The organism is Nocardioides caricicola (assembly GCF_039541135.1).
GTDB classification, from domain to species: Bacteria; Actinomycetota; Actinomycetes; order Propionibacteriales; family Nocardioidaceae; genus Nocardioides; species Nocardioides caricicola.
Genome location: NZ_BAABFQ010000005.1, coordinates 115,344 through 173,014 on the forward strand (window position 1 = coordinate 115,344; position 57,671 = coordinate 173,014).

The window sequence follows — 57,671 nt, forward strand, 5'->3', positions numbered from 1 at the left end:
CTTCGCCGGGCCGATGTTCCACTCGGCGCAGTGGCGCCACGACGTCGACCTGAGCGGCAAGCGGGTCGCGGTGGTCGGGACCGGTGCGAGCGCGATCCAGTTCGTCCCCGGCATCGCGGATCGGGTGGCGTCGATGACGGTGTTCCAGCGCTCTGCGCCGTACGTGCTGCCGAAGCCGGACACCGGCTACACCGAGCGCCACCACCGCCTGTTCGCGAAGTACCCGTCGGTGCCCGCGGGCGAGCGGCGGCTGACGTACTGGATCACCGAGCAGTTCAACGGCGCCCTGGAGGGCACCTCCTCCATCGCCAAGCCCCTGATGGCCGCGCTGCGCGCGACGTGGAGGCTGCAGCTGCGCCGGCAGGTCCGCGACCCGGAGCTGCGCCGCAAGCTCGTGCCGGACTACGAGATGGGGTGCAAGCGGGTCCTGTTCTCCAACGACTGGTACCGCACGCTCGACCGCGACCACGTCGACCTGACGACGGAACCGGTCACCGCCGTCGAGCCGGGCGGGGTCCGCACCGGCGACGGCACGCTGCACGAGGCGGACGTGCTGATCTGGGGCACCGGCTTCGCCGCGACGGAGTTCCTCGGCGGACTCGACGTGCGCGGCGCCGACGGCAGCTCGCTCAAGGAGCTCTGGGCCGATGGCGCCCGCGCCCACCTCGGCATCGCGATGCCGGGCTTCCCGAACCTCTTCGTGGTCTACGGCCCGAACACCAACCTCGGCGGCAGCTCGATCATCGGCATGCTCGAGGCGCAGGCCGGTTGGATCGCCCAGGTCGCGCGCCGGGTCGACGCCGGCCAGGCGCACCGACTGGCGGTCCGTCCCGAGGTCTGGCAGGCCTACGACGCCGAGATGCAGCGCCGCCTCGGCGACAGCATCTGGGCCGGGTGCGACAGCTGGTACCGCGACGGGCAGCGGATCACGACGAACTGGCCCGGCCTGGTCGCGGAGTACAAGCGGCGCACCGCGACCGTCGACTGGTCCGAGCTCGAGGAGCTCGCACCCCGCTAGGCCGCCGGGGAGCCGGCGATGTTCACCATCCACTCGACGCCGAACTTGTCGGTGAACATCCCGAACGAGTCGCCCCAGGGTGCCTTCTCGAGCGGCACGCCGAGGGTCCCGCCGGCGCTGAGGCCCTCGAACCAGCCGCGCAGCGTGGCCTCGTCGTCGCCGCTCAGCGAGATCGAGCCGTTCGCGATGTCGCCTCCGGTGTCCATGTGGCTCGGGACATCGGCGCCCATCAGCTGCACGGCGTCCGAGACCACCAGCTGGGAGTGCATCACCAGGTCCTGCTCGGCGTCCGGCACGCCCATCCCGCCCTGGTCGGCGAACGTCATCACGGTCAGCTCGCCGCCGAGCACGGACTGGTAGAAGCCCATCGCCTCACGGGCCTGGGCGCGGAAGTTGAGGTAGGGGTTGAGCACGGTGGCCATCGGGTCTCCTCGGATCGGGTCGGGTCGGGTCGATGCGTTGACCGCCGTCGCGGTCGGAACTCATCGCACCGTAGAACCGGCCACCGACAGCGCCTCGTCGACCGCGTCGAGCAGGTCACGCGGGTAGGCGTACACGGCGGCGGCGCCGGCGTCCATCAGCTCCTGACGTCCGAAGCCGCCGGACAGCAACCCGATCGTCGGGTCCCCGCGGCGCTCGGCGGCCTGCACGTCCCACACCGCGTCGCCGATCATGACCGCGCGACCGCCGCCGACCTTCGCCAGCGCCTCGTCGAGGAGCTCGGGGTCGGGCTTGGACTCCTCGGCGTCCTCGCTGGTGGTCCACGCGTCCGCGAGCTCCTCGGCGCCCAGCAGCTCGAGCGCGTGCTCCGCGTGCTTCGGGATGCTGGAGCTGGCGAGCACGACCTTGAGGCCCGCCTCGCGCAGGCCGCGCAGCAGGTCGGTCGCGCCGTCGAAGAGCCGCGTCTCGCCGATCATGGCGTCGTACTCCCGCTCCCACCGCTCGCGGATCTCGTCACCGTGGTCCCGCTCGACGTCGTCGCCACCGACCGCGGCGACCAGCCGGTCCCCACCGAGGCCGATCGCGCGGTGGAGGGCCACCAGCGGGACGTGCCTCTCCAGCACCTGCTCGAAGGCCCGCGACCAGGCCAGCGCGTGGTGGTAGTTCGAGTCCAGCAGGGTGCCGTCGATGTCGAGGACGGCCACGTCGAAGTCAGCCATGCGGTCGCGGTGCCCGACCCCGGCGGTGGCTACACCTGTGCCTACACCTGTGCCTGGGCCTTCGCCCAGCGGTAGTCGGCCTTGCCCGAGGGCGAGCGCTCCACGCGCGGCACCCGCACGATCGCCTTCGGCAGCTTGTACCCCGCGATGTGCCGGCGGGCCTCGTCGAGCAGCTCCTCGTCGGTGGCCGTGCTGCCCTCGTCGAGCTGGACGACCGCGACCACCTCGCTCCCCCAGCGCTCCGACGGCCGGCCGACCACGACCACGTCGCGGACCGCCGGGTGGGCGACGAAGGCCCGCTCGACCTCCTCGACGAACACCTTCTCCCCGCCGGTGTTGATCGTGACGCCGTCCCGGCCGAGCAGCTGGATCCGGCCGTCCTCGAGCAGGTTCGCCCGGTCGCCGGGGATCGAGAACCGCTCGCCGCCGATCACCGGGAACGTCCGGGCCGTCTTCTCCGCGTCGCCGAGGTAGCCCAGCGGCACCCGACCGCGCTGGGCCAGCCACCCGCCACCCTCGCCCGGTTCGAGCACCCGGCTGAACAGGTCGTCGACGACGGTGGTCGCGGTGACGGGCGTGAACGTCGCGGTGTCCGCCTCCATGCCCTTCAGCGACATCGAGCTCATCTGCAGCCCGGTCTCGGACGCGCCGGCTGCGTCCATCACGATGATGTGCGGGAGCGCGGTCAGCAGCCGCTCGCGCACCGTCGGCGTCAGGGCGGCGCTGCCGTTGTTGACCGCGGCGAGCCCGGACAGGTCGTAGCTCCCGCGCTCGATCTCCTCGACCAGGGGCAGCGCGACCGCGTCGCCGACGACCGGGATGCTCACCGCCCGCTCGCGCTCGGCGACCCGGAGGACGTCGGCGGGGTCGAAGCGGCGCACGTCGTCGGGCAGCACGATCTTGCCGCCGCCGCTGATGGTGTGGAACGTCGACCACTGGGCCGCGCCGTGCATGAACGGCGGCACCATCATCAGGCACATGCCGCCGCCCCCGGCGACGGCCGCCTCCGCGACCTCGTCGTACGACGTCCGTGGCACGTCGGTGCCGAACGGCGTGCCGCCCATCGACGTCACGTAGATGTCGTCGTTGCGCCACAGCACGCCCTTCGGCATGCCCGTGGTCCCCCCGGTGTAGAGGATGTACAGGTCGTCGCCGGACGGGACCGGCATGCCGGTGGCGGGCGCCGGGGTGGCGAGGACGGTCTCGTAGTCGACCGCGCCCGGGAGCAGCGCGTTGCCGGAGTCGTCGGCGACCTGGACGAGCACGTCGAGCCCGGGGACCCGGTCGCGGATCGCGGCGACGCGCGGGGCGAACTCGGCGTGGTAGACCAGCGCCCTGGTCCGGGCGTCGGTGAGCAGGTAGAGGAGCTCCTCCTCGACGTAGCGGTAGTTCACGTTGAACGGCGCGACCCGGGCGCGGTAGCCCGCGACCATGCCCTCGAGGTACTCGTTGCCGTTGCGCAGGTAGAGACCGAGGTGGTCCTGCCCGGACTCGTGGCCGGCGAGCCCGTCCCGCTCCGTGTGGCAGCCGAGCCCCCGCTCGACGAGGAAGTGCGCGAGGCCGTCGGCGCGCGCGTCGACCTGGGCGTAGGTGAGCCGCCGGTCCTTCCAGACCAGCACCTCCTGGTCGGGCACCGCCGCGGCGACGGTGGCGAAGACCGTCGCGAGGTTGAAGCCGTCCGGACCGGGACCTGACATGCGACACCGCCTTGTAGAACAGGTTCTCGTTCCGGCGATGCTAGCCGAACGCGGAACGGCGCCCGGGGTGTCCCGGGCGCCGTTCCGTGGTGCAGGTGTCGCTGGCTCAGGCCAGGTCGAACCGGTCGAGCTCCATGACCTTGGTCCACGCGGCCGCGAAGTCGCGCGCGAACTTCTCGTTCGCGTCGGCGCTGGCGTAGACCTCCGAGAGCGCGCGCAGCTGGGAGTTCGAGCCGAAGACCAGGTCGACCGCGGTCGCGGTCCACTTCACCTCGCCGGACGCCAGGTCGCGGATCTCGTAGACGTTCTCCTCGGTCTCCGATGCCTTCCACTGCGTGCCCGGGGACAGCAGGTTCGTGAAGAAGTCGGTCGAGAGGACGCCCGGGCGGTCGGTGAGCACGCCGTGCTGCGCGCCGCCGACGTTGGCGCCGAGCGAGCGCAGGCCGCCCACCAGCACGGTCATCTCCGGAGCGCTGAGGCCCAGCATGTACGCCCGGTCGACCAGCAGCGTCTCGGGCTGCAGCTTCTCGCCGGCACGCAGGTAGTTGCGGAAGCCGTCGGCGCGCGGCTCGAGGACCTTGAACGACTCGACGTCGGTCTGCTCCTGGGTCGCGTCGGTGCGGCCCGGGTGGAACACGACGTCCAGCTCGATGCCCGCGTCCTTCGCGGCCTTCTCGACCGCGGCCGTGCCGGCCAGGACGATCAGGTCGGCGAGCGAGATCTGCGCACCACCGGCGCCGTTGAACTCGGCCCGGATGCCCTCGAGGGTCTCCAGGACGGTCGCGAGCTGCTCGGGCTGGTTGACCGCCCAGCTGCGCTGCGGCTCGAGGGCGATCCGGGCGCCGTTCGCGCCGCCGCGCTTGTCGGTGGTGCGGAAGCTGGCAGCCGAGGCCCACGCGGTCGAGACCAGCTGCGAGACGGTCAGGCCGGAGCCGAGCACCTTCTCCTTGAGCGCGGCGATGTCGGCGTCGCCCACGAGCTCGCCGGTGACGGGCGGGACCGGGTCCTGCCACAGCTGCGGCTCCGGCACCCACGGGCCGAGGAACCGCTCGACCGGGCCCATGTCGCGGTGCAGCAGCTTGTACCAGGCCTTGGCGAAGGCCAGCGCGAACTCGTTGGGGTTCTCGAGGAAGCGGCGCGAGATCTTCTCGTACTCCGGGTCGAAGCGGAGCGCGAGGTCGCTGGTCAGCATCGTCGGCTTGCGCTTGGGCGAGTCCGGGGTCGGGCCGGGGACGATGTCCTCGGCGTCCTTCGCGACCCACTGGTGCGCGCCGGCCGGGCTCTTGGTGAGCTCCCACTCGTAGCCGAACAGGAGCTTGAAGAAGTCGTTGCTCCACCGGGTCGGCGTGGTGGTCCAGGTGACCTCCAGGCCCGACGTGATCGCGTCGGCGCCCTTGCCGGAGCCGAACGCGCTCTTCCAGCCGAGGCCCTGCTCCTCCAGCGGCGCGGCCTCCGGCTCCGGGCCGACCAGGTCGGCGTCGCCGGCGCCGTGGGTCTTGCCGAACGTGTGGCCACCGGCGATCAGCGCGACGGTCTCCTCGTCGTTCATCGCCATCCGGGCGAACGTGTCGCGGATGTCGCGGGCCGATGCCAGCGGGTCCGGGTTGCCGTTCGGGCCCTCGGGGTTGACGTAGATCAGGCCCATCTGGACGGCACCGAGGTTCTCCTCGAGCGTCCGCTCGTCGGCGTACCGCTCGTCGCCGAGCCAGGTGTCCTCGGGGCCCCAGAAGATCTCCTCCGGCTCCCAGACGTCCTCGCGGCCGAACCCGAAGCCGAACGTCGTGAAGCCCATGTCCTCGAGCGCGACGTTGCCGGCGAGCACGAGCAGGTCGGCCCACGAGATCTTCTGGCCGTGCTTCTGCTTGACCGGCCACAGCAGGCGGCGCGCCTTGTCAAGGTTCGCGTTGTCGGGCCAGCTGTTGAGCGGGGCGAACCGCTGCCCGCCGTCACCAGCGCCACCGCGGCCGTCGTAGATGCGGTAGGTGCCGGCGGCGTGCCAGCTGAGGCGGATCATCAGGCCGCCGTAGTGGCCGAAGTCGGCGGGCCACCAGTCCTGCGAGGTGTTCAGGACCTGGACGATGTCACGGCGCAGCTCGGCGAGGTCGAGCTTCTCGAACTCCTTCGCGTAGCTGAAGTCCGGGTCCAGCGGGTTGCCTGCGGGCGAGTGGGCGTGCAGGACCGAGAGGTCCAGCTGGTTCGGCCACCAGTCCTTGTTGGTGTGCGGCCGGCCACCCGTCTTCGGCGTCGGCGAGTCGATCGCCGGGTTCTCGCTCTCGCTGCCGTCGTGCGCGACGGGGCATCCACTGTCGGTCATGTCGTTCCTTCCACGGGTTTCACTCGGTCACTCGGGTTGCGTGCGGGTGGAGCAGGTGGGGCACAGGCCCCAGTAGACGACCTCGGCCTCGTCGATCACGAAGCCGTGGTCGTCGGACGCGGTCAGGCAGGGCGTGTGCCCCACCGCGCAGTCGACGTCGGCGATCAGACCGCACGAACGACACACCAGGTGGTGGTGGTTGTCGCCGGTGCGGGACTCGTAGCGGGCGACCGAGCCGGCCGGCTTGATCCGGCGTACGAGACCGTGGCCGGTCAGTGTGTGCAGCGAGTCGTAGACGGCCTGGTGGGACACGTCGGGCAGGTCCGCGCGCACCGCGCCGAGGATCGCCTCGGTGTCGGCGTGGGGGTGCGCGTGCACCGCCGCGAGCACCGCGAGCCGAGGCCGCGTGACCCGCAGGCCGGCCTCTCGCAGCTGGTGCTCGGGTGCCGTGGTCACCCGCGCAGTCTTGCGCGCTTTCTTGAACGAGTCAAGAAAACACGCGGTGACATCACGGCGTCGGCAGCGTGGAGATGTCGATGACGAACCGGTAGCGCACGTCGGCGGCCAGCACTCGCTCCCAGGCCTCGTTGACCTGGTCCGCGGCGACGATCTCGACGTCCGGCGCGATGCGGTGCTGGGCGCAGAACTCCAGCATCTCCTGGGTCTCGGCGATGCCACCGATCGTGGAACCGGCGAGCGAGCGCCGGTTCTGGAACAGCGTGAACACCTGGACCGGCAGCCGCTCCGGCGGGGCCCCGACGCACACCATGGTGCCGTCGAGGGCGAGCAGCTTGAGGTAGGCGTCGAGGTCGACCGGGGCGCTCACGGTGTTGATGATCAGGTCAAACGAGCCGCGCAGGCGCTTCATCGTCTCGCGCTCGCCGGTCGCGTGCACGTGGTCGGCGCCGAGTGCCCGTGCGTCGTCGGCCTTGGCGAGCGTCCGCGACAGCACGGTGACCTCAGCGCCCATCGCGTGCGCGATCTTCACCGCCATGTGGCCGAGGCCGCCGAGCCCGACCACCGCGACCCGGCTGCCCGGGCCGGCGTTCCAGTGCCGCAGCGGGGAGTACGTCGTGATCCCGGCGCAGAGCAGCGGCGCGGCCTTCTCGACCGCGATGCCCTCGGGGATCCGCAGCACGAAGTGCTCGTCGACGACGATGTGGCTGGAGTAGCCACCCTGGGTGATCGAGCCGTCCCGGTCGGTGGCGGCGTAGGTGTCGGTGAACCCGCGCGCGCAGTACTGCTCCTGCCCCGCGACGCACGCGTCGCACTCGCGGCAGGAGTCGACCATGCAGCCCACCCCGACCAGTTCGCCCACCGCGTGCGTGGTGACCTCGGCGCCCACCCGTGCCACGGTGCCGACGATCTCGTGGCCGACGGTCTGCGGGTAGGCGATGTCGCCCCAGTCGCCGCGCACCGTGTGGATGTCCGAGTGGCAGATGCCTGCCCAGGCGATCTCGATCAGCACGTCGCGCGCGCCGACCTCGCGACGCTGGACGGTGCCGGGCTCGAGCGGGGCGGTGGCGGACACGGCGGTGTAGGCAGCAGCGAGAGTCACGGCTGCACCCTAGGCGCCGACCGACCATCTCCTCGACACTGCCGGAAGGCCGACACCCCGACAATGCCGGAAGGCCGACGGACCCGGAAATGCCGGAAGGCCGCCCGCAGGCGGCCTTCTCGATCCGGTGGAGCTGAGGGGACTCGAACCCCTGACCCCCTGCATGCCATGCAGGTGCGCTACCAGCTGCGCCACAGCCCCATTGCTTCCCCGACGAGCGGGTGACAACTCGCGGAATACTAGCCAACCCGATCCGCCGATGCGAAATCGGGGGTGTCAGACGACCCGGTTGTAGGCGCGCAGCCGCAGGGCCCCGCCCGGCTCGGCCTGGTCGAGCTCGACCCAGCCGCAGTTGTCGAGGCCGTGCAGCGCGGCGCGCTCGGCCGCCGGGAGCCCGAGCAGCACCGGCACCGCGTCGCGGATCGCGGCACCGTGGGACACGGCGATCGCCAGCTCCCCCGGACCGGTCGAGGCGAGCAGCTCGGTCAGGGCCGCGACCATGCGGGCCGACACCTCGGCGGTCGTCTCACCGCCGGGGACGGCGTCGAAGTCACCCGCGCGGAACCGGTCGAACAGCGCGGCCTCGCCCTCGCGCACGTCGGCGTGGGTGCGTCCCTGCCAGTCGGCGAGGTAGTACTCGCGCAGCCGCGCGTCGTACGTCGGCTCGAGCCCGCTCTCCTTGGCGACGTACGACGCCGTCTGCCGCGCGCGGGCGCTGTCGGACGACCACAGCAGCGCCGGTCCGAGCGCGGCCAGTGCGGGCGCCGTGGCGGCCGCCTGGGCGTGGCCGGTGTCGTCGAGCTCGACGTCGAGCTGGCCCTGGATCCGCCCCTCGGCGTTCCAGGGCGTGCGGCCGTGCCGGAGCAGGATGAGCCGGCGCGCCTCAGCGCTCATGCGAGACGACGTCGGCCGGGAGGTCGATCAGCGGGCAGTCGCGCCACAGCCGCTCGAGCGCGTAGAACTCGCGCTCCTCCTCGTGCTGCACGTGGACGACGATCTCGCCGTAGTCGATGAGCACCCACCGTCCGTCGCGCTCGCCCTCGCGGCGGATCGGCTTGGCGCCGATCTCGCGGAGCTTGTCCTCGACCTCGTCGACGATCGCCTTCACCTGGCGGTCGTTGGTGGCCGAGGCCAGCACGAACGCGTCGGTGATCGCGAGCTGGTCGCTGACGTCGAACGCGATGATCTTCTGGGCGAGCTTCTCGGAAGCGGCGCGGGCCGCGGCCTCGACGAGCTCGATGGCGTGGTCGGTGGCAGTCATGCAGAGTCCTGGGGTTCCTTGGGATACAGGTCGTGCTTGGCGATGTACTGGACGACGCCGTCCGGCACGAGGTACCAGACCGGCTCGCCGCGCCGCGTGCGCTCGCGGCAGTCGGTGGAGGAGATCGCCAGGGCGGGGATCTCCACCATGGTGACGCGGTCGGCGGGGATCGACGCAATCGTCGACTCGTCCATGGTGTAGCCGGGCCGGGTGCAGCCGACGAACCGGGCGAGCTCGAAGAGGCCCTCCGCGTCGCGCCAGGTGAAGATGTCGGCCAGCGCGTCGGCGCCGGTGATGAAGTAGAGCTCCGCGTCCGGCATCTCGGCCTTCAGGTCGCGCAGCGTGTCGATCGTGTACGTCGTGCCCGGCCGGTCGATGTCGACGCGGGAGACGGTGAACCGCGGGTTGGACGCGGTCGCGATCACCGTCATCAGGTAGCGGTCCTCGGCGGGCGTCACCGTCCGGTCCGCCTTCTGCCAGGGGGCACCGGTGGGGACGAACACGACCTCGTCGAGGTCGAACCACGCCTGCACCTCCGACGCGGCCACGAGGTGGCCGTGGTGGATCGGGTCGAACGTGCCACCCATGACCCCGACCCGCCGGGGCAGGGGGCGCAGAGGCGTGTCGCTGCTCAGCTGTGCTCGCGTCCCGCGCCGAAGAACATCAGCCCGAGGATCAGCGCCATGAGGATCACCAGGGTCACCCCGCCGACCAGCCAGTGGTTCGGCACGTTGGGGTTCTCGGTGTGCAGCACGGTCAGGAGCGCGTTCATGCCCCGAATCCTAGCGTCACGGACGGACGTGACCGTCGCCGGTCACGACGTACTTGGTCGAGGTCATCTCCGGGAGCCCCATCGGGCCGCGGGCGTGGAGCTTCTGGGTGCTGATGCCGATCTCGGCGCCGAAGCCGAACTCGCCGCCGTCGGTGAACCGCGTCGACGCGTTGACCAGCACCGCCGCCGAGTCGACCGCGGCCGTGAACCGCCGGGCCGCGGCGACGTCCTCGGTGACGATCGCCTCGGTGTGCTGGCTGGAGTAGCGACGGATGTGCCGGATCGCCGCGTCGAGGTCGGGTACGACGGCCGCGGAGATGTCGAGCGAGAGGTACTCCTGCTCATAGTCGTCCTCGGTGGCGGGCACCACCCCGTCGTACGCCTCGAACGCCGCGTCGCCGTGGATCGTGACGCCGGCGTCCTGCAGCGCCGAGACCACGCGGGGCAGGAACGCCCCGGCGACGTCGGCGTGCACCAGCAGCGACTCGGCGGCGTTGCAGACGCTCGTGCGGTGGGTCTTGGCGTTCAGCACGATCGCGAGCGCCTTGTCGAGGTCCGCGGCGCGGTCGACGTAGACGTGGCAGTTGCCGACACCGGTCTCGATGACCGGGACGGTCGACTCCTCGACGACCGAGCGGATCAGCCCCGCTCCCCCGCGCGGGATCAGCACGTCGACGTGGCCGCGGGCGCGCATCAGCGCCTTCACGCTGTCGTGGGTGTCGCCCGGCACCAGCTGGACGACGTCCGGCTCGAGGCCCGCCCCGGCGATCGCGTCACGCAGCACCGCGACGATCGCGGCGTTGCTCGAGCGGGCGCTGGAGCTGCCGCGCAGGAGCACGGCGTTGCCGGACTTCAGGCAGATGCCGGCGGCGTCGGCGGTGACGTTGGGGCGCGCCTCGTAGATCATGCCGACGACCCCGAACGGCACGCGGACCTGGCGCAGCTCGAGCCCGTTGGCGAGCGTCCCGCCCCGGACGACCTCCCCGACGGGGTCCGGGAGGCCGGCCACGTCGCGCAGGCCCTGCGCCATCGCGTCGAGACGGTCGGGGGTGAGCCGGAGCCGGTCGATGATGTTGGCCGGCGTGCCGCCCGCCTCGGCCCGCTCGACGTCCTCGGCGTTGCCGGCGAGGACCTCGTCGGCCCGGGACAGGAGGGCGTCGGCCATGGCCAGCAGCGCCCGGTCCTTCTCGGCGCGCGTGGCCAGCGCCAGGCCGTGGCTCGCGGCGCGGGCGCGCTCGGCGACGGCGATGACGTCGTGCGCCGGGTCAGTCGTGCTCATGGGGCGAGGTTAAAGCAACCAAACGGCTCCGGGGACCGTCGTACGCTCGTCGGAATCATCGCAGCGCCCGCGCTGCCGTCGGGGAAGGACCCGCCTTGTTCCTCCGCTCCTCTCGAGCCCTCGGGCTCACCGCCGCACTCGTGCTCACGGTCCCGGTGCTCGCCGCCGTGCCCGGCGCGACCGCGGCCCCTGAAGACCAGCCGCGTGCGGCCGAGACCCCGGCGATCTCGCTGTGGGCTCCCGACCACGTCACCGCGTACGGCTACCGGAACAGGGCCTGGACCGACCTCGGCCTCCGGGTCGTCGCGGAGGACGGCCCGTTCGAGCTGTGGTCGAACCGGCCGTCGTACGACCAGGAGATCCAGACGGTCTGGAAGGCGCCCGGCGGCGACGTGACGCTGCCGCTCGGGGCGATGGACACCTTCTCCGGCCTCGACGGCTTCCTGAGCCTCGAGGTCGATCCCACGGGGCGCGGCAAGACGCTCACGTTCACCCGCAAGGCCTGCCTCAACGGCTACTCCGAGCGGGTCGAGCCGTCGGCGCCGGCACGCTCGCCGTACCCGACCGGCTGCTGGTACAACGCCTACAGCGTCGGCTCGGTCCAGGGCGTCCAGGAGGGCTGGGCGACGCCCGTCCTCACCACCGAGCGGCCGCTGCGCATCCCGGCGGGCGAGTACACCGTGACCGCCCGGATCGCCCCGCTGTACGCCGACCTGTTCGGCCTCACCGAGGAGCAGGCGACCCGCACGCTGTCGCTGACCGTCACCGACGACAGCCCGGAGCCGCCGCACGAGCACCGGAGCCCGGCGTACCGCCCGGCGGCACACGCGCCGACCGGCCCGCAGGGCGCCCGCGCCGACGGCCCGATGCCGGACCTGCGCTCGCTGCCCGCCTGGGGCATCAACGTCGCCGAGAACGGCAACTTCCTGCGCTTCTCCGCCACGGTGTGGAACGCCGGCAACAGCCCCGTGGTCGTCGACGGCTTCCGGACCGCCGACGAGGAGATGACGGCGTACCAGTACTTCTTCGACGCCGACGGCAACCAGACCGGCTACGAGGAGGTCGGCTCGATGGAGTGGGACGCCAAGCCGTCGCACTCCCACTGGCACTTCGAGGACTTCGCCCGGTACTCGCTGCTCAACGCCGACATGGTCGAGGCGGTGCGCTCGCGCAAGGAGGCGTTCTGCCTCGCGAACACCGACTCGGTCGACCTGACGGTCGCCGACGCCGAGTGGAAGCCGGAGAACACCGACCTCTTGACGTCGTGCGGTGACTACTCCTCGCTGTCCATCCGCGAGGTGCTCGCCGCCGGGTGGGGCGACACCTACACGCAGTACCGCGCCGGACAGTCCTTCGACCTGCGCGGGCTGCCGAACGGCACCTACTACATCGCGGTCCTCGCGAACCCGGAGAACCGGCTCGTGGAGTCCGACAAGACCAACAACCTCGAGCTCCGCGAGATCCGACTGAAGGGCAAGGAGGGCGCCCGCAAGGTCGTCGTGCCGCAGGTCGGCATCATCGAGGAGGAGGGGTACGGCGGGACCGGCTGACCCCAGCCGACGGTCACGGTGTCGCCAGGCCGTGCGGCGCCGGCGCCCGGTCGCCCAGCAGGGACACCGCGAGGGCTCCGACGCCGGCGCCGACGACGAGCGGCAGCACCGAGCCGAGCGGGAAGAACAGCAGCAGGATCAGCACAGTCGCCAGCGGGCGGCGCAGCACGGCACTGGCCGCAGCCGCGCCGCCCGCGGCGACCGCCGCCCCGAGCGGGACGGCCGACCAGACCTCGGTCAGCGCGATCGCGGCCGTCATCCCCATGAACACCGACGGGAAGATCTGGCCGCCGAACCACCCCGTGCTCAGGCAGGCCAGCGTCGCGACGAGCTTGAGTGCCACCAGCGCGAGCAGCGCCGTCGCGGCGGTGTCCCCCGCCGAGTCGATGAGGTCCTGGCCCTGGTGCTCCCCGGAGAACAGCGTCAGTCCGTCGAGCGCCCCGCAGCACCCGAGCACCAGCCCGCCGACCACGGCCCGCGGCACGGTCGCCGGCGCGAGCCGGGCCGCCCAGCGCTGGGCGGGCTCGGTCGCGAGGAGCAGCAGCAGGCCCGCGACCGCAGCCGGTACGGCGGCCAGCGCCGACCAGCCGACGGCCCCGAGCAGCTCACGCGCGCTGTCGGTCTCCACGGCCGGGAGGTCGTACTTGGTGCCGGACCCGGGCAGCACCACGAGCATCGTCACCAGGCCGGCGACGCCAGCGACGAACGACGCTCCGATCATCCGGACCTTCTTGTCGCTGTCCCTCCCCCGCTCGAGCGGCAGCGCGATCGCGGCGAGCGGACCGCCGAACAGGCCGGACAGCGCGCCGGACGCCGAGATCAGCGCCGCCTCGCTGCGGCTGGTCCGCAGGATCCGTCCGACCCGGTCGCCGAGCCCGGTCGCGAGCACGATCAGCGGCGCCTCCGGCCCGAGCGAGGCGCCGAACGCCAGCGACACCACGCCGAGCAGCACCGCCCGCGCCAGGTAGCTGACCTTCACCGGCGGCTTGTGGTCCTCGTCGACGACGTCGTCGAGCCCGTCGAGCGCGTCCTCGAGGTCGTGCGGGGTGTCCCGGTCGTGCCGGGCGCGCAGCGCCCCGACCGCGAGTCCGCCGAGTCCGCACAGCACGATCACCTGCCAGGCCCGGTCGCCCGGCAGCAGCCGCGGGTCGGTCCCGTCCCACAGCAGCTCGGTCGTCAGGCGGACGGCCTCGAGGTACAGCCCCGCGACCGCGCCCACCGCGCCGCCGAGCACCAGCGCCAGCCACAGGGTTCTCGCCACGGCCTCAGGCTAAGGGGCAACCGCCGCCCCGCGGGTCGCCCGATTCGGCCGAGAGTGTCACTCGGTGGCGTGCCAGTCCTGCGCGGCGACGATCGCCTCGACGCGGGCGGCGGCGCGGTCGGCGACCGGGTTCTCACCGGCGCGGGACGCGAGCTCGACGAGTGCGTGGAGGTCGGCGGCCCGGGCGAGGTCGAGCGCGTGCTCGGGCCGGGTCCCGCGCAGGGCGCCGTACGCCGCGAGCACGCCGCCGACGTACGCCGGCGCGCGGTCGAAGCGCAGCAGGTTGCCGAGGTCGGTGAACGGGTGGCCCGCGTGCGCGAACTCCCAGTCCAGGACGCCGGTGACCTCCAGCGAGTCCGGGTCGACGAGCAGGTTCTTCGGGTTGAGGTCGCTGTGCACCAGGCAGGTACGCCGCTCCTGGTCGAGCACGGTGTGCGCGCGAGCGGCGAGCGCGCCGAGCGAGTCGGGCAGCTCGACGTCGTACCGCTCGATGCGCAGCTCCCCGTCGGCGAAGACGCCGCGGGTGAGCAACGGCATGCCGCCGAGGACGCCGGCCACGCGGCCGAACGACTCCCCCACCCGCCGCAGCCCGGCGTCGTCGAGGGTCGGCAGCAGCAGGTCGCCGCGCACCCCGGGCAGGAAGGACGTCACGAGCAGCCCCGGTCGGACCTCGAGCACCTCCGGCACGGGCAGCAGTCCGCGGACCAGCCGCAGCAGCGCCGCCTGGATCTCCGCGGCCTGCGGGGAATGGCGGAGGCCGGCGAAGATCCGCACCACGGTGCGGTCTCCGCCGGCCTCTGCGACGAACGTCTCCCCGGACCAGCCACCCTCGAGCGGCTGGAGAGAAGCGAACGGGTCGTCCGCCTCAGGCGGGTCCATTGACCCGTGAGAGGCGGACGACCCGTTCCCGAGGTCCAGGATCAGCCCTTGCGCTTGGTGATCTCCTCGGCCGCAGCCGGGAGGACCGAGTTCAGGTCTCCGACCACACCGAAGTCGACCAGCTCGAAGATCGGGGCTTCCTCGTCCTTGTTGACGGCCACGATGGTCTTCGAGGTCTGCATGCCGGCGCGGTGCTGGATCGCGCCGGAGATGCCGGCGGCGACGTACAGCTGCGGCGACACGGTCTTGCCGGTCTGACCGATCTGGAAGGTGTGCGGGATCCAGCCGGAGTCGACGGCGGCACGCGAGGCGCCGACCGCCGCGCCGAGCGCGTCGGCGAGGCCCTCGATCGGCTCGAAGTTGCCGGCGGTGCCACGACCACCGGCGACGACCGCGGCCGCCTCGGTGAGCTCGGGGCGACCGGTCGCCTTGCGCGGCTGGGAGGCCACGATCTGGGCGCCCTTGGCGGCGTCGGAGACGGTCGCCGCGAACTCCTCGACGGTGCCGGCGCCCGCGGACTCCTCCGGAGCGGCGGAGTTCGGCTTCACCGTGATGATCGGCGTGCCCTGGGTGACCTTGGCCTGGACGGTGTAGTTGCCCGCGAACACGCTCTGCGTGGTCACCGGGCCCTCCTGCACGTCGACGGCGTCGGTGATGAGGCCCGAGCCGATCTTGATCGCGAGGCGCCCGGCGATCTCCTTGCCCTCCGCGGTGGAGGGGATCAGGATCGCGGCGGGCGAGGCCTTCTCGGCGAGCTGCTGCAGCGCCTCGGCCTTCGGGGCCACCAGGTAGCCCTTGATCTGCGCGTCGTCGACGACGTAGACCTTCTCCGCGCCGTACGCCTTGACCTTCTCGGCCACCTCGGCGCCCTGGGCGCCGCTGCCGATGAAGACCGCGGACGGCTCACCGAGCCGCTTGGCGATGGTCAGGAGCTCGTACGTCGGCTTGCGCACGGCGCCGTCGACGTGGTCGATGAGAACGAGAACTTCAGACATCAGTCGGCTCCTCAGATGAACTTCTTCGAGGCGAGGAACTCGGTCAGCGCCGTGGCGCCCGAGCCGTCCTCGTCCTTGACGATCTCGCCGGCGGTGCGCGGCGGGCGGGGCGTGGTCTCCTCGACCGCGGTCCACGCGACCGAGAGGCCGACGTCGCCGGCGTCGACACCGATGTCGCTCAGCGACCAGGTCTCGAGCGGCTTCTTCTTGGCGGCCATGATGCCCTTGAACGACGGGTAGCGCGCCTCGCCGGACTGGTCGGTGACCGACAGCACCAGCGGCATGGTCGCGCCGATGACCTCGGTCGCGGTGTCGCCGTCCCGCTTGACGCGGACCTGGTCGCCCTGGGTCTCGATGACCGAGGCGAGAGTGACCTGCGGCAGGTTCAGGCGCTCGGCGAGCATCGCCGGGACGACGCTCATGACGGCGTCGGTCGAGGCCATGCCGCAGACGACGAGGTCGGCCGGACCGGCCTTCTCGACGGCCTTGGCGAGGACGAGCGACGTGGCGACGGCGTCCGAGCCGGCGATCGCGTCGTCGACCACGTGGATGCCCTTGTCGGCACCCATCTGGAGCGCCTTGCGCACGGCGTCGACGGCCTTCTCGGGGCCGATGCAGACCGCGGTGACCTCGGTGTCGTCGCCGGCCTTCTCCTTGATCTGGAGGGCCTGCTCGACGGCGTACTCGTCGAGCTCGGACAGGAGCCCGTCGACGCCGACACGGTCCACGGTGTTGTCCGACTCGAACTGCCGGTCGGCAGTGGCGTCGGGAACGTACTTCACACAGACGACAATGTTCATAGTGGTGTGTGGCCGGAGCGGCCCCTCCTGTGCACTAGGTGTGTGGTCGTGAGGCTACCGTCGCGTACGCGCCGTAGAAACTCGCTGGAGCGTCGGCTTTGTCACAGCGACGCTGTCAGGGTCGGGATGTTCCCTCAGGGCCGGATGACCCGCTCGAGGATCCGGCCCACGACGAGGTAGCCGACCGCGGCCAGCCCCCAGTTCGTCAGGGCGTTCTTGGTCTCGGCGTCCTCTCCGGTGAAGTGGAAGACCCCGTTGTCGCGGGAGAACACGTCGAGGTCGACCGTGTCGGCGACGTCGAGGACGAAGCTCACCAGGGCGTTGTCGCGGTTCGCGTCGAGCGCGATGAGCAAGGCTCCGACGGCGAGGAACAACGCGCACACGACGGCGGCCGCCCACACGACCTGGCTCACTCGGAGCCGGATGGTGCTGCCTGCCCTCGTCGACTTCCGGTCTGCCACGGACGAAGGATGGCACAGCGGCCGAGGTTCCAAACCTCACCCCGGGGCCGGCGCGGGAACAGCAGACCGGCCCCGGCGGGAAGGCGCCGGGGCCGGTCTGTGGAACGAGGTGCCGCTACTTCTTGACGGTCACCGGCTTCGAGGTCTGCACGACCGGCAGGAAGCCGTCCTTGCTGTAGGTGACCTTGACGGAGACCTTCTTGCCCTTCATCGCCTTGGTCATCTTGAGCGACGGCTTGGTCGCGCCCTTGATCGCCTTGCCACCGGCGAGCCACTGGTACTTGACGGTCGCGCCGTCGGTCTTGCCGGGCACGGCCTTCAGGGTCTTGCCGACCTTCGGGGTGCCGGTGATCTTGACCGCGCCGGTCACCGGGACGGCGACGGGCTCGACCTCGTCGGAGACCGTGACGGTGCCGACGGTCTGGTCCTGGGCGGCCGCGGGGACGCAGGTGGCCGTGGCGGGGACACCGAAGTCGGGCTCGGTCTTCAGGTCGAGGTCGGTGATCTCGCCGACCGTGATCGGGAGGGCCCCGAGCTCGGCGGGCGCGGTCACGTTGCCCGTGCCGGTGGTCGTGAACACCAGGTCGCTGAGCGGAGCGCTCGCGGGGTCGAGCGTCACGACCGACGTCACGCCACCGACGGTCAGCGGAACCGCGAAGTCGGCGGTGAGGCCGGTCACCGGGCCGAAGGACGCGGAACCCATGTCCAGGGTCGCGGCGATGCTCACGGGGAACGCCGCACCGGGGGCGACCGCCTCGGGCACGGTCAGCTCGAGCGAGACCGTGGTCGGCTGTGCCTTCGTCTGGCCGGCGCCGCTCACGCTGCAGGTGTAGTCCAGGTCCACCGGAGCGGCGTTGGCCGCGCTCAGACCGATCTGCGGAGCCACCATCAGGCCACCGGCGACCAGGGCGCCCGAGGCCAGCGCGGCGAACCGACGACGCGTGCTCGACTTCTGAATCATGAAACTCCCCTTCGGGCCACCACGGTGGCACGTACGGCCCCGAGCCACTCGACTCGGGGGCGGCCCGTCCGGGGCCGTGGGAGCACCTTAAGCCGAAGTTGTGCGAAATATATGATTTCGCGCACAGAAATTCGGAAAGTCTCAGCGGCCCACGAACGCGGCCTTCCCCGGGCCGCTCTCGATGAACGACTGCATGCCGATCGCCCGGTCCTCGGTCGCGAACAGCGCCGCGAACTGCTGCCGCTCGATCTCGAGGCCGGTCTCCAGGTCGACCTCGACGCCCCGGTCGATGCTCTCCTTCGCCGCGCGGATCGCGTACGACGCCGCTGTGGTGAACTGCCGGGCCCAGGCGAGAGCCTCGTCGTAGACCGACTCCGCCGGGACCACCTTGTCGACCAGGCCGATGGCGAGGGCCTCCTCGGCCTGCACGAAACGGCCCGTGAAGATCAGGTCCTTGGCCTTGCTCGGGCCGACCAGGCGGGTCAGCCGCTGGGTGCCGCCCGCGCCCGGGATGATGCCGAGCAGGATCTCGGGCTGGCCGAGCACCGCGTTGTCGGCGGCGATCCGGATGTCGGCGCACAGCGCCAGCTCACACCCGCCGCCGAGCGCGTAGCCCGTGACCGCGGCGACGACCGGCTTGGGGATCCGGGCCACGGCGCCGAAGGACGACTGCAGCGCGCCCGAGCGCTTGACCATGTCGGTGTACGACATGTCGGCCATCTCCTTGATGTCCGCGCCCGCCGCGAAGACCCGCTCGCCGCCGTACACGACGACGGCCTTCACGTCGTCGCGCTCGGTGGCCTCGGTCGCGGCCGCGCGGATCTCCTCCTGGACCTGGACGTTGAGCGCGTTCATCTTCGGCCGGTCGAGCCGGATCGTGCCGATCCCGTCGGCAACCTCCAGTCGTACGAACTCGCCCATGTCACGCCCTGCCTCTCGTCTTCGCTTCGTGTCTCGCTCGAACTCGGTCACCGGCATTGTGTCGTGATCGTGAACAATGGCGCGGGTGACCCCAGGACTGTGGCGCAACCGCGGCGAGCGAGCCTCCGTGTGGCCCGGGCGGAACTGGCCCCTCGGGTCGACGTGGTCCGCCGAGGCGACGAACTTCGCCGTGCACGCCCCACGGGCGACCGCCGCCTGGGTCTGCCTGTTCGACGACGAGGGCGGTGAGCGGCAGCACCGCCTCACCGAGCAGACCCTCGGCATCTGGCACGGCGCGATCCCCGACGTGGTGCCGGGCACCCGCTACGGCTACCGGGTCGCCGGCCCCTGGGACCCCGAGCAGGGCTTCCGCTTCAACGTGAACAAGCTGCTGCTCGACCCGTTCGCGAAGGCGGTGAGCGGCGAGGTGACCGTCGACCCCGCGATCTTCGGCTACCGGTTCGACGACCCCGCCCACATGAACACCGACGACTCCGCGCCGTACGTCCCGCGCAGCGTGGTCGTCGGCGACGACGGCTTCGACTGGGGCGACGACGCCCCGCTGCGGCACCGCTGGCGCGACAGCACGATCTACGAGGTGCACGTCAAGGGCATGACGGCGCTGCACGACCGCGTGCCCGAGGAGCTGCGCGGGACGTACGCCGGCCTCGGCACGCCTGCGGTCGTCGACTACCTCAAGGACCTCGGGATCACGGCCGTCGAGCTGTTGCCGATCCACCAGTTCACCAGCGAGCCGGCGCTGGTCGAGCGCGGGCTGGTGAACTACTGGGGCTACAACTCGATCGGGTTCTTCGCACCGCACAACGCCTACGCCGCCGCCGGCGACCGGGGCCAGCAGGTCACGGAGTTCAAGGCGATGGTGAAGGCGTTCCACGAGGCCGGCATCGAGGTGATCCTCGACGTCGTCTTCAACCACACCGCGGAGGCCGGTCCGCTCGGGCCGACGCTGTCGTTCCGCGGCCTCGACGACCGCGGCTTCTACTGCCGGGTCAGCGACGGCGACCCCGCGACGGACTTCGACGACACCTACTGGGACGTCACCGGGTGCGGCAACACCGTCGACGCGTCCGACCCGTTCGTGCTGCGGCTGATCCTCGACTCGCTGCGGTACTGGGTCACCGAGATGCACGTCGACGGGTTCCGCTTCGACCTGATGTCCGCGCTCACCCGCGTGCAGCACAGCGTCGACATGGCCTGTCCCCTGCTGATCGCGATCGGCCAGGACCCGGTGCTGCGGCACGTGAAGCTCATCGCGGAGCCCTGGGACGCGTCGATGGACGGCTACCGCGTCGGCGAGTTCCCGCCGCCGTGGGTGGAGTGGAACGACCAGTACCGCGACGAGATCCGCGACTTCTGGCGCAACCACTCCGCCGGGATCCGCACGGTCGCGACCCGGCTGGCGGGCTCGTCCGACCTCTACCTCGACGACGGGCGCTCGCCGTACGCCTCGATCAACTTCGTCACCGCGCACGACGGGTTCACCGTGCGCGACCTGGTCACCTACGAGCACAAGCGCAACGAGGCCAACGGCGAGGACAACCGCGACGGCACCGACAACAACCGGTCGTGGAACCACGGTGTCGAGGGCGAGATCGACGACAAGGAGATCGTGGCCGTACGCCGCCGGCAGGCGGCGAACATGATGGCCACGCTCTGCCTGTCCAACGGCGTCCCCATGATCACCGCCGGCGACGAGCGCGGCCGCACCCAGGGCGGCAACAACAACGCCTACGCCCAGGACAACGAGACGTCATGGATCGACTGGCGCCCCGACGACGCGTGGCTCGACGTCTACGAGGTCACCAAGGCGGCGCTGCGGCTGCGCCGCGAGCATCCGGCACTGCGCCAGCGGCACTGGTTCGAGGGTCGGCCCACCATCCGTGGCGGCCCGAAGGACCTGGCCTGGCTGCACCCGTCCGGGCGGGAGATGGCGGACGACGACTGGTACGACGCCAACCTGCGCGCGGTCGGGATGTTCGTCTCCGGTGCCCCGCTGCGCTCCCCCGGCCCCCGTGGCGAGCAGCTGGTGGACAGCTCGTTCGTGCTCTGGTTCAACTCCGGCCCCGAGCCGCTGCGGATCGCGCTCCCCGAGAACGACTGGGTGCAGTCCGGCGAGATCGTGCTGTCGACCGAGGACGACCTGCCCACCGGGACCCCCGTCGCGGCCGGTGACCGGCTCACGCTCGGCCCCCGCACCATGCTCGTGATCCGCGAGAACTGACCGGGTCGGCACGGGTCACCCGCATCCGGGGTGACCCGCGCCGACCCGGCGTCCCTCAGCCCACCCGGACCGTCTTCGGCTTCGACGCGGAAGCCTGGACGGTGCCGGATCCCTGGTACTTCGCGACCAGCTTGTGCGGCCCCGCTGCGAGCCTGCCGAGCGCGATCGAGATCCGGCCCCGGTCGTCCTCCTCGAGGTGGGCGGAGGCGATGACCTTGCCCTTGTCGAGGACGACGACCTTGCCGAGCGGGGTGCGGTCGGCGTCGACGACGACCGTCGCCCGGGCCGGCTTGCCCGCCTTGACGACGTAGTTCGCCGTCGTGGTCGACGCGACCTTGCCGTCCTGGCCGTCCTGCCCGGCCTTGGCGGCGAACAGGCCGACGTACGGGGTCACGTAGTACTTGTCGCCGCCGTGACCGCCGACGGTGAAGCCGACCTGGAAGTGGTCGCCGGCTTGCTCGATCGGGCACGGAGCCGTGCCGTCACGCCGGTCCTGGCACTCCGGCTGCTGGGTCGCCGGACCCTTGAGCTCGCGGGTCGCGCGGACCGGGAACTGGAACTCCAGGATGTCGCCCTGGCGCAGGACGAACGGCGAGTAGTCGGCGTTGCCGATCAGGATGCCGCCGTTGACGCCGTTGTCGAACGCGAGGTCACCGGTGCCGAGGACCTGGTCCTCGCCGGACTTGGTGAGGTCCCACCGCACGTCCTCGTCGACGAACTCGATGCCGCGGGGCACCAGGATCTCCGGCAGGACGGAGACCTTGCCGCTGCACGGCAGGCTGATCAGCCCGATGTAGCCGCGCAGGTAGAACTTCTCGCCGACCGACGGCACCTTGCCGTCGGGCGAGAGCCAGCCGACGTTCGCGCTGACGCCGGTGCTCGGCAGCCCGGTGATGCAGTCGACGACGGTGTCCGCGTCGGACTTGCCGTCCTGCCACTCGCCCACGGCGTGTGCGGGCGCGGACGGGGCGAGCAGGCCGAGCAGCGCGACGGTGGTCGCGAGCAGGGCCAGGAGGAGCTTCTTCATCACTGTCTTTCCTCTTCTGGTGGGGCGGGATGGTGTGGGGTCAGTCGCGGTCGGGTGCGGGCAGGTCCGGCAGGGCCATCCACGCGGCCCAGGTCAGGTCGCGCCCGACGAAGCGCGGCCGCTCGAGTGGCCAGGCGGTGGCGATCCACCGCGGCACCAGCTCGTCGAGAGCGGCCTCGACCTCGGTGCCGACGAGGCCGTCGACGACCCACCACGAGATCTCGGCGTCGGCGCCGGCCTTCTCGGGCGGGTCGACGTACACGCAGCCGAGCAGGGCGGACTCGTCGGTGTCGAACAGCGCGTAGTTGAACGACTCGTGAGCCTCGATCTCGGCCTCGTGCCGCGCGAGGTCGACGCGGTCCTGCTCGTGGGTCATGCCGACCGGCGGCCACCCCCAGGCGGCGCCGTAGATCGACCAGAGCCGGTCGCGAGAGCCCATGACGGCGGGCATGTCGAGGTCGACGTCGGACTCCCGGATCGGGCGCAGGTGGTAGCCCGTGATCAGGTCGACCCTGGTCGGGTGCTGCCAGTCGGCCGGCAGCCAGGTCTCGGTGCGGATCTCCATGACCACCACCCTCGGTGGCGGCCCTTGTCGATCACCTGCCGTTGGCTTGGAGGCCCCTTGCGTACGCCGCGACCTCGGTCACCGTGAGTCGCCGACCCTCGTCGACCGCCGCCGCGAACTCCGTCTCGCCGAGCGCGGTCGCGGCCACCGCCAGCGCCTCGGCGAGCAACGCCTCGTCCGGCTTGTAGTAGCCGTAGACGTTGGCCCCCACCGACTCCCGCAGCCGCCCGGACGCCCCGTGCAGCACGCCGACCCGGCGGTGCCGGCCGGCCTGGGACTCGACGACCGCGAGCGCGTCGAGGAAGTACGCCAGGTTGGCCAGGTCACCGGTCTCGAGGCTCAGCGCGATCCCCTCCTCCAGCTGCCGGCGGGCGCGACCGGTGTCACCGGTGGCGATGGCGACCTGGGCCGCGGTGAACAGCGCGATGTAGACCGCGAGGGGGTCGTGCCGGCGCCGTCCCGCGTCCAGCCCGAGGGTCACGAGCGCCTCGGCCCGCTCCGGGTCGCCACGCAGCAGCGCGATCGTCGCCTGCCAGACGTGCGCCAGCGTCCACAGCCAGCCGCCGCGGTCCCCGGTCCGCTCACAGAGCGGGATCGTGGCGTCCATGGCCCGCTCCGCGGCCTCGAGGTCACCCTCGGCGAGGGCGACCAGGCCGACGCCGGCGACGCAGTGCGACTGACCGACCGGGTCGTCGGTCGCCGCGGCGAGCGCGGCGCCCTCGACCCAGCACCTGGCCTCCTCGAGGTCACCCTGCGCGAAGGTCATCGCGCCGCGCGCCGCCAGCGCCCGGACCCGGACGTCGTCGGGGACGTCGCGCTCCAGCACCGCCGTCGTGATCCGCCGGCCCTCGACCAGGTGCCCGCGCAGCCACCAGAACAGCCAGAGGTCCCACGCCAGCCGACCAGTGGACTCGGCATCGCCGTCCGCGAGGCCGGACTCCAGGGCCGCGACGTAGTTCGGGTGCTCCCGCTGGGTCAGGGCGAGCGCCTCGATGGTGCCCTCGCCGCGGTAGCGCGGCTCGGTCGCCGCCGCCAGCGCTCCGAAGTAGGACCGGTGGTTGGCCCGCACCGCGAGCGCCTCGTCGCCGACGAGCCGGTCGGCGGCGTACTGCAGGATCGGCTCGAGCATCCGGAACCGGGGCGTGTCGCCGGTCGCGCCGTCCGGTACGACGAGCGAGTGCTCGACCAGCGAGTCGAGGAGCGACAGGGCGTCGGCCTGATCGGCCACCGCCTCGGCCGCATCCAGGCTGAAGCCGCCGGCGAACACCGACAGCCGCCGGAACAGCTGCTGCTCCTCCGGCCGGAGCAGGTCGTGGCTCCAGTCGATCGCCGTCCGCATGGTGCGTTGCCGGGGCGGCAGGTCGCGGGCGCTCGAGGTCGCCATCATCTCGTCGAGGCGGGGCAGCATCGCGACCGGCGGCAGCAGCCGGACCCGGGCCGCGGCCAGCTCGAGAGCCAGCGGGATGCCCGCGAGCCTGCGGCAGATCGCACCGACCGCTGCGGCGTTCGAGGCGTCCAGCTCGAAGCCGGGCGAGGCCGCCTCGGCCCGCTCGACGAACAGCGCGACGGCGGCGGACGACTCGATGTCCTCCGGGTCGGCGGCGTCCGGGGCGGGCAGGGGCAGCGGCGTCACCTGGTACTGGATCTCGCCGCGGACCCGCAAGGGAGCGCGGCTGGTGACGAGCAGAGTGAGACCCGGGCACGACGCGACCAGGCGGCTCACCTGTCCGGCCGCCTCCAGGAGGTGCTCGTGGTTGTCGAGCACGACCAGCAGCTCGCGGTTGCGCAGGTGCTCGGCGACGGTCGCCACCGGGTCGAGACCGTCGGTAGCCGTCAGCCCGGTCGCGCGGCCGACCTCGGGGACGACGGTCGCCGGGTCCGTCAGCGGCGCCAGGGAGATCATCGCGACGCCGTCGCGGTACGCCGGGGCCGCGGCCGTCGCCACCGCGTGGGCGAGCCGGGTCTTGCCGACCCCGCCGACCCCGGTGAGCGTGACGATGCGTTGCGCGCTGTCGTCGAGCAGCGAGCGCACGTAGGCGACCTGGTCGGCGCGGCCGACCAGCTCGCCGGCCGGCGGGACGATGTCGCGACGCAGGTCGGCGCCCAGGTCCGTTCGCTGGTCCGTTCGCTGGTCCGCGGGCCGGGTCGCCGCCGGGGCTGCCGGGGGTCGGGGGTCGTCGAGCAGGGTGTCGTCCTGCTCGAGGATGCGCTGGTAGAGCCGCTGCAGCTCCGGGCCGGGGTCCAGGCCGAGCTCCTCGACGAGCACCGCGCGCACGTCGGCGTAGACGGCGAGGGCGTCGGCCTGGTTGCCCGCGCGGTACAGCGCCAGCATCTGACGGACGCGAAGCGGCTCGCGCAACGGGTGCTCCGCCACCAGCGGGGCGAGGTCCGCCAGCACGCGGTCGTGCCGGCCCAGTGCCAGGTCGAGGTCGGCCGCGAGCTCGTGGCCGGCGAGGCGCTGGCCGGCCAACCGGGCGGCCTCGGTCTGCGCGAACGGCTGCTGGACCTCGGCGTACGCGTCCCCTCGCCAGAGCGCGAGCGCTTCCTCGACCTGCTGCCGTGCGAGCTCGAGGTCGCCCGCGGTCCGGGACGACCTGGCCCGGCCGAGCAGAGCGACGAACCGGACGGCGTCGATCGACTCGGCGGGCACGTCGAGGCGGTAGCCCGGTGGCACCGTCACGATCTCCAGCCCGTCGGACGCCTTCAACCGGGCGCGCAGGCGGGAGATGATCGCGTGCAGGTTCGCGGTCGTGGCGCCGCGGGCGCCGTCGCCCCACACCCGCTCGTGCAGCGCGTCGGTCGAGACGACCCGGCCCACGTCGACGATCAGGGCCGCCAGCACCTCACGGTGTCGTGGCGAACCGACGTCCACGGGCCCGGCCGGCCCGTCCACCTCGAGCGGCCCGAGAACTCTGATCACGGGCACACCCTAGGGAGCACCGGGCGCTCCGGCGCGCGAATCGCGCGACGAGGACGGCGAGACCGGCCTACGGCAGGGCGACGACGCCGAGCTCGGCCGGGGAGGCCAGCAGGTCGTTGCGCGGGATGACCCGCACGGTGTACCCGAAGGCGCCGGAGTGGTCGAGGACGAGGTCGCCGTCGAAGCGGTGCCGGCCACCCTCGTAGGTCTCGGCCACGCGCAGCGACTCGACGGTCGTGTCGCTGAGCTCGTCCTCGCCGTTGCTGCGGCCGTGGATCAGCTGGACGTCGACGTCGGCGGGCGACAGGTCGCCGAGCGCGACGAACGCGCACACGCTCATCTGGTCGCCGACCTCGGGCGCGTCGCTCACGCCGCTGCTCTCCACGTGCTCGACGCGGACGCCGGACCAACCGGTGCGGACCTTCTTCTTCCACGCAGCCAGCTCCGCGGCCCCGGCGTAGTCGGAGTTGAGCGCCCGCGCGGTCAGCGCGGCCGGCGTGTAGAGCTGGCGCACGTAGTCGCGGACCATCCGGGTGGCCAGGACCTTCGGGCCGAGCGACTTCAGCGTGTGCCGCGTCATCTCGATCCAGCGGGCCGGGACGCCCTCGGCGTCGAGGTCGTAGAACCGCGGCGCGACCTCGTTCTCGATCAGGTCGTAGAGCGCGTCGGCCTCGAGGTCGTCGCGGTGGTCGACGTCCTCGACACCGTCGGCGGTCGGGATCGCCCAGCCGTTGTTGCCGTCGTACCACTCGTCCCACCAGCCGTCGAGCACCGACAGGTTGAGACCGCCGTTGAGCGCGGCCTTCATGCCCGAGGTGCCGCACGCCTCGTAGGGGCGCAGCGGGTTGTTCAGCCAGACGTCGCAGCCGGGGTACAGCGGCTGCGCCATCGCGATGTCGTAGTTCGGCAGGAACACGATCCGGTGCCGGATCTCCGGGTCGTCGGAGAGCCGGACGATGTCCTGGATGAGCTTCTTGCCGCCGTCGTCGGCCGGGTGCGCCTTGCCGGCGATCACCAGCTGGATCGGCCGCTCCGGGTGCAGCAGGAGGCTCTTGAGCCGCGCGGGGTCGCGCATCATCAGCGTCAGGCGCTTGTACGACGCCGCGCGCCGCGCGAAGCCGATGGTGAGGACGTCGGGGTCGAGGGCGTTCTCGATCCAGCCGAGCTCGGCGCGCGCCGCGCCGCGCTTCTCCCACGAGCGGGCCAGCCGCTTGCGGGCGTCCTTGACCAGCCGCTCGCGCAGCAGCCGCTTGGTCGCCCAGACCTCGGCGCCGGGCACCTTGTCTGCGGCGGCCCAGAAGGCGGTGGTGTCGTCGTCCTCGGGGTCGGCGCCCTGGCCGACGGCCAGCGCCACGACCTCGCGCGCGACCCAGGTCGGCGCGTGCACGCCGTTGGTGATCGAGGTGATCGGGACCTCGGCCTCGTCGAACGCCGGCCACAGCCCGCGGAACATGCCGCGGCTGACGTGGCCGTGCAGCTGCGAGACGCCGTTCGCGCGCTGCGCGAGCCGGAAGCCCATCACCGCCATGTTGAAGACCGAGGCGTCGCCGCCCTCGTAGTCCTCGGCGCCGAGCGCGAGCACCCGGTCGACCGGCACGCCCGGGGTCGGGCCGGCCTCGCCGAAGTACTGCTCGATGAGCGTGCGCGGGAACCGGTCGATGCCGGCGGGCACCGGGGTGTGGGTCGTGAAGACCGTGGAGCCGCGGCCGACCTCGAGGGCGGTGTCGAAGTCGAGCTTCGGACCGCCCTCGGCGACGGTGAGCTCGCGGATCCGCTCCAGACCGAGGAAGCCCGCGTGGCCCTCGTTGGTGTGGAAGACCTCGGGCGCGGGGTGGCCGGTGATGCGGCAGAACGCGCGGATCGCGCGCACGCCGCCGACGCCGAGCAGCAGCTCCTGGCGCAGCCGGTGCTCGCTGTTGCCGCCGTACAGCCGGTCGGTGATGTCGCGGTAGGTCTCGGGGTTGTGCTCGAGGTCGGTGTCGAGCATCAGCAGCGGCACCCGGCCGACGCGTGCGACGAATATCCGTGCCTCGATGTCGGGGCCGCCGGGGACGGCGATGCTGATCGTCGCCCGCTCGCCGTTCTCCTCGCGCAGCAGCGAGATCGGCAGGCCGTCGGGGTCGAGGACGGGGTACGACTCCTGCTGCCAGCCCTCGCGCGACAGCGCCTGCTTGAAGTAGCCGTGCCGGTAGAGCAGGCCGACGCCGATGATCGGGACACCCAGGTCGCTGGCGGCCTTCAGGTGGTCGCCGGCGAGGATGCCGAGACCGCCGGAGTACTGCGGGAGCACCGCGGTGATGCCGAACTCCGGGGAGAAGTAGGCGATCGCCTTCGGGCAGTCCTCGCCCGCGGCCTGGCGGCGCTGGCACCAGCGGTCGCCGGTCAGGTACCGCTCGAGGTCCGCGCGGGCGGCACCCAGGCGCTCCAGGAACGCGGCGTCGGAGGCGAGCTCCTCGAGGCGGTCGCGGCCCACGGCGCCGAGCAGCTTGACCGGGTCGCGACCCGTGGACTCCCACAGCGTGGGGTCGACATACTCGAAGACGTCCTGGGCGGCTGGGTCCCAGGACCAGCGCAGGTTGCCGGCGAGATCGCCCAGCGCGGCGAGGGCCGGGGGCAGGACGGGGCGGACGGTGAAGCGACGGATAGCACGCACAGCAGGACGGTACCGCCAGATCCTTGGAACGATCAAAGAACCGGGAGACCCGCGCGGTGAGGCGGTTCACATAACGAACGATGGCGTCCGGCGTTGACTCCGGCATGACCCGATCCCCCGGCCGCCGCCACCACCGCGGCGTCGCGCTGGCCCTCCTGACCGCCACCCTGGTCCCGGGGCTCGCGCAGCTCCCCGCTCTCGCCACGAGCCCCACCCGGGCTCCCCTCCCGTCGGGCGACATCACGGTGACGCTGACGGAGCCGGTCGCCGGACTCGCCGACCTCGACCTGCGCGGCGTCGCGCGCCCGACCGCCGTCCAGCGCCGCGCCGCCACCGGGCTCAACGCGGTCGACCTGCGCTGGAACCAGTTCGGTACGCCGTCCTCGATCCTGCCGGTCACCGGCGTGCTGGCCCGGGCGACCGCGAGCGACCCGGTGGCCGCCGCCCGCGCCTGGCTGCGCGACAACGCCGCCGTCTTCGGCCTCACCCGGGCCCAGGTCGACGCGCTGGAGCTGGTCAACAACCAGAGGCTCGCGCAGAGCAGCGCTCGGGCGGTGCTGTTCCGCCAGCGGTTCGGGGAGCTCACGCCGGCGCTGGGGAGCATGGTCACGGTCGGCGTCGCGAACGGCGCGATCGCATACGCGTCGTCGTCGATCACGCGGACCACGGAGGAGCCACCGGCCGCCACCCTCACCCCGCTGCAGGCGTTCGTGAAGGCCGCTGCCGACGTCGGCCGCACGGTCACGACCGGTGACATCACCAGCGCCGTCGCGGACGGATGGACCCGGCTCTCGGTGCCCGGCTTCGCCCAGCAGCAGCTGGTCCGGCTGCGCGCGCTGGCCCTGGCCGACGGCACCGTGCGCCCGGTGTTCGAGACCAACGTCCTCGACGTCGAGGGCGGCTCGCCGTTCGCCTACACGGTGATGGTCGACGGCGTCACCGGGGCGGTCCTGCACCGGCAGAACCAGGCCGAGGCCAACAACGACGTCCATCCGTTCCAGGGCGAGGTCACCGCGACGGCGTGCGGCCCGAAGCACGAGTTCGAGCTCACCGACGGCAACACCAAGCAGATCGTCGCGGTCGCGGCGATGGCGAACACGGCCAACGACGTCGTGGTGAAGCTGTTCTCGCCCGGCGGCGACCTGCTCGTGTCCGGCGACCTCGGCACCAGCCCGGAGACCGCGACGTACGCCGCCGCGTCGATCCCGAAGGGCGTCTACACGATGCAGGTCTGCCCGTTCGACGCGCCGACCGTGCCGTTCCTGCCCCCGGGCAGCTACGTCGCCAGCGTCACCACCAGCGACACCGAGGGCCCGTCGACCGGCGACCTCGGCTTCGAGCCGAAGTGGCGCTTCTTCACCGCGAATCCCACCCTCGACTACTCCCCCGAGACCACCCCGACCAACACCGTCATCGGCTGCTGGTTCCCCGGCGCGGGCTGCACGTCGCCGAGCGGCCCGCTCCGCAACGTCGCCGCGCCCGGGCCCTGGGACACGGTGGCCGGGACCGGCATCGGCACGCTGACCACGGTCGGCAACAACGCGAACACCCACGAGGCGTGGGTCAGCCCGCTGACGCCGGGAGGTACGGCGCAGGCGCCGATCTCTCCGACGCGGGAGTACACGACGGAGTTCACCGACGCCTGGAACAACGCCCAGTGCGACCCGGCCCAGCTCACGCCCGGCGGCAACGACATCGACGCCTCGGTCGGCAACCTGTTCGTGGCCCACAACCGGATGCACGACTACTCCTACTACCTGGGCTTCACCGAGGAGAACTACAACCTGCAGGCCAGCAACCTGGGCCGCGGCGGCGTCGAGGGCGACCAGGAGATCGGCAACGCGCAGGCCGGTGCCCTCACCGGCGGGCAGCCGTCGTTCCTCGGCCGTGACAACGCCAACCAGATCACGCTGCAGGACGGCGTACCGGGCATCACGAACCAGTACCTCTTCCAGCCGCTCGCCGGTGCGTTCTACGCCCCGTGCGTGGACGGCGGTCTCGACATGGGCATCGTCGGCCACGAGTACACCCACGCGATCAGCAACCGGATGATCGGCGGCCCGGACGAGGGCATCACCTCCGAGCAGGGCGGCGCCATGGGTGAGTCGTGGGGCGACCTGACGGCCGGCGAGTACATGTTCAGCCACGGCTACGCGAACGGCGGGAACCCCTGGGCCATCGGCGTCTACGCGACCGGCAACAAGGCGGTCGCGATCCGGGACTACGCGATCAACAAGAACCCGCTCAACTACTCCGACTACGGCTTCGACAGCACCGGCAACGAGGTGCACTCAGACGGCGAGATCTGGAACGGCACCCAGTGGGAGGTCCGTCAGGCGCTCGTCGACCGGTGGAACGCCGGGTTCCCGTACGGCAACGCCCAGCTCCAGCTGCGCTGCGCCCAGGCGACCGCCGGCCAGACGCCGCTGCCGCCGAACAAGTGCCCGGGCAACCGGCGCTGGATCCAGCTGGTGTTCGACTCGTTCCTGCTCCAGCAGGGCGCGACGTCGATGCTCGACGCCCGCGACGCGATGCTCGCGGCCGACGAGATGCGCTTCGGCGGCGCGAACAACGAGGTCATGTGGGCGGCGTTCGCCCGGCGCGGCTTCGGCGTCGGCGCCTCGACGCCGAGCGCGGACTCCGGCGACGTGACCGCGAGCTTCGCCTCCCCGAAGGCGCGCAACGGCACCGTCACGTTCCGCAGCGGCTCTCCCGGCAAGGTGTACGTCGGTCACTACGAGGCGCGCGTCACCCCGGTCGCCGACACCGCGCCCGGCGGCAAGCTGAAGAACGTCGTGAAGTTCGCGCCCGGCCGCTACGACCTGACGTTCGTCTCCCCGGCCGGCGGGTTCAAGCGGCTCAAGCTGACCGTGAACCCCTGGCAGCGCAAGACGGTCCGGATCGCGACCCCGAAGAACCTCGCGGCGACCAGGAACGGCGCCAAGCTGATCGGCTCCAGCGCCGGCTCTCTCAACCCCACCTGGCTGCTCGACGGGACCGAGCGGACGGCCTGGGCCGGCGTCTCCGAGACCAACGTGGACGAGACGCACCCGTTCGTCGCGGTCGACCTGGCCGGCGGCGTGCACACCGTGCGCCGGGTCCAGGTCAGCGCGATGCTCAACCCCGCGCCGGCGGACCCCACCGAGATCCCGCTCGCGGCCGACCCCGACCCCGACTCGGGCTCCCGGTTCACCGCGCTGCGTCGCTTCGCGCTCGAGGCGTGCACGAGCAGCTGCGCGAGCGACCAGGCGGTCTGGAAGCGCTTCTACACCTCGAAGCGCAACGCGTTCCCCGCGCGCCGGCCCCGGCCGGTCGCGCCGGACCTCACGCTCCGCAGCTTCGCGGTGCCCGCCACCCGGGCCGCCGCGATCCGGCTGGTCGCCCTCGAGAACCAGTGCACCGGCTTCGGCGGGTACGCCGGGGAGCAGGACGCGGATCCGATCAACAACACCGACTGCAAGACCGGCTCCGACCGCGGGACGATCGTGCACGCCGCCGAGCTGCAGGTGTTCTGAGCGAGGGGTGGTTTCGAGGCTCGTCGCTGGCGCTCCTCGCACCTCAACCACCGTGGAGACCCGTCGTCGAGGCGCGAGCGAAGCCACCCTCGAAACCACCATGAGACCCGGTGGTCGAGGCGCAAGCGAAGCCACCCTCGAAACCACCATGAGACCCGGTGGTTGAGGTGCGAGCGAAGCCACCCTCGAAACCACCGTCGCCGAACCACTGGGTGAGATCGCCTGGTTTCCAGCCAACGCCGACGGGTACGCGGTATCCGTCGGCGTTGCACCCTCGCTAGGTTGGAGATCATGGTCGGACGCATCCCCATCATGAACGTCACGCCGCTCGTCGACCTCGGGCGGCAACCCGCCAAGGCGACCGTCGGTGAGCCGTTCCCGGTCCGCGCGACCGTGTTCCGCGAGGGACACGACAAGCTCGGTGCCGAGGTCGTGCTGATCGGCCCGGACGGCAAGCGCCGCCCACCGGTGCGGATGTCGAAGCACGGCGACGTGCCCGACCGCTACGAGACCTGGGTGACCCCGGACGCCGGTGGCGCCTGGACGTTCGAGGTGGTCGCCTGGTCCGACCCGATCGCCACCTGGCAGCACGCAGCCGGGTTGAAGATCCCGGCCGGGGTCGACGTCGAGCTGATGTTCACCGAGGGCCGGCTGCTGATCGAGCGCGTGCTCGGCGCGCTGCCGGCGCGGGACCCCGCCGTACCCGTCCTCAAGGGCGCGCTCGAGGCCGCTACCGACGCCGAGCGCCCCGAGGCCGCCCGGCTCGCGGTGCTCCAGTCGCCCGAGGTGTCCGCGGCCCTGCACGCGCACCCGATCCGCGAGCTGCTCACGGTCGAGGGGCCCTTCCCGGTGTACGCCGACCGGCCCCTCGCGCTCTTCAGCAGCTGGTACGAGTTCTTCCCGCGCTCCGAGGGCGCGACCAAGGACCCGAAGACCGGCAAGGTCACCAGCGGCAGCTTCCAGACCGCCGCCAAGCGCCTCGACGCCGTGGCGGCGATGGGCTTCGACGTCGTCTACCTGCCGCCCATCCACCCGATCGGCGAGGTCAACCGCAAGGGACCGAACAACACCCTCGACCCCGGCCCCGACGACACCGGCTCGCCCTGGGCGATCGGGTCGAAGCACGGCGGTCACGACGCGATCCACCCCGACCTCGGCACGTTCGAGGACTTCGACGCGTTCGTCGCCCGCGCCCGCTCGCTCGGGCTCGAGGTGGCGCTCGACCTGGCCCTGCAGGCCGCGCCGGACCACCCGTGGGTGAAGACGCACCCCGAGTGGTTCACGACCCGCGCCGACGGCACCATCGCCTACGCGGAGAACCCGCCGAAGAAGTACCAGGACATCTACCCGATCAACTTCGACAACGACCCCACGGGCATCGCCCAGGAGGTGCTGCGGATCGTGCGGCTGTGGATGTCCCACGGCGTTCGCGTGTTCCGCGTCGACAACCCACACACGAAGCCGGTCGTGTTCTGGGAGTGGCTGCTCAAGGAGATCCGGCGTACCGACCCCGACGTGCTGTTCCTGGCCGAGGCGTTCACCCGCCCGGCGATGATGCACGGCCTCGGCGCGATCGGGTTCCACCAGTCCTACACGTACTTCACGTGGCGCACCGCCAAGTGGGAGATCGAGGAGTACCTCCGCGAGCTGTCCCACGAGACCGACCACATGGTGCGGCCGAACTTCTTCGTCAACACCCCCGACATCCTGCACGCCTACCTGCAGTACGGCGGGCCGGCCGCGTTCAAGGTCCGCGCCGCGCTGGCCGCGACCAGCTCCCCGAGCTGGGGCGTCTACGCGGGCTACGAGCTGTTCGAGCACGTGGCGGTGCGGCCCGGGAGCGAGGAGTACCTCGACTCGGAGAAGTACCAGATCCGGATCCGGGACTGGGACGCCGCGGACCGCGAGGGCCGCACGCTGGCGCCGTACCTCACCCGGCTCAACGAGATCCGGCGTCAGCACCCGGCGCTCCAGCTGCTGCGCAACCTCGCGATCCACTGGAGCGACGACGAGAACATCCTGGTCTTCTCGAAGTCGGCCAGCCAGGGAGACGGGCGGAGCGACACCGTCATCGTGGTCATCAACACCGACCCGCACGCCGCGCGGGAGACCACCGTGCACCTGGACATGGCCGCGCTCGGGCTCGACGAGCACGACACCTTCGTGGTCCACGACGAGATCACCGGAGAGGACTGGAACTGGAGCGCGCACAACTACGTGCGGCTCGACCCGTTCCACGAGCCAGCGCACGTCCTGACGGTGAGGAGGACGCGGTGACGGAGGCCTCCCTGACGCCCCTCAACGAGCAGACCCCCGAGTGGTTCAAGACCGCGGTCTTCTACGAGGTCCTGGTCCGCGCGTTCCGTGACTCCAACGGCGACGGCACCGGCGACTTCCGGGGGCTGGTCGAGAAGCTCGACTACCTCCAGTGGCTCGGGGTGGACTGTCTCTGGATCCCGCCGTTCTTCCCCAGCCCGCTGCGTGACGACGGGTACGACGTCGCCGACTACACCGGCATCCACCCCGACATCGGCACGATCGAGGACTTCCGCTACTTCCTGGGCGAGGCGCACAAGCGCGGTATCCGCGTGATCATCGACTTCGTCATGAACCACACGAGCGACCAGCACGAGTGGTTCCAGCAGTCGCGCTCCGACCCCGACGGGCCGTACGGCGACTTCTACGTCTGGTCCGACACCGACGAGCTCTATCAGGAAGCCCGGATCATCTTCGTCGACACCGAGCCGTCGAACTGGACGTGGGACCCGGTCCGCCAGCAGTACTTCTGGCACCGGTTCTTCTCCCACCAACCCGACCTCAACTTCGACAACCCCAAGGTCCAGGAGGCGATCCTCGACGCGATCCGCTTCTGGCTCGACATGGGCATGGACGGGTTCCGCCTCGACGCGGTGCCGTACCTCTACGAGCGACCGGGCACCAACGGCGAGAACCTCCCCGAGACCCACGAGATGCTCAAGAAGGTCCGCAAGATCGTGGACGACGAGTACCCCGGCCGCGTCCTGCTCTGCGAGGCCAACCAGTGGCCCGAGGACGTCGTGGAGTACTTCGGCGACTTCGAGGCCGGCGGCGACGAGTGCCACATGGCGTTCCACTTCCCGGTGATGCCGCGCATCTTCATGGCGGTACGCCGGGAGTCGCGCTTCCCGATCTCGGAGATCCTCGAGCAGACGCCGCCCATCCCGTCGAGCTGCCAGTGGGGCATCTTCCTGCGCAACCACGACGAGCTGACGCTCGAGATGGTCACCGACGAGGACCGGGACTACATGTGGGGCGAGTACGCCAAGGACCCCCGCATGAAGGCCAACATCGGTATCCGTCGCCGGCTCGCCCCGCTGCTGGACAACGACACCAACCAGATCGAGCTGTTCAACGCGCTGCTGCTGTCGCTGCCCGGCTCCCCCGTCCTCTACTACGGCGACGAGATCGGCATGGGCGACAACATCTGGCTCGGTGACCGCGACGGTGTCCGGACCCCGATGCAGTGGACCGCCGACCGCAACGCCGGCTTCTCCTCCGCGACGCCGGGCAAGCTCGACCGCCCGGTCATCCAGGACCCCGTGTTCGGGTACCAGGCAGTCAATGTCGAAGCCCAGCTCGAGAACTCCTCGTCGCTCCTGCACTGGACGCGACGCATGATCCACGTGCGCCGCAACCACCAGGCGTTCGGCCTCGGCGAGTTCCACGACCTCGGCGGGTCCAACCCGTCGGTGCTCTCGTACGTCCGCGAGTACGCCGCCCCGGACGGCAGCGAGGACCTCATCCTGTGCGTCAACAACCTGTCGCGCTTCCCGCAGCCGGTCGAGCTCGACCTGCGCCGGTTCGAGGGACGGCGCCCGGTCGAGCTGCTGGGCGGGGTCCCGTTCCCCGAGATCGGGGAGCTGCCCTACCTGCTCACGCTGGCCGGTTACGGCTTCTACTGGTTCCGGCTGACCGCCCCCGAGGCCACCGAGGAAGGGCTGCTGCTGTGATCCCCGAACCCGAGGTCTTCACCCGCTATCTCGAGCGCACCCGGTGGTTCGGGGGCAAGGGGCGCCCGTTCGAGGTCGCCTCCGTGCGCCGGATCGGCGAGGTCCCCTGCGGCGCGGAGGGCAAGCCGACGGTCGTCATCGACCTCGTCGAGGTCGCCTACGGCGACGCGGAGGGCGGGTCCGACGTCTACCAGGTGCCAATGGCGCTCTACGAGCACCCCGAGACCCGGCTCGACCACGCGTTCATCGGTTGGTGGGAGGAGCCGACGTACGGCTGGGTGCACGCGTACGACGCCCTCCACGACCGTGAGGCGATGGCGTGCTGGCAGCGGGCGTTCGACGCCGCCGCGAAGGAGTCCGGGGGCAACCTGCTCGACGAGAGCGGCCTGCGCTTCCACCGGCTGCCCGGGCACGACCTCGACCTCGAGGCGCACTCGACGCTGTTCAGCGGTGAGCAGTCCAACTCCTCGGTGGCGTTCGGCGAGGACGCGCTGATGAAGGTGTTCCGCAAGATCACCCCGGGGGTGAACCCCGACATCAGCGTCCACGACGTCCTCACCCGCAGGGGCTCCGACCACATCGCCGCGCTGTACGGCTACCTGGACTGGGTCGACGAGGACGCCGACGGCGGCGCGGGCACGACCGTCCAGCTGGCGATGCTGCAGGAGTTCCTGCGCACCGCCAGCGACGGCTGGGACCTCGCGATCACCAGCGTCCGGAACCTGTACGCCGACTCCGAGCTGCACGCCCACGAAGCCGGCGGCGACTTCGCGTCGGAGGCCGCCCGTCTCGGCACCGCGCTGCGCGAGGTGCACGACGTGCTGGCCGAGCACTTCCCCGTCGAGGAGCTCGACGCCGCGGCCGTGGCCGAGCTGGCCGACGGCATGGACGCGCGCCTCGACGCGGCGCTCGGCGTGGTGCCCGGCCTGGCCGAGCACGAGTCCACGCTGCGCGCGGCGTACGCCCGCCTGCGCACCCTCGACGGGGTGCGGGTGCAGCAGATCCACGGCGACCTGCACCTCGGCCAGACGCTGCGCACCAGCCTGGGCTGGAAGATCGTGGACTTCGAGGGCGAGCCCGCCAAGCCGCTGTCCGAGCGGCTGCGGCCCGACTCCCCCTGGCGCGACGTCGCCGGGATGCTGCGGTCGTTCGACTACGTGCCGCACGTGGTGGAGCGGCAGCTCGCCGAGGACCACCCCGAGGACGTCGAGCAGCGCGCGCAGCGGGCCGACGAGTGGGCCCACCGCAACCGTAACCACTTCCTCACCGCCTACGCCGGCATCGACATCACCCCCGAGCAGCGGACGCTGCTCGACGCGTACGTCGCCGACAAGGCCGTCTACGAAACCGTCTACGAGACCCGCAACCGTCCGACCTGGGTGGACATCCCGCTCGAGGCCGTGGCGAGGATCGGAGCGGCATGAAGAACACCACTGTCCTGAAGGTCTCCGAGGCCGAGCTCGGCCAGATCGCCAGCGGCGAGCACGGCAACCCGCACGGCGTGCTCGGCCCGCACCCGCACGACGGCGGGGTGACGGTCCGGGTCCTCAAGCCGCTGGCCGCCAAGGTCACGGTGCGCTGGGAGGGCGGCGAGACCGAGCTGACCCATGAGCACGAGGGGATCTGGGTCGGCGTCGTACCGCTCCCCGACGTGCCCGACTACCGCGTCGCGGTGACGTACGGCGAGCACGAGCACGTGGTCGACGACCCGTACCGGTTCCTGCCCACGCTCGGCGAGGTCGACCTGCACCTGATCAACGAGGGCCGGCACGAGCAGCTGTGGGACGTCCTCGGCGCCCGCGTCCACCACTACCCCGGCGCGCTCGAGCCGGTGACCGGCACGGCGTTCGCGGTGTGGGCGCCCAACGCCCGGGCGGTCCGGATCAAGGCGGACTTCAACAGCTGGGACGGCCGCGAGCACCCGATGCGCCAGCTCGGCACGTCGGGGGTGTGGGAGCTGTTCGTGCCGAACGTCGGCACCGGCACGTCGTACAAGTACGCCGTGCTCGGGCAGGACGGGCAGTGGCGCGAGAAGGCCGACCCGATGGCGGCCTGGGCCGAGAAGCCGGCGGACACCGCGTCGCGGGTCTTCGAGTCCGGCTACACGTGGGGTGACGACGCCTGGCTCGCCGAGCGGCAGAAGCGCCAGCCGGTGGCCTCGCCGATGAGCATCTACGAGATGCACCTCGGGTCGTGGAAGAAGCACCACGACGGGCGGTACTGGTCGTGGGAAGAGCTCGCGGAGGAGCTGCCGGCGTACGTCGCCGGGCTGGGCTTCACCCACGTCGAGCTGATGCCGGTGATGCAGCACCCGTTCGGCGGCTCGTGGGGCTACCACGTGACGTCGTACTTCGCGCCGGACTCGCGCTTCGGCGACCCGGACGGCTTCCGGCTGCTCGTGGACCGGCTGCACCAGGCCGGGATCGGCGTGATCCTCGACTGGGTCCCTGGCCACTTCGCGACCGACGAGTGGGCGCTGGCGCGCTTCGACGGCACGCCGCTGTACGAGGACCCCAACCCGCAGCGCGGCTGGCACAAGGAGTGGGGCTCGCACATCTTCAACTTCGGGCGCCGGGAGGTCCGCAACTTCCTGTACGCCAACGCGCTCTACTGGCTCGAGGAGTTCCACGCCGACGGCCTGCGCGTCGACGGAGTGGCCTCGATGCTCTACCTCGACTACGCCCGCGAGGAGGGCGAGTGGTCGCCGAACATCCACGGCGGGCACGAGAACCTCGAGGCGGTGCAGTTCCTCCAGGAGATGAACGCCACCGTCTACAAGCGGGTCCCCGGCATCACCACGATCGCCGAGGAGTCGACGTCCTGGCCGGGCGTCACGAAGCCGACCTCGGCCGACGGGCTGGGCTTCGGGTTCAAGTGGAACATGGGCTGGATGCACGACTCGCTGGACTACATGGCGCACGAGCCCGTGCACCGCGCCTACCACCACGGCGAGATGACGTTCTCGCTCGTGTACGCCTGGACGGAGAACTTCGTCCTCCCGATCAGCCACGACGAGGTCGTGCACGGCAAGGGCTCGCTGCTGCGCAAGATGCCGGGCGACCGCTGGCAGCAGCTGGCGAACCTGCGCGCCTACCTCGCGTTCATGTGGGCCCACCCCGGCAAGCAGCTGCTGTTCATGGGCGTCGAGCTCGGCCAGGAGTCCGAGTGGGCCGAGTCGCGCGAGCTGGACTGGTGGCTGCTCGACCACCCCGAGCACCAGGGCGTCTCCGACCTGGTCCGAGACCTCAACAAGGCGTACGTCGACACCCCCGCGCTGTGGGCGCTCGACCACGAGCCGTCCGGCTTCCAGTGGCTCGACGCCAACGACGCGGGCCGCAACGTCTTCTCGTTCGTCCGTCGCGGCGCGCAGGGTGACCCGGACCTGGTCTGCGTCGCGAACTTCGCCGCGGTGCCGCACGACGACTACAAGCTGGGCCTGCCGGCCGCCGGCCAGTGGGACGAGGTCGTCAACACCGACGCGGCGGCGTACGCCGGCTCCGGCGTCGGCAACCTCGGCGCGATCACCGCCGTCGAGGGCGAGCACGCCGGTCAGCCCGCCCACGCGACGATCGTCGTCCCACCGCTGGCAACCGTGTGGTTCCGTCGTCAGGAGTGATCGCTAGGGTGTCTGCGTGACCCAGCCCACTACCTCCGTGACGACCGTCGCAGAGGGAGTTGCCCGGATCTCCTGGAGCAGCGACGAGCCGATCGACGTCGTGCGCCACACCGTGGTCGCCGCCCTCACCGAACACGCCCGCGTCGAAGCGCTGATCGACCCCTCGGACGAGGGCGCCCAGCGCACCGCGACCTGGTCGGGGCTGCGGCGGGAGGGCGTGATGCGCGGCGTCACCGTCGACGGGTCACCGGTCGACCGGATCGTCTACGCGCGGCTGGCCACCGACACCCCGCTGCACGAGCCCGAGGGCTTCCGGGCGCTGCTGAACTCCTTCCTCCCCCGCAAGCGCGCCATCGGCCAGATGCTGGTCCGCGACGACGCCGGCCGGGTGCTGCTGTGCAACCTCACCTACAAGGCCGACTGGGACCTGCCCGGCGGTGTGGTCGAGGTCAACGAGTCGCCGCGCGAGGCGGTCAGCCGCGAGATCGAGGAGGAGCTCGGCCTCGACATCAGCGCCGGCGCCCTGGTGCTCACCGACTGGCTGCCGGCCTGGAGCGGCTGGGACGACGCGCTCTGCCTGGTCTTCGACGGCGGCACCCACGCCGCCTCGCTCACCGACACGATCGTGCGCGAGACCCGCGAGATCCGCGCCGCGGAGTTCTGCACCGTCGACCAGGTCCGCGAGCGCTGCGCCGACTTCACCGCCCGCCGGATCGAGGCCGCGCTGGCCAACCTGGCCGCAGGTGGCGGACCGGCGTACACCGAGTCCGGCCGTTAGCGCTCCGTCGCGCGCTCCGGCGTGCGGAATGGTCACCAACCGCAGGTGGGAACGCTCCCGACGTGCGGTTGGTGACCATTCCGCATGCCTTTTGACCGCAGTGCAACACTGATTACATGATTACAAACGAACTCCCCGAGCGTGTGACGGGCTGGTTCGCCGGCCGGCTCCCGGCGCAGTGGCAGGCCGCCCCCGCCGACGTCACGGTCGACCGCGAGGAGATCACGGTCGTGCTGACGATCGCGGACGCCGACGCCCAGGGCAGCGAGGCCGCGACGGCCGAGGCGCGGGCCGGGCGCGCGGCGGCGTTCCGCGAGGAGACCCGCGAGCAGCGGATGGAGATCGCTCAGGAGGCCCAGCACCGCTTCGAGAGGAAGGTCTCCTGGGGCGTGGCCGTCGGCGAGCGGCGCGAGCTGTGGACGCACGTGTCGGCGCCGGTGATGACCCGGCTGCGCCAGCCGCAGCGCATCGTGCTCGACACCCTGGTCGACGCTGGTGTGGCGAAGTCCCGGTCCGACGCGCTCGCGTGGTGCGTGCGGCTGGTCGGGCAGCACGAGGACGACTGGCTCGCCGAGCTGCGCGACGCGATGAGCGCCGTCGCCGACGTCCGCGCCAAGGGTCCCGCCGCCTGATCGCTACATTGGCGGGGTGCGCACCCTGCTGAACGTCATCTGGCTGCTGCTGTGCGGCATCTGGATGGCGATCGGGTACGCCGTCGCCGGGGTCGTCTGCTGCATCCTGATCGTCACGATCCCGTTCGGGATCGCCTCGTTCCGGATCGCGGCCTACGCGCTGTGGCCGTTCGGGAGGACCGTGATCCGGCAGCCCACCGCCGGGTTCTGGTCCGCGCTCGGCAACGTGATCTGGCTCGTCGTGGCCGGCGTCTGGCTGGCCATCGGCCACGTCGTCACCGGGATCCTGCTCTGCCTCACCGTCATCGGGATCCCGCTCGGGATCGCGAACTTCAAGATGATCCCGGTCGCGCTGCTACCGCTGGGGCGCCAGATCGTGGACATCGAGGACGTCGGCCTCGTCCGCTGACCGACGTCGCGGCGGCCGGATCGCGACCAGCACCCCGACGATGAGCAGCAGCCCGCCGGTGAGCTCGGCGGCGTTCGGCCGCTGGTCGAGCAGCAGCCAGGCCGAGGCCATCGCGACGACCGGCGCGAGCAGCACCCACGGCACGACCGAGGACGACGGGTTGCGCGAGAGCAGCGTGTTGAACACGCCGTAGCCGACCAGCGAGGCGAGGACCGCGGTGTAGAGCGTGGAGACGGCGGCCTCCCAGGAGAACGACCCCAAGGCGTCGCCGATCGCGGCCGGGCCGTCGACCGCGAACGAGAGCGCCAGCAGGGGCACCGGCACGACGACCGCGGACCAGACCGTCAGCGACAGCCCGCCCTTCACGCCGGAGGCGCGGGAGATCACGTTGCCGATGCCCCACGACAGCGCCGCGAGCAGGCACAGCGACAGCGCGACCGCCGTGACCTGGCCGCCGCGCCCGACCGCGACGACCGCGAGGCCGCCGGCGCCGACGAGCACCCCGGCGACCTGGGAGGAGGTCGGGAGCTCGCGCAGCACACCGGCCGCGATCAGGATCGTGAAGATCACCTGGGCCTGCAGCACCAGCGCCGCCAGCCCCGGCGGCATGCCCGCGTCCATCGAGACGTAGAGGAAGCCGAACTGCCCCAGCGACATGAACACCCCGACCGCCGCGATCACGCGCCACGGCGCGTCCGGGCGCGCGACGAAGAAGATCGCGGGGAACACCACGCACGCGAACCGGATGGCCGCGAAGAGCAGCGGCGGGATGCCCTCCATCCCCCAGTCGATCACCACGAAGTTGAAGCCCCAGATCGAGGCGACCAGGGCAGCGAGCAGGGAGTCACGGCGGTTCACCGGACCAGGTTGCTTGACCTGACCGTGAAGTACCAGCGAATGATCATGCATGGATCGTTGTAGCATCGCTACATGATCGACCTCGCCGCGCTGACCAGCCTGCGCGCCGTCGACACCCACGGGTCCGTGGTGGCGGCTGCCGACGCGCTCGGGTTCACCCCCAGCGCGGTCTCGCAGCAGGTCAAGCGCCTCGAGAAGCAGACCGGGGTGCCGCTCCTGGAACGGGTCGGTCGCGGCGTGATCCTCACCGACCACGGGCGGCACCTCGTCGACGCCGGCGGCCGGCTGCTCGCCGACCTCGAGCAGGTCGAGGCGACGCTCCACCAGCGCGCCGGCGCGGTCGCCGGGCACCTGCGGGTGACGGCGTTCTCGACCGCCATGCGCGGGTTGGTCGCTCCGGTGGTGCGCGGGCTGCGCGACGAGCACCCGGACCTCACCGTCGCGCTGACCGAGCGCGAACCCTGGGACACCGTCGACCTGGTCGCCTCCGGCCAGAGCGACCTCGGCGTGATCCACCGCTGGGGCGACGTGCCGATCACCGTGCCCGACCACCTGACCAGCACCGTGGTCGCGCACGACGTCGCCGACGTGATCGTGCACCGCGACCACCCGCTCGCCGGCCGCGCCCGGGTCGCGCCCCGCGACCTCGTCGACGAGGGCTGGATCGCCACCCCGGACGGCACGATCTGCCGGCAGTGGCTCACCCGCATGTACGCCGGGACCGGGCGGCTCCCCCGCATCGCGCACACGTCGATGGAGTTCGACTCCCACCTGGCGCTGGTCCGCGCCGAGCTCGGCATCGCGCTGGTCCCGCGCCTGGGCCGGCAGCCGCTCGGCGACGAGCTGGTCGCCGTACCCGCGCACGACCCGGAGCCGACCCGCGACGTGATCGCCGTGCACCGGCGCAGCATGAGCGAGTCCCCCGCCGTGCGCGCGGTCCTCAACGGTCTCGCCGGCTCCGCCACCACCGCCTGAGGATCGCGACCGCGACGACCAGGAGGAGCGCGGTCAGCAGCAGCCCGAGCGCCTGCGCCTCCTCGACGTTCTCGGGAGCCTTGGCGCCGGTCCCGACGAACTGCTCCGGCGCGACCAGCAGCCCCACGGTCCAGGTGAGCACGAGCAGCACGACGCTGCCGGCCGCCACCGCCATCGCGGCGAGGTCGTGCGCGGTCAGGAACAGCGCCGCCAGCCCCAGGACCAGCACCAGCCTCAGGACCCACGCAGCGCGCTGGAACCCGCCGCCCGGGTCGTCGACGAGCAGCTGCACCGCGAGCGCGGCGGCCACCAGGAGCAGGGCTCCGCCCCACAGCAGGTCACTGCGGGAGCGGGTCACCTCCGGAGCCTCAGAAGAGCGCGGACGCGAGGTTCTGACGGCCCTTGAGCACGCGCGGGTCGTCGTTGCCGACCGCACCGAAGAGCCCGAGCAGGTGCTCGCGGGCCTGGTTGCGCTCGTCGCCGGCGGTACGCCGGACCAGGTCCACCAGCCGGTTGAAGGCGTCCTCCACGTGTCCGCCGAGCATGTCGAGGTCGGCGACCATGGTCTGGGCGGCGACGTCGTCGGGGGCGGCCGCCGCGGCCGCACGCGCGGCGGCGAGGTCGACGCCCTGGGTGCGCTGCAGCAGCTTCGCCATCGCCAGCCCTGCAGCGGCCTCGGCGTCGGCGGGGTTGGCGTCGAGGAGCTTCTGGTACTCCGCGACCGCACGGTCGATGTCGCCCTCACCGAGCGCGTCCTGGGCCGCGGCGTAGCGCGGGTCCATCGGCGCCTCGCCGTCCTCGCCCACCGGACCCCCGGCCGCCCGCGGCTGGTGCCGGCCGGCGACGCCGCTGGCGGTCAGCTGCTGCACCACCTGGGTCAGCGCGGTGCGCAGCTCATCGATCGGGAGCACGTCCTGCAGCAGTGGCGCGGGCCGGCCGTCGACGATCGCCACCACGAGCGGGATCGACGGGATCTGCATCGCCTGGGCGATCTGCGGAACCGCGTCGATGTCGACCAGGCCGACGAGGAAGCGCCCCTCGAACTCGGTCGAGAGCGTCGCCAGGTCCCGCGCGAGCCCGACGCTCTCGGGCATCCGCGTCGGCGAGTAGAACGCCAGCAGCACCGGCGCCGTCATCGACGACTCGATGGTGCTCTGGAAGTTCTCCTCGGTGATCTGCACGGAGTACGACGACCCGCCGACGGCGCCCGGAGCGGCGGCCTGGTCGGGCGCTGCTGCCTTCATGCCGGAGAGGTCGACGGCACCGGGACGGGAGAACGGCTGCTGGCTCATGGACGCAATCCTATTGACCACCTCACGCGAGCCCGAGCGCGACCGCCTCCTCGCGCAGCTCCTCGCGGACCTGCGGGTGCGCGGCGTGCTCGATCAGCTGGCGCGCCTGCTCCTTCTGGTCGCGCCCGTAGAGCTCGGCGACGCCCTGCTCGGTGACGACCGCAGTCATCTGGAAGGACGTGACCGGCTCGTCGACGAGCGGCACGATCGTCGAGCAGTCGGCCTTCGGGTGCCACGACTTCATCGCGATGAACGCCTGCCCGCCGTCGCTGTGCATCGCGCCGACGAAGAAGTCGGTCTGGCCGCCGAAGCCGGAGTGGATCCGCGCGTTGATCCGCGATGCGTTGGCCTGGCCGAACAGGTCGACCTGGAGGGCCGTGTTCACGCTCACCATGTGCGGGTTCCGCGCGATCCGCGCCGGACTGTTGGTGACCTCGGTGCGCACCATCTCGACCCGCTCGTTGTCGTGCACCCACGCGATCAGCTCCGGCGAGCCGAACAGGAACGAGGCGGAGATCGGGACGTTGCGGTCCAGCGCCCCCACCTTCTCCAGCGCGAAGATGCTGTCGGAGAACATCTCGGTCCACACCCGCAGCCCGCTGCGGCTGGTCAGGCCGTGCAGCGTCGCGTCGGGTACGGCGCCGATGCCGGCCTGGAGCGTCGCCCCGTCGCCGACCCGGGCGGCCACCAGCTCCCCGATCCGCGCGGAGTGGTCGTCGATGACCGTCGTCGGCGCGGTCGGCAGCGGCGCGTCGGCCTCGACGAGCACGTCGACCATGTCGAGGTCGATCACCGAGTCGCCGTTGGTCCAGGGCATCTGGTCGTTGACCTGCGCGATCACCACGCCGCCCCGGCGGCGCGCCGCCTCGAGCGCCGCCGGCAGCACGTTCACCTCGACGCCGAGCGAGATCCTGCCGTCGCGCGGCCGGGTGGTGTGCAGGACGACCGCGTCCGGCGGCAGCGCCGTACCGAACAGCGTGGGCACCATGGACAGCCGCGACGGCACGTAGCTCAGCCGCGGGCTGCGCCGCTGACCGGGACCGACGAAGCAGGTCTCGAGGGTCACGCCGTCACGGTCGGGCAGGCCGTGCTGGCCGTTGAGCGCCCAGAGCCGGTACGCGTCGAGCGCGCCGTCGATCAGGCCGACGGTGTGCCACGGCGTCACATGGTTCCCGGTGACGACGATCCGTGGGTTGGCGGGCAGGGCCGAGAGCGCAGCGGCGAGGTCCACCCTCCGATTGCACCAGACCGCGGCTCAGCGCGTCATGGGCCGGAAGTCCCCATCACGGTGACCACCACCGTGCCGCCGTCCTCGATCGGCGTCCCGAGCGCCGGCTCGACGTCCAGCAGCGAGCCGGGCGGCAGGTCCGCGACGTCGCCGTCCGGGTCGGGCTCGACGGTCTCGACCTCGACCTCGAGCCCGGCCGCCTCGATCGCCTCGGTCAGGTCGCGCACGAACGACGGCTCGGCGCCCCACGACGGCGTCCAGCCGTCCGGACCCGTCGCGAGCGGGACGGTCGTGACGCCGTCGGGCAGGGTCCGCGCCGAGTCGCGGATCTCCTCGAAGTCGCCGTCGCCCTCCTCGTCGATCGTGACGGCGAAGATCGCGTCGGTGCCTGCCACGCCGAAGAGCCGCCGGCAGACTCCCTCGAACCACTCCTCGCAGTCGCCGTCGAGGTCGCCCTCGGCGTACCGGCCGCTGCCGTCGTCGAGGACGGCGAGCGAGGACACCGACCGGACCGTCTCCGGGTCGGCCGGGTCCGAGCAGTCGTAGATCGCGCCCGAGTCGAAGTAGACGGTGTCCTCGACCGGTGCGCCGCACTGGGTCTCACCGGTCGTCCACCAGTCCGGTACGGCGACCACCGCGCCGTCGTACCCGACCCAGCGGGTGCCGTCGGGCGGGCTCGCCCACCAGTCGTCGCCGTCGTCCGAGCAGGCGGTCAGTGGCAGCAGGAGCGCGACGAGCCAGAGCCTCATGCCCGCTTGGACGCGCTCAGAAGCGAGCCGGTTCCCGGTACTCGCCCCACTCGGCGCGCAGCGCGTCGCAGATCTCGCCCAGGGTGGCCTCGGCGCGACAGGCGTCGAGCATCGGCTCGATCATGTTCTCGTCGGCCCGGGCGGCGGCGACCAGGCGCGCCAGCGCGACCGTCACCGCCTCGTCGTCACGCGCCTCGCGGCGACCCTGCAGCACCCGGACCTGCTCGACCTCGACCTCGTGGGAGACCCGCAGGATCTCGAGCTCGTGGGTGACGGAGTCCTCGTGGCAGTTGACGCCGACGATCCGCTTCTCGCCCTTCTCGAGCGCGACCTGGTACTGGAACGCCGCCTCCGCGATCTCACCCATGAACCAGCCCTCCTCGATCCCGTGGAGGAGGCCGCGGGTGACCAGCCACTCGCCCCGGCCGACCGCCTCGGCGATCTTCTCGGGCTGCGCGGACGTGAGCGTGGAGCCGCCCATCGAGAGGATCTTGTCGAAGATCGCGTTCGCCTCGGCCTCGATCCTGTCGGTGAGCGCCTCGACGTACCACGAGCCGCCCAGCGGGTCGGCGACGTTGACGACGCCGGTCTCCTCCATGATCACCTGCTGGGTGCGCAGCGCGATCTCGGCGGCCTGCTCCGACGGCAGGGCGAGCGTCTCGTCGAGGGCGTTGGTGTGCAGCGAGTTCGTGCCGCCGAGCACGGCGGAGAGCGCCTCGATGCCGGTGCGGACGACGTTGTTGTAGGGCTGCTGGGCGGTCAGCGAGACGCCGGCGGTCTGGGTGTGGAACCGCAGCCACTGGGCCTTGTCGGTCTTGGCGCCGTAGACGTCGCGCATCCAGCGCGCCCAGATCCGGCGGGCGGCACGGAACTTCGCGATCTCCTCGAAGAAGTCGACGTGCGCGTCGAAGAAGAACGACAGCCCCGGGGCGAACACGTCGACGTCGAGGCCGCGCGACAGCCCGAGCTCGACGTACCCGAACCCGTCGGCGAGCGTGAACGCCAGCTCCTGTGCGGCCGTCGAGCCCGCCTCGCGGATGTGGTAGCCGGAGACCGAGAGCGGCTTGTACGCCGGGATGTTCTCGGCGCAGTACTCCATCAGGTCACCGATGAGCCGCAGGTGCGGCTCCGGCCCGAAGATCCACTCCTTCTGGGCGATGTACTCCTTGAAGATGTCGGTCTGCAGCGTGCCGTTGAGCGCGGTGGTGTCGACGCCCGCGCGCTCCGCCGCGACGATCATCATGCAGAAGACGGGGACGGCGGGGCCGCTGATGGTCATCGAGGTGGTGACGTCACCGAGGTCGATCCCGTCGAACAGGATCTCCATGTCGGCGACGGAGTCGATGGCCACGCCGCAGTGGCCGACCTCGCCGAGCGACTTCGGGTCGTCGGAGTCGCGCCCCATCAGCGTGGGCATGTCGAACGCGACCGACAGCCCGCCACCGCCGCGACCGAGGATCATCCGGTAGCGCTCGTTGGTCTGCTGGGCGTTGCCGAAGCCGGCGAACTGCCGGATCGTCCAGGTCCGGCCGCGGTAGCCGGTCGGGTAGAGCCCCCGGGTGAACGGGAACTCCCCGGGCCACTCGGAGTCCTCGGTGCCGTACGCCGGCTCGAGCTCGACCCCGCTGAGCGTGGTGAAGTCGGCCTCGCGGACGCGGGACGAGTCGTACCGGGCCTGCCAGCGGGCGCGCGCGTTCTCGGTCATACCCAGATAGTAGGACGTCCTACTAATTGCGCCAAGCCACCCTCACCGGATCCAGCGGTAGACCTGGCCGTCGCGCACCTCGACCGACGCCGGCGGCTTCGGCGTCGGGTGGTCGCGCAGGTGGGCGACGACGTTCCTCCTGCCGCGCAGGGCCAGGTCACCGTCCGTGAAGTGCAGATAGGGGTGCAGGTACGTCGTCAGGTCCGACCACTCCCCCGAGTCCATCGCGTCCCAGGCGGCCGCCGCGGGCGGCTCGAGGTCCGGCAGCTCGTGCAGCATCTTGGGCGTGCACATCCGCCACGCGTCGACGACCAGCTCGCGCATCTCCACCGGGTCCAGCCGGTCCAGGCGCGCGCACACCCACTGATAGCGCAGGTCCCGCGCCGGCGGCAGGAAGAACGTGTCCGGGGCGGACTCGATCAGCCCGTCCCGGGCGTCCTTCGGGTAGCCGAACCCCATCGCGGACTCGTCCCTCGAGAACCCGACGTACACGATCTGGCGGACCTTGAGCTTGTACCGGCCGCCGGTGAAGAACTCGTAGGTGCGCGGCAGGGCCAGGCCAACCTCGCGGACGTCGTCGGCGGTGACCATGGCCTCATTGTGGGCTAGAAGTCCCCGGCTGCCTTGCGGATCGGCGTCAGCAGCGCGGACAGCTCCCGCAGCTGCTCGTCCCCCAGCGCCTCGAGCGCGAAGTCGGACTCGACGAGGGCCTTCGTCGCGACCTCGACCAGCGCCCGGCCCTCCTCGGTGATCTCGGCCAGCACCGCCCGGCCGTCCTCCGGGTGCGGGGTGCGGACGACGAGGCCGGCCGCCTCGAGCCGCCGCACGATCGACGTCACCGACGTCGGGTGCACCTGCAGCCGCTCGCCCATCTTGCCCAGCGGCAGCGAGCCACGCGAGGAGAACACCAGCAGCACCAGCGCCTCGTAGCGCGCGAACGTCAGGCCGTGCGGCTTGAGGATCGCGTCGAGCCGTCCGATCACGAGCTGGTGCGCGCGCATCAGCGACGTGACGGCGTGCATCGCCGGCACGCGGTCCCAGTGGTTGCCCCACTGGCGCGCGGCTTCGTCGATCGGGTCGAAGGGGAGGGCCACGCCGCGAGGTTAGGACATCGCGTCCCCGGGACCGCCGGTCGTCCATCCCGCCAGCACTGTTGAACATGTTCAAAACTGGGTTAGGGTCTGCTCATGCGCATCGTGATCCCGGGAGGGACGGGACAGGTCGGCGGCCTCCTGCGGCGGTGGTACGCCGCGGCCGGGCACGACGTCGTGGTGCTGAGCCGCCACCGCGAGACGCTCGAGCCGGGCGTCCGGCACCGGGTCTGGGACGGCCACTCGGTCGGGGCGTGGGCCGAGGAGCTCGACGGCGCGGACGTCGTGGTCAACCTCGCCGGCCGGTCGGTCAGCTGCCGGTACACCGAGGACAACCTGCGCCAGATGATGGACTCCCGCGTCGACTCGACGCGGGCGGTCGGCCGCGCCCTGGAGCTGGCCGCCCGGCCGCCGGCCGTGTGGCTCCAGATGAGCACCGCGACGATCTACGCCGACCGCCGCGACGCGCCGAACGACGAGGCCACCGGCGTCATCGGCGGGAACGAACCCGGCGTCCCGTCGTACTGGGAGTACAGCGTGCGGATCGCCCGGAACTGGGAGGCGGCCCAGCAGGAGGCCACGCTGCCGCGGACCAGGCGGGTCGCGATGCGCGCCGCGATGGTGATGAGCCCGGACCGCGGCGGGGTCTTCGACTACCTGTCCTGGCTGGCGCGCCTGGGTCTCGGTGGTCCGGTGGCCGGCGGCGGGCAGTACGTGTCGTGGATCCACGCACGGGACTTCTGCCGGGCGGTCGACCTGCTGGTCGAGCGCGACGACCTCGCCGGTCCGGTCAACCTCGCCGCTCCCGAGCCGCTCCCCCAGCGCGAGCTGATGCGCGAGCTGCGGCGCGCCTGGGGTGGTCGACCTGGGCTTCCCGCGACGCGCACCATGGCCGCGATCGGCGCCTGGGTGCTGCGGACCGACACCGAGCTGCTGCTGAAGAGCCGGCGGGTGGTGCCCGGACGGCTGCTCGAGGCGGGCTTCTCGTTCGACTACCCGGACTGGCCGGGCGCGGCCACCGACCTGGTCGTCGCGTCCCAGAGCCGCGCCGCGACCGCGGCGTCCTGAGCATCGGCCGACGGCTCGGCCGGCGCCTCGCGCCGGTGGTAGCCGCCCGGCACGGCGTCGGGCGAGGTCGCGCAGAAGACGGTGGTCCGCGCGCCGACCTCGGGGCTCACCAGCGTCCGCCGCTCCAGCGGGGCCGCGAGCTTGCGCAGCCGCCCGAGCAGCGGCGCGGTCTCGAGCCCGCGGTCGGCGATGCGGGTGTAGACCGAGCCCGGGTGCAGGGAGTAGCCGTGCACCCCGCGGTCGCCGTACCGCCGCTCGATCTCGGCGGCCTCGTGGACCAGGGCGAGCTTCGACGTGCCGTACGCCGCCCAGGAGTCGTACGGCGTCACGGGCGCGAAGAGCCAGGGGTTGCGGCCGCGGTCGTGCAGCTTGGAGACGACGTTGACCACTCGCGCGTCACCGCTCGCGAGCAGGTGGGGCAGCAGCAGCCGCGTGAGCTGCGCGGTGCCCAGGTAGTTCGTGCGCCAGTGCACCTCGTGGCCGTCGACGAGCTGCGGCTCCTTCCACTTCGAGCGCAGGTCGAGGTGGATGCCGGCGTTGTTCACCAGCACGTCCAGGCGGTCGGGCACCCAGTCGGCCAGGGCCTCCACGGACGCTCGCGAGGTCAGGTCGAGCGGGTGCGTGTCGTCGGTGACCGGACACGAGCGCGTGGTGGTCAGGACCCGGAAGCCCCGTGCCCGCAGGGCGTCCGCGGTCGCGGCGCCGAGCGTGCGCTCCCCTGCGCCGGTGACGAGTGCGACCTTCTCCACGCCGTGGACCCTAGTGGAGCCGGTGTGTCCACCGTCGAGCGATTCCAGCCAGTTCGCGTCACTCGACGGCCGAGGGGCCTTCAGCCGGCACGGACCGCGTCGTAGAACGCCTGCATCTGCGGCCCGATCCGGGCGAGCTCGATGTACGGCGCTCCCCCGGCGGAGCCGTCGACGTACGCGAACTCGAACTCCCCGTCCATCATCGAGCCGCGCATCAGCACGGGCGTGCCGGCCGCCTCCGCGGCCGCGCACGCCGCCTCGATGTCGTCGACGGCGAAGCAGACGTGGTGGAGGCCGGCGCCGTGGGCGTCGAGGAACTCCTGGTGGATCGACGGCCCGGCGACCGGCTGGATCAGCTCGAGCTGGAGGTCTCCGGCGTACCCGAGCGAGACGTGCAGCGTGCAGTCGACCGGCACCCCGCGCAGCGTCGTCGTGTCGGGACCGAACCGCACGTCGGGGATCCGCGTCCACGACGCGACGCCGAACTGCTCGGTGAGCAGTCGCTCGGTCGCCTCGACGTCGTCGGTCACCCAGCAGATCTGCGTGACCGGCCCGCTCGCGATGCTCACAGTCCCTCGAGCAGCTCGTCGGCGGCGGCGTACGGGTCCGCCGTCCCGGCCACGACCGCGGCCGCAAGGTCGTCGAGCTCGCTGCGGCCGTGCACGTCGCCCCACCGCTTGCGGAGCGCGGTCACCGCGATCGCCTCGATCTCGTCGCGGGCTCGACGGGTGCGCCGGCGCGCGAGCTCGCCGGAGGACTCCAGCCAGACGCGGTGCTTCTCGATCTCGGCGACGACCTCGTCGAGGCCCTCGCCCTTCTGCGCGACGGTCTTCACGATCGGCGGCTTCCAGGCGCCCTCGGGCGCCTGGGCCAGTGCGAGCATCGACCGCAGGTCACGGCGGACCTGGTCGGCGCCGTCGCGGTCGGCCTTGTTCACGACGTACAGGTCGCCGATCTCGAGGATGCCGGCCTTCGCAGCCTGGATCCCGTCACCCATCCCCGGCGCGAGCAGCACCAGCGTGGTGTCGGCCAGACCGGCGATCTCGACCTCGCTCTGCCCGACGCCGACGGTCTCGATGAGGATCACGTCGCAGCCGGCCGCGTCGAGGACGCGCAGTGCCTGCGGGGTCGACCACGACAGCCCGCCGAGGTGCCCGCGCGACGCCATCGAGCGGATGTAGACGCCGGCGTCGGTCGCGTGGTCCTGCATCCGCACCCGGTCGCCGAGCAGCGCCCCGCCGGAGAACGGAGAAGAGGGGTCGACCGCGAGGACGCCGACCCGCTTGTCCTGGCGGCGCAGCTCGGTCACCAGCGCGCTCGTGGACGTGGACTTGCCGACGCCGGGCGACCCGGTGATGCCGATGACCTGCGCGCGACCGGCGTACGGCGCCAGCGCGGCCATCACCTCGCGCAGCAGCGGTGACTCGTCCTCGACGAGCGAGATCAGGCGGGCGACCGCCCGGGCCTCGCCGGCGCGGGCGCGCTCGACGAGGTCCGGGACGGCGACGTCACGCCGAGGGGACACGCACGATCAGGGCGTCGCCCTGCCCACCGCCACCGCACAGCGCGGCGGCACCGACGCCGCCGCCACGGCGCTTGAGCTCCAGGGCGAGGTGCAGCACCACGCGGGTGCCGGACATGCCGACCGGGTGGCCGAGCGCGATCGCGCCGCCGTTGACGTTCACGATGTCGGGGTTCAGGTCGAGCGCCCGGGCCGACTCGATGCCGACCGCGGCGAACGCCTCGTTGAACTCGACCAGGTCGAGGTCGGCGGGGGTGATCCCCTCCTTCTCACAGGCCTTCTTGGTGGCGTTGGCCGGCTGCATCTGCAGCGAGGAGTCGGGGCCGGCGACCATGCCGTGCGCGCCGATCTCGGCGAGCCACTCCAGGCCGAGCTCCTCGGCCTTGGCCTTGCTCATCACCACGACGGCGGCGGCGCCGTCGGAGATCTGCGAGGCCGAGCCGGCGGTGATGGTGCCGTCCTTGGCGAACGCCGGCGGCAGCTTGCCGAGCGACTCGGTGGTGGTGTCGCCGCGGACGCCTTCGTCGGCGGAGACCACGATCGGGTCGCCCTTGCGCTGCGGGATCGTCACCGGGACGACCTCGTCGTCGAACACGCCGTTCTTCCACGCCTCGGCGGCCTTCTGGTGCGAGGCCGCGGCGAACGCGTCCTGCTCCTCGCGGGTGAGCTTCACGCCCTCGGCGTTGATCTGCTCGGTCAGCCCGCCCATGGCCTGCTTGGTGGCCTGGTCGTACAGGGCGTCGTACGCCATCGAGTCGACGAGCTTCACGTCGCCGAACTTGAAGCCCTCACGCGACTTCGGCAGGAAGTGCGGGGCGTTGGTCATCGACTCCATGCCACCGGCGACGACGATCTCGCACTCGCCGGCGCGGATCAGCTGGTCGGCCATCGCGATGGAGTTCAGGCCGGAGAGGCAGACCTTGTTGATCGTGATCGACGGCATGCTCCACGGCAGGCCGGCCGCGATGCCGGCCGCACGGGCGGGGTTCTGCCCGGCACCGGCCAGGATGACCTGGCCCATGATCAGGTAGTCGACCTGCTCCGGCTGGACGCCGGCCTTGTCGAGCGCGCCCTTGATCGCGACCCCGCCCAGCTCGGCCGCCGACAGGCTCTTGAGGCCTCCGAGGAGGCGACCGATCGGGGTGCGCGCACCCGCGACGATGACGGACGTACCGGACATGGAATGCCTCCAGGGACTCGTGGGGTGGACCTCTCCTGACCTTACCCACGGGTTCGGGCACCGGCGAGGGTGGAACATGTCACACCCCCTCGCGGCACCGGGCCCGTCGTACGACGATGAGCCGCATGAGCCCCCAGAACGAACTCGGCCACGCCGCGCACCTGTTCACCGCCATCGACCACGTCGGCATCGCCGTGCCCGACCTCGACGCCGCGATCGCCTTCTACGAGGAGACCTACGGCATGCGCCTGGCGCACCAGGAGGTCAACGAGGAGCAGGGCGTGCGCGAGGCGATGATGGCCGTCGGGGACTCCGGCAGCCACATCCAGCTGCTCGCGCCGCTCAACGAGCAGTCCACGATCGCGAAGTTCCTCGACTCGAAGGGCCCGGGCATCCAGCAGATGGCCTACCGGGTGACCGACGTCGAGGCGGTCAGCGCGATCCTGCGCGAGCGCGGGCTGCGCCTGCTGTACGACGAGCCGCGCCGCGGCACCTCGGACTCGCGGATCAACTTCATCCACCCCAAGGACGCCGGTGGCGTGCTGGTGGAGCTCGTCGAGCCCGCGGCTAACGCGCACTGAGGAACACGTCACAGGTTGTGTTCAGTTCTGTTACCCGTGGGTAATCTCCCGCCAACAGCCCGACCCTGACCACCCCAGGAGCCGACGTGCAGCACATCCTCGACGCGATCCAGGCCGGCGACACCGCCGCCGAGGACTTCGCGAACCTCGAGATCCCCGACCACTACCGCGCCGCGACCGTCCACAAGGACGAGGTCGACATGTTCGAGGGCATCGCGAGCAAGGACAAGGACCCCCGCAAGTCGATCCACGTCGAGGACGTCGCCCTGCCCGAGCTCGGGCCGGGCGAGGCCCTGGTCGCGGTGATGGCGAGCGCGATCAACTACAACACCGTCTGGACCTCGATCTTCGAGCCGGTCTCGACGTTCGGCTTCCTCGAGCGCTACGGCCGGCTGTCGCCGCTGACCAAGCGGCACGACCTGCCGTACCACGTGGTCGGCTCCGACCTGGCCGGCGTCGTGCTGCGCACCGGCCCGGGCGTGACCAAGTGGAAGCCCGGCACCGAGGTCGTCGCGCACTGCCTCTCGGTGGAGCTCGAGGACCCCGACGGCCACGATGACACGATGCTCGACCCGCAGCAGCGGATCTGGGGCTTCGAGACCAACTTCGGCGGCCTGGCCACCGTCGCCCTGGTCAAGGCCAACCAGCTGATGCCCAAGCCGGCCCACCTCACCTGGGAGGAGGCCGCCTCCCCCGGCCTGGTGAACTGCACGGCGTACCGCCAGCTCGTCTCCAAGAACGGCGGCGACATGAAGCAGGGCGACAACGTGCTGATCTGGGGCGCGTCCGGCGGCCTCGGCGGCTTCGCGACGCAATACGCCCTCAACGGCGGCGCGACCCCGGTCTGCGTGGTCTCCAACGAGGAGAAGGCCGCGATCGCTCGCTCCATGGGCGCGGAGCTGATCATCAACCGCTCCGAGGAGGACTACAAGTTCTGGAAGGACGAGCACACCCAGGACCCGAAGGAGTGGAAGCGCTTCGGAGCCAAGATCCGGGAGCTCACCGGCGGCGAGGACATCGACATCGTGTTCGAGCACCCGGGCCGCGAGACGTTCGGCGCGAGCGTGTACGTCACCCGCAAGGGCGGCACCATCACGACCTGCGCCTCGACCAGCGGCTACATGCACGAGTACGACAACCGCTACCTCTGGATGAACCTCAAGCGGATCATCTCCTCGCACTTCGCCAACTACCGCGAGTCCTGGGAGGCCAACCGGCTGATCGCCAAGGGCAAGATCCACCCGACGCTGTCGAAGAGCTACACCCTCGACGAGGTCGGCCAGGCCGCGCTCGACGTCCACCACAACGCCCACCAGGGCAAGGTCGGCGTCCTCTGCCTCGCCCCCGAGGAGGGCCTCGGCGTGCGTGACGAGGAGATGCGCGCGCAGCACATCGACGCGATCAACCGCTTCCGCGGGGTCTGACCCGCCCCTGCACCCCTCGACCCACCCCGGTCCGCGCAACTTTGTCGCGGGCCGGGGTGGGTTGTTCCCGGCCGATCGGCAAGACTGTGCGCACGAGCCGCTCGCGACCAAAGGGGAAGCGCCTTCATGACCGACCAGGGACTGTCCATCTTCGACGAGGAGCCGGGCGCGGACGCGACCAACGGCGCCGACGAGGACGCCACCCAGGTGATGCCCACGGTCCCGGCCGACAAGCCGGATCCGGCCGCCGAGAGCACCAAGCAGCCGCCGGTGATCCCGCCGGCCGCCCCCGTGGCCGCCCCCGTGACCGCCCCCGCCGCGGCTCCCGCCGCCCCGCCGGCCCAGCACCGGCCCGGCGCCGCTCCGATGCCGGCCGCCGGCTTCCCCGTGGTCCGCCGCGGCGGCTACGACAAGGACGCCGTCGACGCCCGGGTCCGCCAGCTCTCGACCGAGAAGGCCGGGCTCAGCAACAGCCTCAGCGAGTCCGAGCGCCGCGTCCTCGAGCTCGAGGAGAAGGTCGCGCACCTGCAGGAGGACCTCGCCGAGCGGCAGAACCCGTCGTACGCCGGCCTCGGCGGCCGCGCCGCCGCCATGCTGCGCCTGGCCGAGGAGGAGGCCGCGGAGGTCCGCGAGACCGCCTTGCGCGAGGCCAAGGAGATCCGCGAGCAGGCCAACCGGGACGCCCACGCGACCCGCGTCGAGGCCACCCGCGAGGCCGAGGACATGCGCATGGTGCAGCTCAAGGAGCTCGAGGAGAACCGCGCGCGGCTCCAGGCCGACGCCGAGACCGAGCGGGCCCGGGCGCGCACCGAGGCCGAGGACGTCGTCGCCTCCGCCAAGCGGGAGTCCGCCCAGATCCTGCTCGCCTCCGCTCAGGAGGCCAACGAGCTGCGCTCGGCCGCCAAGCGCGACGCCGAGCAGCAGCGCGCCGCGACCGACCGCGAGGTCCAGGAGGCGCGGCGGATGCTCGCGGTGGAGAAGGAGCGGCTGGCCAAGGAGGCCACCGACCACCACGCCGCCGCGATGATGGAGACCAAGCAGCTGATCGACGAGGCCGAGGAGCGCGCGGCCGCGGCCGAGGCGCGGCTCCGCGAGGCGATCGCGCAGGCCGCCGAGCACCGCAGCCACGCCGAGGCCGAGGCCGATGCCCAGCTCAGCCGGGCCCGCCGCGAGGCGGAGCAGATCGTCACGACGGCCCGCACCCAGGCCGAGGCCATCACCTCGACCGGGACGGCGGAGGCCGAGCGCGAGCTGGCTGCCGTGCGCGCCGAGGTCGACCGGATGACCAAGCGCCGCGACGCGATCACCGCCCAGCTGGCCTCCCTGCGTGACGTGGTCGCCGGGTTCGGCGAGGACGACGAGTGACGGACGCCCCGGCGCCACCCGAGGAGGAGCCGACCGAGGACGCGGTCATCCCCGCTGACGACCTCGGCGAGCCAGGACCCCCGCTCAACCACCGAGCGCCGTTCTTCGTCGGGTTCGTCGGGGGTCTCGGGTTCCTCATCGCCCTGTGGCTGGCGCTGCAGATCCGCTCGATCGGCCCCACCCTGATGCTGGTCGTGGTCGCACTGTTCCTCGCCGCCGGCCTCAACCCGTCTGTCGAGTTCTTCGAGCGACGGGGGATGCGGCGCTCGTACGCCGTCGTCACCGTGATCATCGCGTTCCTGCTCGCGGTCACGCTGTTCGTGGTCGCGATCGCGCCGGTGATCGCCGACCAGGTGAAGGCGCTGACCGACAACGTCCCGCAGTGGCTCGACGACCTGCAGCGCAACAAGCAGGTGCAGCGCCTCGACGAGGAATACGACGTCATCAGCAAGGTCGAGGACTACGTCACCGGGGGTGACTTCCTCGGCGCGATCTTCGGCGGTGCGGTCGGGATCGGGCTCGCCGTGCTCGGCGCGCTGTTCAACGGCTTCATCATCATCGTGCTCACGCTGTACTTCCTCGCCTCGCTCGAGACGACCAAGACCGCCGCCTACCGCCTCGCGCCGGCCTCCCGCCGCGACCGGGTCTCCA

The 57,671-nt window shown here is 71.7% G+C and carries 51 protein-coding genes and 1 tRNA gene (2 of these 52 cut by a window edge); 17 read left to right on the forward strand and 35 right to left on the reverse strand.

Going from position 1 to position 57,671, the window contains the following annotated elements; genetic code table 11:
* Positions 1-1,018, forward strand: partial view of a flavin-containing monooxygenase gene (locus tag ABD875_RS08890; RefSeq protein WP_345173557.1) — the 3' portion only. Its footprint begins 437 nt before the window's first position; only the last 1,018 of its 1,455 coding nucleotides appear in the window; the start codon falls outside the window, past its left edge; its stop codon occupies positions 1,016-1,018.
* Here ABD875_RS08890 and ABD875_RS08895 read toward each other — a convergent pair.
* The 12 genes from ABD875_RS08895 to ABD875_RS08950 all read right to left on the reverse strand — a co-directional run bounded on the left by ABD875_RS08895 (position 1,015) and on the right by ABD875_RS08950 (position 11,059).
* Positions 1,015-1,440: a VOC family protein gene (locus ABD875_RS08895; protein WP_345173559.1), complete on the reverse strand. Its 426-nt coding sequence runs from the start codon at positions 1,438-1,440 to the stop codon at positions 1,015-1,017. The genes ABD875_RS08890 and ABD875_RS08895 overlap by 4 nt on opposite strands.
* Positions 1,441-1,500: 60 nt before the next feature.
* The gene (locus ABD875_RS08900) at positions 1,501-2,178 is read right to left on the reverse strand and encodes an HAD family hydrolase (RefSeq protein WP_345173560.1); all 678 of its coding nucleotides are present in this window, start codon (positions 2,176-2,178) and stop codon (positions 1,501-1,503) included.
* A gap of 41 nt (positions 2,179-2,219) precedes the next feature.
* A complete protein-coding gene (locus ABD875_RS08905; protein ID WP_345173563.1) occupies positions 2,220-3,875 on the reverse strand; it encodes an acyl-CoA synthetase in 1,656 nt (551 codons plus the stop codon).
* A 106-nt stretch (positions 3,876-3,981) separates the two neighbouring features.
* Positions 3,982-6,189 carry a catalase/peroxidase HPI gene (katG, locus tag ABD875_RS08910; RefSeq protein WP_345173565.1) on the reverse strand — a complete coding sequence of 736 codons (2,208 nt, stop codon included), beginning with the start codon at positions 6,187-6,189 and terminating at the stop codon, positions 3,982-3,984.
* Positions 6,190-6,216: 27 nt separating this feature from the next.
* Positions 6,217-6,645 (reverse strand): Fur family transcriptional regulator, encoded by a 429-nt coding sequence (locus ABD875_RS08915; RefSeq protein WP_345173567.1) that lies wholly within the window; start codon positions 6,643-6,645, stop codon positions 6,217-6,219.
* Positions 6,646-6,697: 52 nt separating this feature from the next.
* Entirely contained in the window at positions 6,698-7,747 is a 1,050-nt protein-coding gene (locus ABD875_RS08920; protein WP_345173570.1) for an NAD(P)-dependent alcohol dehydrogenase, read from the reverse strand.
* Between the two features lie 128 nt (positions 7,748-7,875).
* A tRNA-Ala gene (locus ABD875_RS08925) sits at positions 7,876-7,948 on the reverse strand.
* A gap of 75 nt (positions 7,949-8,023) precedes the next feature.
* Positions 8,024-8,641: a histidine phosphatase family protein gene (locus ABD875_RS08930; protein WP_345173572.1), complete on the reverse strand. Its 618-nt coding sequence runs from the start codon at positions 8,639-8,641 to the stop codon at positions 8,024-8,026.
* Positions 8,631-9,008: a ribosome silencing factor gene (gene rsfS, locus ABD875_RS08935; protein WP_345173574.1), complete on the reverse strand. Its 378-nt coding sequence runs from the start codon at positions 9,006-9,008 to the stop codon at positions 8,631-8,633. The genes ABD875_RS08930 and rsfS overlap by 11 nt, the downstream gene beginning before the upstream one ends.
* Positions 9,005-9,643 carry a nicotinate-nucleotide adenylyltransferase gene (nadD, locus tag ABD875_RS08940; protein WP_379188271.1) on the reverse strand — a complete coding sequence of 213 codons (639 nt, stop codon included), beginning with the start codon at positions 9,641-9,643 and terminating at the stop codon, positions 9,005-9,007. Before nadD ends, rsfS begins: the two co-directional genes overlap by 4 nt.
* A complete protein-coding gene (locus ABD875_RS08945; RefSeq protein WP_345173576.1) occupies positions 9,640-9,780 on the reverse strand; it encodes a hypothetical protein in 141 nt (46 codons plus the stop codon). Before ABD875_RS08945 ends, nadD begins: the two co-directional genes overlap by 4 nt.
* A gap of 16 nt (positions 9,781-9,796) precedes the next feature.
* Positions 9,797-11,059 (reverse strand): glutamate-5-semialdehyde dehydrogenase, encoded by a 1,263-nt coding sequence (locus ABD875_RS08950; protein WP_345173578.1) that lies wholly within the window; start codon positions 11,057-11,059, stop codon positions 9,797-9,799.
* 95 nt (positions 11,060-11,154) lie between these two features.
* On the opposite strand from ABD875_RS08950, the gene ABD875_RS08955 reads away from it, so the two are divergent.
* Positions 11,155-12,609, forward strand: coding sequence for a lysyl oxidase family protein (locus ABD875_RS08955; RefSeq protein ID WP_345173580.1), 1,455 nt, complete (start codon positions 11,155-11,157; stop codon positions 12,607-12,609).
* 13 nt (positions 12,610-12,622) lie between these two features.
* On the opposite strand, the gene ABD875_RS08960 is transcribed toward ABD875_RS08955, so the two are convergent.
* The 7 genes from ABD875_RS08960 to ABD875_RS08990 all read right to left on the reverse strand — a co-directional run bounded on the left by ABD875_RS08960 (position 12,623) and on the right by ABD875_RS08990 (position 18,887).
* Complete coding sequence (locus ABD875_RS08960) at positions 12,623-13,870, reverse strand: chloride channel protein (RefSeq protein WP_345173582.1); 1,248 nt, start codon at positions 13,868-13,870, stop codon at positions 12,623-12,625.
* 57 nt (positions 13,871-13,927) lie between these two features.
* Complete coding sequence (locus ABD875_RS08965) at positions 13,928-14,749, reverse strand: phosphotransferase family protein (RefSeq protein WP_345173584.1); 822 nt, start codon at positions 14,747-14,749, stop codon at positions 13,928-13,930.
* A gap of 41 nt (positions 14,750-14,790) precedes the next feature.
* Positions 14,791-15,744: an electron transfer flavoprotein subunit alpha/FixB family protein gene (locus tag ABD875_RS08970; RefSeq protein WP_345173586.1), complete on the reverse strand. Its 954-nt coding sequence runs from the start codon at positions 15,742-15,744 to the stop codon at positions 14,791-14,793.
* 11 nt (positions 15,745-15,755) lie between these two features.
* Positions 15,756-16,526, reverse strand: a complete 771-nt coding sequence (locus tag ABD875_RS08975; protein WP_425576188.1) for an electron transfer flavoprotein subunit beta/FixA family protein — start codon at positions 16,524-16,526, stop codon at positions 15,756-15,758.
* Between the two features lie 152 nt (positions 16,527-16,678).
* The gene (locus tag ABD875_RS08980; RefSeq protein ID WP_345173590.1) at positions 16,679-17,005 is read right to left on the reverse strand and encodes a hypothetical protein; all 327 of its coding nucleotides are present in this window, start codon (positions 17,003-17,005) and stop codon (positions 16,679-16,681) included.
* A 115-nt stretch (positions 17,006-17,120) separates the two neighbouring features.
* The gene (locus ABD875_RS08985) at positions 17,121-17,966 is read right to left on the reverse strand and encodes a hypothetical protein (protein WP_345173593.1); all 846 of its coding nucleotides are present in this window, start codon (positions 17,964-17,966) and stop codon (positions 17,121-17,123) included.
* 141 nt (positions 17,967-18,107) lie between these two features.
* Complete coding sequence (locus tag ABD875_RS08990) at positions 18,108-18,887, reverse strand: enoyl-CoA hydratase/isomerase family protein (protein WP_345173595.1); 780 nt, start codon at positions 18,885-18,887, stop codon at positions 18,108-18,110.
* Between the two features lie 76 nt (positions 18,888-18,963).
* Between ABD875_RS08990 and glgX the strand changes: the two genes are divergently transcribed.
* Positions 18,964-21,129, forward strand: coding sequence for a glycogen debranching protein GlgX (gene glgX, locus ABD875_RS08995; RefSeq protein WP_345173598.1), 2,166 nt, complete (start codon positions 18,964-18,966; stop codon positions 21,127-21,129).
* Between the two features lie 55 nt (positions 21,130-21,184).
* Here glgX and ABD875_RS09000 read toward each other — a convergent pair whose 3' ends face one another.
* From ABD875_RS09000 to glgP, 4 genes are all read right to left on the reverse strand, one after another.
* Positions 21,185-22,156, reverse strand: a complete 972-nt coding sequence (locus ABD875_RS09000) for an Ig-like domain-containing protein (RefSeq protein ID WP_345173600.1) — start codon at positions 22,154-22,156, stop codon at positions 21,185-21,187.
* A 40-nt stretch (positions 22,157-22,196) separates the two neighbouring features.
* On the reverse strand, positions 22,197-22,721 hold the full coding sequence (locus tag ABD875_RS09005) for a GNAT family N-acetyltransferase (protein WP_345173602.1): 525 nt from the start codon (positions 22,719-22,721) through the stop codon (positions 22,197-22,199).
* A gap of 31 nt (positions 22,722-22,752) precedes the next feature.
* Entirely contained in the window at positions 22,753-25,641 is a 2,889-nt protein-coding gene (locus ABD875_RS09010) for an ATP-binding protein (protein WP_345173603.1), read from the reverse strand.
* A 67-nt stretch (positions 25,642-25,708) separates the two neighbouring features.
* Positions 25,709-28,294, reverse strand: a complete 2,586-nt coding sequence (glgP, locus tag ABD875_RS09015; RefSeq protein ID WP_345173605.1) for an alpha-glucan family phosphorylase — start codon at positions 28,292-28,294, stop codon at positions 25,709-25,711.
* Positions 28,295-28,398: 104 nt separating this feature from the next.
* On the opposite strand from glgP, the gene ABD875_RS09020 reads away from it, so the two are divergent.
* From ABD875_RS09020 to ABD875_RS09055, 8 genes are all read left to right on the forward strand, one after another.
* Positions 28,399-31,809: a M36 family metallopeptidase gene (locus tag ABD875_RS09020; RefSeq protein ID WP_345173607.1), complete on the forward strand. Its 3,411-nt coding sequence runs from the start codon at positions 28,399-28,401 to the stop codon at positions 31,807-31,809.
* 291 nt (positions 31,810-32,100) lie between these two features.
* Complete coding sequence (locus ABD875_RS09025) at positions 32,101-34,086, forward strand: alpha-1,4-glucan--maltose-1-phosphate maltosyltransferase (protein WP_345173609.1); 1,986 nt, start codon at positions 32,101-32,103, stop codon at positions 34,084-34,086.
* On the forward strand, positions 34,083-35,798 hold the full coding sequence (treS, locus tag ABD875_RS09030; protein ID WP_345173611.1) for a maltose alpha-D-glucosyltransferase: 1,716 nt from the start codon (positions 34,083-34,085) through the stop codon (positions 35,796-35,798). Before ABD875_RS09025 ends, treS begins: the two co-directional genes overlap by 4 nt.
* Positions 35,795-37,222, forward strand: coding sequence for a maltokinase N-terminal cap-like domain-containing protein (locus ABD875_RS09035; protein ID WP_345173613.1), 1,428 nt, complete (start codon positions 35,795-35,797; stop codon positions 37,220-37,222). The genes treS and ABD875_RS09035 overlap by 4 nt, the downstream gene beginning before the upstream one ends.
* Positions 37,219-39,414 (forward strand): 1,4-alpha-glucan branching protein GlgB, encoded by a 2,196-nt coding sequence (glgB, locus tag ABD875_RS09040; protein WP_345173615.1) that lies wholly within the window; start codon positions 37,219-37,221, stop codon positions 39,412-39,414. The genes ABD875_RS09035 and glgB overlap by 4 nt, the downstream gene beginning before the upstream one ends.
* 16 nt (positions 39,415-39,430) lie before the next feature.
* Positions 39,431-40,192, forward strand: coding sequence for an NUDIX hydrolase (locus tag ABD875_RS09045; RefSeq protein WP_345173617.1), 762 nt, complete (start codon positions 39,431-39,433; stop codon positions 40,190-40,192).
* A gap of 116 nt (positions 40,193-40,308) precedes the next feature.
* Positions 40,309-40,824 (forward strand): hypothetical protein, encoded by a 516-nt coding sequence (locus ABD875_RS09050; protein ID WP_345173619.1) that lies wholly within the window; start codon positions 40,309-40,311, stop codon positions 40,822-40,824.
* Between the two features lie 16 nt (positions 40,825-40,840).
* Positions 40,841-41,233, forward strand: a complete 393-nt coding sequence (locus ABD875_RS09055; RefSeq protein WP_345173621.1) for a YccF domain-containing protein — start codon at positions 40,841-40,843, stop codon at positions 41,231-41,233.
* Here ABD875_RS09055 and ABD875_RS09060 read toward each other — a convergent pair.
* Entirely contained in the window at positions 41,180-42,091 is a 912-nt protein-coding gene (locus ABD875_RS09060) for an EamA family transporter (protein ID WP_345173623.1), read from the reverse strand. The two genes, ABD875_RS09055 and ABD875_RS09060, sit on opposite strands and share 54 nt — an antisense overlap.
* Positions 42,092-42,163: 72 nt before the next feature.
* Between ABD875_RS09060 and ABD875_RS09065 the strand changes: the two genes are divergently transcribed.
* Positions 42,164-43,066: a LysR family transcriptional regulator gene (locus ABD875_RS09065; RefSeq protein ID WP_345173625.1), complete on the forward strand. Its 903-nt coding sequence runs from the start codon at positions 42,164-42,166 to the stop codon at positions 43,064-43,066.
* Here ABD875_RS09065 and ABD875_RS09070 read toward each other — a convergent pair.
* Genes ABD875_RS09070 through ABD875_RS09100 form a run of 7 tightly spaced genes read right to left on the reverse strand, consistent with a single transcriptional unit; the run spans position 43,032 to position 49,134 of the window.
* On the reverse strand, positions 43,032-43,424 hold the full coding sequence (locus tag ABD875_RS09070; protein WP_345173627.1) for a hypothetical protein: 393 nt from the start codon (positions 43,422-43,424) through the stop codon (positions 43,032-43,034). The genes ABD875_RS09065 and ABD875_RS09070 overlap by 35 nt on opposite strands.
* A 10-nt stretch (positions 43,425-43,434) precedes the next feature.
* Positions 43,435-44,358 carry a co-chaperone YbbN gene (locus ABD875_RS09075; RefSeq protein ID WP_345173629.1) on the reverse strand — a complete coding sequence of 308 codons (924 nt, stop codon included), beginning with the start codon at positions 44,356-44,358 and terminating at the stop codon, positions 43,435-43,437.
* 22 nt (positions 44,359-44,380) lie between these two features.
* A complete protein-coding gene (locus tag ABD875_RS09080) occupies positions 44,381-45,589 on the reverse strand; it encodes an acetyl-CoA hydrolase/transferase family protein (RefSeq protein WP_345173630.1) in 1,209 nt (402 codons plus the stop codon).
* Positions 45,590-45,621: 32 nt separating this feature from the next.
* Positions 45,622-46,335 carry a hypothetical protein gene (locus ABD875_RS09085; RefSeq protein ID WP_345173631.1) on the reverse strand — a complete coding sequence of 238 codons (714 nt, stop codon included), beginning with the start codon at positions 46,333-46,335 and terminating at the stop codon, positions 45,622-45,624.
* A 16-nt stretch (positions 46,336-46,351) separates the two neighbouring features.
* Complete coding sequence (icmA, locus tag ABD875_RS09090) at positions 46,352-48,040, reverse strand: coenzyme B12-dependent isobutyryl-CoA mutase large subunit (RefSeq protein ID WP_345173632.1); 1,689 nt, start codon at positions 48,038-48,040, stop codon at positions 46,352-46,354.
* A 42-nt stretch (positions 48,041-48,082) separates the two neighbouring features.
* Positions 48,083-48,631 carry an MmcQ/YjbR family DNA-binding protein gene (locus ABD875_RS09095; RefSeq protein ID WP_345173633.1) on the reverse strand — a complete coding sequence of 183 codons (549 nt, stop codon included), beginning with the start codon at positions 48,629-48,631 and terminating at the stop codon, positions 48,083-48,085.
* Positions 48,632-48,645: 14 nt separating this feature from the next.
* A complete protein-coding gene (locus ABD875_RS09100; protein WP_345173634.1) occupies positions 48,646-49,134 on the reverse strand; it encodes a MarR family winged helix-turn-helix transcriptional regulator in 489 nt (162 codons plus the stop codon).
* Between the two features lie 93 nt (positions 49,135-49,227).
* Between ABD875_RS09100 and ABD875_RS09105 the strand changes: the two genes are divergently transcribed.
* Positions 49,228-50,199 (forward strand): epimerase, encoded by a 972-nt coding sequence (locus ABD875_RS09105; RefSeq protein ID WP_345173636.1) that lies wholly within the window; start codon positions 49,228-49,230, stop codon positions 50,197-50,199.
* Here the strand turns inward: ABD875_RS09105 and ABD875_RS09110 are convergent.
* From ABD875_RS09110 to ABD875_RS09125, 4 genes are all read right to left on the reverse strand, one after another.
* Positions 50,124-50,948: an SDR family NAD(P)-dependent oxidoreductase gene (locus tag ABD875_RS09110; RefSeq protein ID WP_345173638.1), complete on the reverse strand. Its 825-nt coding sequence runs from the start codon at positions 50,946-50,948 to the stop codon at positions 50,124-50,126. The two genes, ABD875_RS09105 and ABD875_RS09110, sit on opposite strands and share 76 nt — an antisense overlap.
* An 80-nt stretch (positions 50,949-51,028) precedes the next feature.
* The gene (locus ABD875_RS09115) at positions 51,029-51,517 is read right to left on the reverse strand and encodes a VOC family protein (RefSeq protein WP_345173640.1); all 489 of its coding nucleotides are present in this window, start codon (positions 51,515-51,517) and stop codon (positions 51,029-51,031) included.
* Complete coding sequence (gene meaB, locus ABD875_RS09120) at positions 51,514-52,473, reverse strand: methylmalonyl Co-A mutase-associated GTPase MeaB (protein WP_345173642.1); 960 nt, start codon at positions 52,471-52,473, stop codon at positions 51,514-51,516. The genes ABD875_RS09115 and meaB overlap by 4 nt, the downstream gene beginning before the upstream one ends.
* On the reverse strand, positions 52,457-53,650 hold the full coding sequence (locus tag ABD875_RS09125) for an acetyl-CoA C-acetyltransferase (protein WP_345173644.1): 1,194 nt from the start codon (positions 53,648-53,650) through the stop codon (positions 52,457-52,459). The genes meaB and ABD875_RS09125 overlap by 17 nt, the downstream gene beginning before the upstream one ends.
* A gap of 125 nt (positions 53,651-53,775) precedes the next feature.
* Here ABD875_RS09125 and mce point away from each other — a divergent pair, with 125 nt between their 5' ends.
* The 4 genes from mce to ABD875_RS09145 form a co-directional block, all read left to right on the forward strand.
* Positions 53,776-54,231, forward strand: coding sequence for a methylmalonyl-CoA epimerase (gene mce, locus ABD875_RS09130; RefSeq protein ID WP_345173646.1), 456 nt, complete (start codon positions 53,776-53,778; stop codon positions 54,229-54,231).
* An 86-nt stretch (positions 54,232-54,317) separates the two neighbouring features.
* On the forward strand, positions 54,318-55,655 hold the full coding sequence (ccrA, locus tag ABD875_RS09135) for a crotonyl-CoA carboxylase/reductase (protein WP_345173648.1): 1,338 nt from the start codon (positions 54,318-54,320) through the stop codon (positions 55,653-55,655).
* 126 nt (positions 55,656-55,781) lie between these two features.
* Positions 55,782-57,020: a coiled-coil domain-containing protein gene (locus tag ABD875_RS09140; RefSeq protein ID WP_345173650.1), complete on the forward strand. Its 1,239-nt coding sequence runs from the start codon at positions 55,782-55,784 to the stop codon at positions 57,018-57,020.
* On the forward strand, positions 57,017-57,671 hold the 5' portion of the coding sequence (locus ABD875_RS09145; RefSeq protein WP_345173652.1) for an AI-2E family transporter. Its footprint extends 461 nt past the window's final position; the window shows 655 of its 1,116 coding nt (coding positions 1-655); its start codon is at positions 57,017-57,019; its stop codon lies off the right edge, out of view. The genes ABD875_RS09140 and ABD875_RS09145 overlap by 4 nt, the downstream gene beginning before the upstream one ends.

Coding starts and splice junctions, on each gene's coding strand:
- ABD875_RS08895 (WP_345173559.1), bottom strand. CDS start 1,440: ATGGCCACCGTGCTCAACCCCTACCTCAACTTCCGCGCCCAGGCCCGT.
- ABD875_RS08900 (WP_345173560.1), bottom strand. CDS start 2,178: ATGGCTGACTTCGACGTGGCCGTCCTCGACATCGACGGCACCCTGCTG.
- ABD875_RS08905 (WP_345173563.1), bottom strand. CDS start 3,875: ATGTCAGGTCCCGGTCCGGACGGCTTCAACCTCGCGACGGTCTTCGCC.
- katG (WP_345173565.1), bottom strand. CDS start 6,189: ATGACCGACAGTGGATGCCCCGTCGCGCACGACGGCAGCGAGAGCGAG.
- ABD875_RS08930 (WP_345173572.1), bottom strand. CDS start 8,641: ATGAGCGCTGAGGCGCGCCGGCTCATCCTGCTCCGGCACGGCCGCACG.
- rsfS (WP_345173574.1), bottom strand. CDS start 9,008: ATGACTGCCACCGACCACGCCATCGAGCTCGTCGAGGCCGCGGCCCGC.
- ABD875_RS08945 (WP_345173576.1), bottom strand. CDS start 9,780: ATGAACGCGCTCCTGACCGTGCTGCACACCGAGAACCCCAACGTGCCG.
- ABD875_RS08950 (WP_345173578.1), bottom strand. CDS start 11,059: ATGAGCACGACTGACCCGGCGCACGACGTCATCGCCGTCGCCGAGCGC.
- ABD875_RS08965 (WP_345173584.1), bottom strand. CDS start 14,749: ATGGACCCGCCTGAGGCGGACGACCCGTTCGCTTCTCTCCAGCCGCTC.
- ABD875_RS08970 (WP_345173586.1), bottom strand. CDS start 15,744: ATGTCTGAAGTTCTCGTTCTCATCGACCACGTCGACGGCGCCGTGCGC.
- ABD875_RS08985 (WP_345173593.1), bottom strand. CDS start 17,966: ATGATTCAGAAGTCGAGCACGCGTCGTCGGTTCGCCGCGCTGGCCTCG.
- ABD875_RS08990 (WP_345173595.1), bottom strand. CDS start 18,887: ATGGGCGAGTTCGTACGACTGGAGGTTGCCGACGGGATCGGCACGATC.
- glgX (WP_345173598.1), top strand. CDS start 18,964: ATGGCGCGGGTGACCCCAGGACTGTGGCGCAACCGCGGCGAGCGAGCC.
- ABD875_RS09000 (WP_345173600.1), bottom strand. CDS start 22,156: ATGAAGAAGCTCCTCCTGGCCCTGCTCGCGACCACCGTCGCGCTGCTC.
- ABD875_RS09005 (WP_345173602.1), bottom strand. CDS start 22,721: ATGGAGATCCGCACCGAGACCTGGCTGCCGGCCGACTGGCAGCACCCG.
- ABD875_RS09020 (WP_345173607.1), top strand. CDS start 28,399: ATGACCCGATCCCCCGGCCGCCGCCACCACCGCGGCGTCGCGCTGGCC.
- ABD875_RS09025 (WP_345173609.1), top strand. CDS start 32,101: ATGGTCGGACGCATCCCCATCATGAACGTCACGCCGCTCGTCGACCTC.
- glgB (WP_345173615.1), top strand. CDS start 37,219: ATGAAGAACACCACTGTCCTGAAGGTCTCCGAGGCCGAGCTCGGCCAG.
- ABD875_RS09050 (WP_345173619.1), top strand. CDS start 40,309: ATGATTACAAACGAACTCCCCGAGCGTGTGACGGGCTGGTTCGCCGGC.
- ABD875_RS09065 (WP_345173625.1), top strand. CDS start 42,164: ATGATCGACCTCGCCGCGCTGACCAGCCTGCGCGCCGTCGACACCCAC.
- ABD875_RS09075 (WP_345173629.1), bottom strand. CDS start 44,358: ATGAGCCAGCAGCCGTTCTCCCGTCCCGGTGCCGTCGACCTCTCCGGC.
- ABD875_RS09085 (WP_345173631.1), bottom strand. CDS start 46,335: ATGAGGCTCTGGCTCGTCGCGCTCCTGCTGCCACTGACCGCCTGCTCG.
- icmA (WP_345173632.1), bottom strand. CDS start 48,040: ATGACCGAGAACGCGCGCGCCCGCTGGCAGGCCCGGTACGACTCGTCC.
- ABD875_RS09095 (WP_345173633.1), bottom strand. CDS start 48,631: ATGGTCACCGCCGACGACGTCCGCGAGGTTGGCCTGGCCCTGCCGCGC.
- ABD875_RS09105 (WP_345173636.1), top strand. CDS start 49,228: ATGCGCATCGTGATCCCGGGAGGGACGGGACAGGTCGGCGGCCTCCTG.
- ABD875_RS09125 (WP_345173644.1), bottom strand. CDS start 53,650: ATGTCCGGTACGTCCGTCATCGTCGCGGGTGCGCGCACCCCGATCGGT.
- mce (WP_345173646.1), top strand. CDS start 53,776: ATGAGCCCCCAGAACGAACTCGGCCACGCCGCGCACCTGTTCACCGCC.
- ABD875_RS09140 (WP_345173650.1), top strand. CDS start 55,782: ATGACCGACCAGGGACTGTCCATCTTCGACGAGGAGCCGGGCGCGGAC.